The sequence below is a fragment of the Nitrincola salilacus genome, assembly GCF_046271865.1.
GTDB classification, from domain to species: domain Bacteria; phylum Pseudomonadota; class Gammaproteobacteria; order Pseudomonadales; family Balneatricaceae; genus Nitrincola; species Nitrincola salilacus.
This window is the reverse complement of record NZ_CP176580.1, coordinates 286398-343290: the sequence shown is the minus strand read 5'-3', so window position 1 is coordinate 343290 and position 56893 is coordinate 286398. Positions and strand designations below refer to the sequence as shown.

Genomic DNA, 56893 nt, shown 5'->3' with positions numbered 1-56893 from the left:
CCAGCGCATCCGCACCGGCTTCAAGCATGGTTTCGAGCCACTGGCCGCCGTTCTTGGTGAACATGATAACTGGCACACGGCGACCTTCGTGCTCGCGAATCAGGCCTGACACGATCTGACTCATATATTTGAGCGAAAACTCCCGATACATCGGGCCGCTGAGCACACCACCCCAGGTATCAAAAATCTGCACTGCCTGAGCGCCGGATCTGATCTGTTCGTTCAGGTACGCCGTCACTGTCTGCGCCAGCTTATCCAGCAGCTCATGCAGCACCTCAGGGGTGGCATACATCATCTGCTTGATATGGCGAAAATCTTTGCTTGAGCCACCTTCCACCATATAGGTGGCCAGCGTCCAGGGGCTGCCGGAAAAACCGATCAGCGGTACGCGACCACCCAGAGCCGAGCGGATCTCTGTAACCGCCGCCATGACGTAATCTAAATCACTGGCGACATCGGGAATCGGCAGCGCTGCAACATCCGCTTCAGTACGCATCACCTTACGAAAACGCGGACCTTCCCCTTCTTCAAAATAGAGCCCCAGCCCCATCGCATCAGGAATCGTCAGAATATCCGAGAAGAGTATCGCCGCATCCAGATCATAGCGCTCCAGCGGTTGCAGGGTCACTTCACAGGCCAGCTCACGATTCTTGCACAGACTCAGAAAATCACCGGCCCTGGCTCGCGTTGCTTTGTACTCGGGCAGGTAACGCCCAGCCTGACGCATCATCCATACAGGCGTGACATCAACGGGTTCACGCAGCAGGGCGCGTAAAAAACGGTCATTCTTCAACTCAGCCATCGATACTGGATCCTGTTCGGTAATATTAAATCTGCCCTATTGTACCTTTTTGCCCCTGAGAATGCTTCGCGTTGGGCGCACATTGTGTGGGGCGCATTGTCAGGGATTAGTGAGCTGGATCAATTGGTGTGTTAGTATACAGGGGTTGGTCCCGCGGGAATCAACCCCAAGCACCTTGATGACACAGAACCCGAATATAGTGATCTGTACCATGATTAAACAGGCAGAAGTGATCAGTTTACCTGAAAACGCCGAACATCATGATCACGACTATCACCAACTTGTCTTCGGTCTGGATGGTAATACCGAGTTTAACATTGCCGGAAATGCCCAACCACTGACAACCGGCAGGGGTTGCCTGCTGCCCTGTGCCACCGATCACGCCTTCTGGGGCATGGGCAAGAACCACATCGTCGTCGTCAACATGCCCACTTCCAGCAACGATAAACATCAGCAACACCGAATCGAGCAACTCTTTCGCCAATCGCAATACATCAGTTGCAGCAGCGATCTGCAGATACTGATCACGGCGCTGAGTCGGGAGATGCGTTACAGCCCGAATGACCGATTGCTGCAAACCGCCTGCAGTAACACCCTGATCTGTGCACTGCAGCGCCACATGGAGATACTGAACCGCCAGCCACTGCCGCGCTGGCAGGGGGGTATCAACATGGATATGATCGACAGCTATATCGATCTCAATATGGAACGTCGCATCAATGTGGCCGAACTCGCCGGGCTGGTCTATCTCAGCAGTAGCCAGTTTTATGAACGCTTTCGCATGCAGACAGGCGCGACACCACAGCAATATGTCCTGAAACGCCGTCTTGACGGGGTACTTCAGGCGCTTGAGCAGGGCCACCAGTCCCTGGCTCAGATCGCCTCACATTTCGGCTTTTCCAACCAGAGCGCGCTGACCCGTGCCTTCACCGCACACTTCAACATATCCCCTGCCCGCTATCGAAAAGACTGCCTCCGACCAGAGGATCAGTGCAAAACACCATAGCTTTGTGCAAGACGCTACGCATCTCTTGTCTTTAAAGTGACCCCATTGTCGATCATCAGGCCTACACTTAACCCTGATGATCTGAAACATTTGAGGGTAGTGATAATGTTCAAAGCGATCGATGTACTGGATCCAGCCTGGATCTCTCAACCTGAAGAGACACTCTGGCAGGCTATTTCTCCACTCTACAGCATTGATGAAGACATCTGGCTCAGAGAGTTGATGCCACTGGCCGAGCCACGCGCGGGCGAAGTGGAGAAGACCGAGAAACTGGCGACATCTCTGATCGAGCGAGTACGCGCCGACGGCGATGCGATCCATATGATCGATGCACTGCTGCTCGAATACAGCCTGGATACAAAAGAGGGCATTCTGCTGATGTGTCTGGCAGAAGCACTGATGCGCATACCTGATGCCGATACGGCCGACGCGCTGATCCGCGACAAACTCAGCGTTGCTGACTGGAAGAAGCATCTGCGCAACTCTGAATCACTGCTGGTGAATGCCTCCACCTGGGGCTTGCTGCTGACTGGCAAGGTCGTCACAATGGATGAGCGTGAAGACGGCTCTCCAGCCGGCATCATCAACCGCCTCGTCAATCGTATGAGCGAGCCGGTGATCCGCAACGCGATGCAGCAGGCGATGAAAGTGATGGGTCACCAGTTCGTACTGGGTCGCAACATCAATGAAGCGCTGGATCGTGGCAGCAAGTTTCGCCAGAAGGGCTACACCTACTCCTTCGATATGCTGGGCGAGGCTGCGCTGACAGCCGCTGACGCCAGCAAATACTTCAATGACTACGCACGCGCCATTGATTATGTCGGCAACTACAAGGACAAGAAGGCCAAGGGTCCTAAACCGAGCGTATCCATCAAACTGTCAGCCTTGCACCCGCGCTATGAGTTTGCGCAGGAAGAGCGCGTACTGACCGAGCTGTATGAAACCGTCATCCGTCTGGTGCGTCGTGCCCGTGCTCTGGATGTGGCCATCACAATTGATGCCGAAGAGATGGATCGTCTGGAGCTCTCGCTGCGCCTGTTCAAGAAACTTTACCAGCACGAGTCCGTTCGTGGGTGGGGTGGCTTTGGTCTGGTGGTACAGGCTTATTCCAAGCGTGCCCTGCCGGTATTGGCCTGGCTGGCAGCACTGGCAAAACAGCAGGGTGACATGATTCCACTGCGTCTGGTTAAAGGCGCCTACTGGGACAGCGAAATCAAGCTGTGCCAGCAGCGAGGCCTGTCTGGTTATCCCGTTTACACGCGTAAAGAAGCCACTGACACCGCCTATCTGGCCTGTGCCCGCTTTCTGCTCAGCGAACATCTGTGCGGCCTGATCTGGCCTCAGTTTGCAAGCCATAACGCACACACCGTTTCTGCGATCATGAACAAGGCCACCCATCGCCAGTTCGAGTTCCAACGTCTGCACGGTATGGGTGATGCCCTGTACAACAAGGTGCTGGACGAAACTGGCATATCGGTGCGTATCTATGCGCCGGTCGGTAATCACAAAGACCTGCTGCCGTATCTGGTTCGCCGCCTGCTGGAAAACGGCGCCAACAGCTCTTTCGTTCACCGTCTGGTGGATGCACGCTGCCCGATCAGTGAACTGGTACAGCACCCCTGGGAAGTACTGAACTCACGCAAGCCGCTGCACAATCCGAAGATTCCTCTGCCGATCGATATTTTCGGGGACTCACGGAAGAACTCCTTCAGCCCGAATATTGATATCGAATCCGAGTGGACTCCATTCCACGAAGCGATCAACGCGCACATCAATCGTCAGTGGCAGGGTCAGTCTCTGATCAATGGACAGCCGGTGACTGGGGCAGAACCTCACCCGGTTAAATCACCGCAGGATAACCGCATTCTGGTCGGCAGCGTCTCTTTTGCCAACAAGGCACTGGTTGAGCAGGCGATGGACGTGGCTGCGCAGGGCTATACTGAGTGGCAGCAGACACCCGTTAAAACTCGTGCCGATGCACTGCGTCGCCTGGGCGATCTGCTTGAAGAGCACCTGGCTGAATTTGTGGCGCTGTGCCATATGGAAGCGGGTAAAACCATTCAGGACAGTATTGATGAAGTGCGTGAAGCGGTCGACTTCTGCCGCTTCTATGCCAATCAGGCAGAAGAGGATTGTGGTCATCCGATCATGCTGCCAGACCTTCAGGGCACCGGCCGCAACTGGGAACGACGCGGGCGGGGTATTTTTGTCTGCATCAGCCCCTGGAACTTCCCACTGGCTATTTTCCTCGGCCAGGTGACCGCAGCGCTGGCTGCCGGTAACAGCGTCATCGCCAAACCGGCAGAGCAGACCAGCCTGATCGCCTATCGCGCTATCGAGCTGATGCTGGAAGCCGGTGTACCGGGCAGTGCTATCCAACTGCTGCCAGGTGACGGTGCCAACGTCGGTGCACCGCTGACATCCGATACCCGCATCAACGGTGTCGCTTTCACCGGCTCCACAGAAACCGCACATCTGATCAATCGCGCCCTGTCACGTCGTGATGCAGCACCGGTTCCTCTGATTGCCGAAACCGGCGGCCAGAATGCGATGATTGTGGACTCAACCGCACTGCCCGAACAGGTGGTGACGGATGCGGTGCTGTCAGGCTTTGCTTCTGCCGGACAGCGCTGCTCCGCACTGCGTGTTCTGTGCGTACAGACCGATATTGCCGATCGCATCATTGACCTTCTGAAGGGTGCCATGGCTGAGCTGAAAGTGGGTGATCCTCGCCTGCACAGCACTGATGTTGGCCCTGTGATCGATCAGGACGCGCAGCAGGGACTGCTGCAACATATCGAGAAGATGAAAGCCCAGTCCCGCCTGATCGCCCAGACAGCCTTGCCGGCAGAAGCCAGCTACGGAACTTTTGTCGCGCCGACAGCGTTCGAAATCAAATCGATCGATCAGCTTGGTCGTGAGCAGTTTGGTCCGATCATCCATCTGGTGCGTTACAAAGCCAATGAACTGGATCAGTTGATCGATACTATCAACAACTCCGGCTATGGCCTGACACTGGGTATACACAGTCGTAATGAACGCACGGCTGCGCATATTGAAGCACGCACCAAGGTCGGTAACGCCTATATCAATCGCAATCAGATCGGCGCAGTAGTCGGCGTTCAGCCATTTGGTGGACAGGGACTGTCAGGCACCGGCCCCAAAGCTGGTGGCCCTCATTATCTGCAGCGATTTACCCGTCTCATGCCTGCCCAGGAGGCCAACTGATGAACCCTTTTGCTGAACACTCTACTACTGAGCACGCTATCACCTCGGCACTGGCTGCCTGGGAAAGCTGGAACAAACTCGGCTTCAAGACTCGCAGTGAACGCCTGACTGCAGCCCTGCACAAGCTGACGCTGCCACGTGAAGCTCAAAAGCTACTGCAACTGTTGCTGGAGCGCGCCGCCCGTCTGGAAAAGGTTCAGGAGCTGCCGGGTCCTACGGGCGAATGCAATGAGCTGTATCTGAATGGCCGCGGTGTCGCCGTCGTACATGGCACGGATCAAAGCCATCAGGTTGCATTCCTGGGTCAGCTGATCACTGCACTGGTAAGCGGTAACTGCGTACTGGCCAGTCTGCCCAGCCAGACCGACTGGTGCGAGAGCATCTGCAAGCAGCTGCATGCAGCCGGTATTTCCGAGGCAGTGTTGCAGCATCATGCCGCACTGAATACCTACACTCTGTCGCAGCTCGAAGGGATAAGCCTGGTAGCACCTGTCTGCACAGAAGAGGAGTCGATATCACTGAACCGTCAACTGGCCGAACGTAATGGCCTGCTGGTTCAACTGATACCTGAAACCGATCCTGTCGGTTGCACGCAACTGCTGCAGCCGGATCACCTGCTGCGCTTTGTCACTGAGAAAACCCGCTCCATCAACACCACTGCGGTCGGTGGCAACGCCACACTTCTTGAGCTCGGCAACGGCTGAGCCTTGTCCGCCGCTCATCGTACCTGCGATGAGCGGTATCCATCCCAAGCCAACAAAAACAACATGATAGCCCGTGAGGGCTTATGATGAGGAACTGCATGTCCGAAAACATTTTTGCCGTATACGCTACCTTTCTGGCGTACCTGATTGTGATGGTTGTGATAGGTATCTATGCTTATCGACGCACCGCCAGCTCTTCAGATTATTTTCTGGGTGGCCGTTCTCTGGGTCCCTGGCCTGCGGCCCTGTCTGCCGGTGCTTCCGATATGAGTGGATGGTTACTGCTGGGTCTTCCCGGTTATGCTTATGCAGCTGGTATGGAATCACTGTGGCTCGCTGGCGGCCTGTTGCTGGGCACCTGGGCCAACTGGCAGTTTGTTGCCAAGCGCCTGCGTACCTATAGCATTGAAGCCAGTGATGCACTGACTCTGCCCGAGTTTCTGGCCAATCGTTTCCGTGATCGCAGCCGTCTGCTGCAGGTCACTTCGGCCTTTTTCGTGCTGGTATTCTTCCTCTTCTATACCAGCTCTGGGCTGGTTGCCGGAGGTAAGCTATTCGAGACAGTATTCGGTTTCGACTACACTGTCGCGGTGATTATCGGCACTGTCTGTGTTGTGTCCTACACCCTGTTTGGTGGCTTTCTGGCTGTCTCCTGGACGGATCTGGTACAGGGCTTGCTGATGGCTGCTGCGCTGATGATTGTGCCTGTCATCGTCATTCAGGCTGATGGCGGCATGGGTGCCATGTTCACCTCCATCGAGCAGATCAATCCAGAACTTTTGACGTTGTTCAACGGGACTGATGGCGAAGCGCTGAGCCTGATTGCGATCGTATCGCTTGCCGCATGGGGCCTCGGCTACTTCGGACAACCACATATCCTGGCACGTTTTGCCGCCTGTCGCAGTAACGCCGACATCTCTACAGCACGTAATATTGCTGTTGGCTGGAGTGCGCTGGCAATGGCAGGTGCTGTATTTGTTGGCCTGTCTGGCCTGGTTTATGTCAATACCCATCTCGGCGGAGAACTGGGAGATGGTGAAACCATCTTCATGGTACTGGTCAGCGCCCTGTTCCACCCGGTAATCGCAGGCATTCTGCTGGCAGCGATTCTGGCCGCCATCATGAGTACAGCCGATTCACAACTGCTGGTCTCCTCTTCAGCACTGGCTGAAGATATCTACAAACAGATCATCAACAAGAATGCATCACAGAAAGAGATCGTGATGGTTGGTCGTATTGCAGTGGTTGGCCTGTCGCTGGTCGCACTGGCACTGGCGTTCAACCCAGACAGCACGGTATTGGGCCTTGTATCCTACGCCTGGGCCGGATTCGGTGCAGCCTTCGGACCCGCCCTGGTATTCAGCCTCTACTGGAAGCGCATGAATCGTCATGGCGCACTGGCCGGTGTTGTAGTCGGAGCTGCCACTGTAGTGATCTGGAAGCCTATTACTGGCGGTATCTTCGATCTCTATGAGATCGTACCAGGCATCATCCTGGCTTCAATCGCAATTGTGCTTGTCACCCTGATGACAAAAGAGCCCGATGCTGAAGTCATGGCTCAGCATGAGCGAGTTTTAGAAGGGCTGTGATACTTCGACTGCTGAAATTCAAACATTGTTTGAATTTAGGAAAAAGTCCTATATTAACTCTCACTCGTAACAACGAAAATAGCGTCAGAGGTTGGCAAGGACGCCGATAAATCTGATGGAGTTCAGTACCTCATAAAGTCCACCCAGGGATGGGGATGGCGGTCGGCTAGGATGCCGATGACGGGGCCCATTAAGCAAGGATGCATAAGGGCCCTTTTTTTGTTTTAAGCACAGCCTTTTCCTGCCATGTACTGCCTTTTCAGCAATCTGTTAACATCCAGATAAAGTCATCCTCTGCCCTGTCGTTGATAAGCCTGCTATAGTGTGAACTGTTACAGCTTAGTTGGCATGATATGCTTATCACCATGAAAGAGATTCCTGATTTTCAATCGTTACAAACGACCTTTCCGGATATTCGTCTGGCTGTTCTATTTGGCTCCGTTGCACAGAGTCGAGCAACGCTCGACAGCGACATTGACTTCGCCGTGAAGCTCTGCCAACCCCTGACCTTGCTACAGCGTACGGCTATGATTGAAGAGATCACACTGATCACGGGCCGTCCTGTCGATTTGATTGATCTGCACACAGTCGGTCAACCACTGCTGAATCAGATTGTTACGACCGGCATTAAAGTGATGGGTACCGAAGAGGAGATGGCGAAGCTGATGTTGCAGAATGTTATCGCCAATGCTGATTTTGTGCCTCTGCAGGAGCGCATGCTGAAAGAGAGGCTAGATGCATGGATCAGCAACTGATCAGTCAGAAACTTGAATCACTGAGGCGCTGCGTACAAAGACTTGAGTCTCGCTGCCCTGCCAGCGTTGCTGAGCTTGAAGCGGATCTCGATGCCCAGGATATTCTATCACTCAACCTGACTCGTTCCGTTCAGCTCAGCGTTGATCTTGCCCTGCATTGGGCTGCATCGCACCCAGAGACCAGCGCACCCTCAACTATGGGTGAGGCCTTCAGTATGCTGTCAAATGCTGGCGTGATAGATGCTGAACTGGCCGGACGACTACGCAAGGCCGTGGGTTTCAGAAATTTGGCAGTACATGCCTACGAGACAATCAACTGGGCAATCGTCCACTCATTATGCAAAACACGTCTGGACGACTTTCGCCAGTTTGCACGCCAAATATCCAGCCGCTGATTTATATGACCCCGATCTACAGCTTTCCACCCATTGAGCCCGAAAATGCCCGGATATTGATTCTTGGGAGCATGCCCGGTGTCGCCTCGCTGGAGGCGCAGCAATACTATGCGCACCCTCGCAATGCTTTCTGGCCGATTATGGGGGAGTTGTTTGGCGCCCATCCGGAGCTACCCTATCACAACCGAGTGGAAATACTGAAAGCCGAGGGCATTGCTGTGTGGGATGTGCTTGAGTCCTGTGTGCGGGTCGGAAGTCTGGATGCCGATATTGATGAGGGCTCACTGAAAGTGAATGACTTTGAAAGCTTCTTCAGGCGCCATCCAGATATCAGGCATGTGGTCTTCAATGGTGCAAAAGCTGAACAGAGCTTTCGACGGTATGCTCTGCCAGAACTCAGGCTCGACTACCTCAGCTATACCCGCCTGCCTTCAACAAGTCCTGCTCATGCGGCGATGAAACTGGAGAATAAATGTAAAGCCTGGCAGACCATATACCATGTATTATATTTATAAGATCAAGCGCCATCGCTTGCTGCATTTCCCGCTTAAACCTTTTGATTCAAAACGGTTTATTTTTACGCGCCTCCTCTTAGTATACAAGCGGGCACCCATCAGAAAAAAATAAAGATATCAGCACCAATATCAGTTACTATATCAACCTCACTCCGCACCAACTTCTGTTTGAAAGTGCAGTATTTCATAGCTGAATATTAAGATAGTGAAGTTGGTATTTAATGATGGGGGAATCGCCCCCTGAAATGCAAACATAATAGTCTTGAAGGTTATTGGTATGCATCCGAGATTTTCGTCAAACGCTTTGCCTGGCGTCCAGAAAGGCTTCTCTCTCATGGAAGTCATGATTACGATTTCTATTGCAGCCATCATACTGGGTCTTGGCATTCCCTCTTTCCAAAGCATGATCACCAAGAACAGAATAGTCTCTCAAACCAACGAGATCATTGGCCTCATAACGACAGCCCGCTCCGAAGCCATACGTCGCAATTCAACCGTCACGCTTTGCCGAACCACCTCAGCAAATACCACTCAATGTGCAGAAAACACTGCCACATGGGAGCATTGGCTGATGATGCTGCCCAATGGCTCACTTATACAAAGAGGTGATTTCAGTCGTTACAATAATGCTATCGTGACATCGGGACTGACTGCCGACCGCATTCGTTTCCAGGCTGATGGTTTAGCCCGAACAGGTACAGACCTGGTCAGTGGCAATCGTATCAGGGTCAACTCAACCCATTTGGACAACTGCTATCGAGAGATCGTTTTAGGGGCTGGTAACAGGCAGTCCATTGACAAAGATGATGCGACCGGGTGCCTGTAGCATGTATAAAACGCATAAAGTGAATATGCAAGGTCTGGGACTGATTGAGGTTTTGATTACCTTACTGGTCCTGTCGATTGGGCTTTTGGGTTTGGCAGGTCTGCAGCTGAATTCTCTGAAAAACAATCAAAGCGCAATGCAACGTTCAATGGCCATTATGCAGACCTATACGATTATAGAAGCCATGCAGGCAGATACTGATATTAAAGACTCCGCACCCAGAGATTACAGCAGTTATAACCTGACCTTGGAAGCATCAGACCCAACAGGAAGCAACTATAGCAATAGTGTACGCCGGGCATGGCGTGAAGAGATCCGGGCATTACTGGGAACCCAGGCAACCAGCTCTATCGACTGCACGCTGGGCAGGTGTTCTATTACTATTCAGTTTGATGAATCACAAGCCAGCCAGGGTGCACCTGAACACCAGATTACGACACAGGTTCAGTTATGAAACACCATAAGCTTGATAGTGCATATCGTTCACGCACCTTCTCAAAGGGCCTCACCCTGATTGAGTTAATGATTTCGCTGACACTGGGGCTGGTCATTATTGGTGGTGTCACTGGCATTATTGTATCAAGTGGACAGTCCAATCGAGCAAACCAAGGCCTTGGGCAAATACAGGATGGTGTGCGTTTGGCTTTTGAGCTGCTTGCAAGGGATATCAGACAAACAGGGGGACATCCCTGCGGGAATGACATAGAGGTTGTCAACATTCTTAACAGCGCTCAGGACAGCAATACCCCCTGGGCAGTTGACTGGAGCACACCTGTACGAGGCTATCGCCCCAGCGACACTATAGCCGGGGCTTCCAATAGAGTGCCAGATACCGACGCAATCTCCTTATTGATCGGAACATCATCAGGCGTTTACGTATCCAGCTACACGGATACAAACCAAGGTGCGAATTTCAGAGTTGCGTGGCCGAGTACGATGACGGGCCATGGCTTCCAACCAGGCGATATTCTATTCGCATGCAATCAGTTGCAAGGGACAATCTTCCAGATGACAGGCCCCTCCGGTCAAAATCCGGCTGCAGATCTAATTGTTGTCAATACTGGCAACTCCACGACACCAGGCAACTGCACCAAAGGACTCGGGCCCATTATTCCTGGAAACAACCCAAACCAACCCTGTAATACGAACGGAAACCACGGCCCCTACAGCCAGAATACTATTATCGCCAGTATATCCAGTCATGCCTGGTATATCGGTGACAATGACAGGCCAGCCGAAGGAGGCCGCTCTCTCTATCGTATACGAATGAGCAACGACTCAGGAAGCGCAGCCATGGTTGCTGAAGAGATAATCTCAGGAGTCACTGATATGCAGTTTCGCTACCGCGCTGATGGCTCTGATCAGTTTGCTGCCGCTGCTCCCGGCACGCCCTGGAACACGATCAATGCGGTAGAAGTCACCTTAACGCTCAGTAGCCTGACACCCAACATCAGCACGGCTTCGGCAGTTAACAACGGCCGTCTTGAGCGGAGCTTTACTCAGATCGTTTCACTCAGGAACCGATCACTATGACACAGCCAAAAAAACAACAAGGGGTTGCACTCGTCGTTGCGATGATCATGTTGGTTGTCGCTACCCTTATCGGTCTGTCCAGTATCAGATCGACAACGCTGCAAGAGCGTATGACAGCGAACCTGTATGACCGTTCAGTGGCATTTCAGAATGCAGAAACAGCTTTACGTGCAGCAGAAATGTCCATTTCGTCAACTGCGCTGATTCTTGATAGCATCTATGGCGCCAACAGTGACGACTTTGACTGCGATCCATTAAACCCCACCCCAACAACTTGCGGCCCCTTCCCGGAAAACACCTGGAGCTCGTCCAACTCAACTGGCTGGGTGAATATCACTGCATTACCCAATATCCCAAACCAGTTCCTGGTTAATACAGATATAACGCTTGGCACACCCCAGGTATATATCCAGCTCATAGCCCGTGTTGAAGATAAAGAAGCCCAGCAAAACCAGAGCGCCAATGAGCAGCAATATGGAAGCAATTCCGTCAGTGATGAAGTTTGGTATTACCGGATTACTGCACGCAGCGGCGATCCATCAACCATTAACGAACGAGCCTTCGCGGCTTTGCAGACAACAGTGAAACGATCCAGATAATCTTCTAACAGTTGTCCGGCAGGGAGCAGCAGCATGATCAAGTTAACCTGTACAAAACTGGCCCTTCTGACACTTTGTGCATTAATATCATCAGCCTTGACAACGTCAGTGACAGCAGAGGTCGCCATCAGCCAGAAACCCTTGCTGGTTGGTGAAGGCGTTCCAGGCAATCTGATACTGACCCCCTCGGTTGAGTGGCCCACCATCAACAGTGTCGCCAACCTCGGCGGCTACACCGATTCACGCGGCTATGCCGGTTATTTTGATTCCGGTAAATGCTATAAATATCATTACTCGGCAACCGAGTCCGAACGACACTTTTATCCCTACAGCACAACCAGTGACAGACGATGTACCAACAGCGGCGCACATCTCCTCTGGAGCGGTAACTTTCTGAACTGGGCGACCACACAAACCATCGACCCATTCCGCTCGGCGTTGACCGGCGGCTTCCGTGTCAAGGACACCCCTTCTGAAACCTGGCTGGAAAAAGCTCGCCATGATGGACAAGGTGGTGCTGACATTTACCCAAACAGAAGGCATCCTGACGGCGTTGGTAATAATAGCCAAACAGCAATGGGCAGAGCGACGCCTTTCTCCTCCTATGGGCATATGCACATGCGCATTAATGGGCTTGGCAACAAAATGCGCTTCATGCTGAACCATAACGATGTTAACGCGGATAGTGCCACACCTTACGACCCTGATTCAGACATCGCAGAGCACACCCTCTACGAAATCAGCATTCGCGTTAAGGTCTGTGATGCAAGCGTGGGGCTTGAGGACAACTGCATTGAATACAGCCAGGGCTGGAAGCCTGAAGGGTTATTGCAGGCATACTCAGACACACTTCGCTACAGTATTTTTGGCTACCTTAATGACCACAGCTGGGTAAATCGAGATGGCGGTGTTTTACGTGCGAACCAACGTTACATTGGCCCGCAGCGTTTCGACCCGGAAAACGGCTGGGAAAACAATCCTGATAAAGAGTGGGACACCACCACTGGCGTTCTGATCCGCAACCCTGATCCAGATGCCGCGTCTGCCACCAACAGCAGACTGAGTTTAACCACATCCAATACCATTCTTGATAGCGGGGTCATTAACTACCTGAATAAGTTTGGACAACTGACAGACAAAAACCATAAAAACCTGGATCCTGTCAGTGAGCTCTATTATGCGGCAACACGTTATATTCGTAATGTTGGCAATGTCTCTGCATACTCTACTATCTCAACCTCCGACCTGGCAGAAGCGTATAAACTGGCCGATGGCTTTCCCGTGGTAGAGAACTGGGAGGATCCTTATCAATTCTGGTGTCAGGCCACCGCCATTTTAGGCATTGGCGACGTAAACACATGGCAAGATAAGAATCTACCGGGTAACACCCGCACAGAAGACGAACCAACCACCCCCTCAGAAGTATCTGATGATGACTTCATTAATGTTGTGACGGCTACCGATAAAGTGGCACAACTGGAAGGTATTACCATCAACACTCCTTTCACGGGTCGAGAAAACTCCGCATACATCGCGGGGCTTGCATATGACATTCACACACGCGATCAAAGACCCGACCTGCAAGGTGAGCAAACCACATCAACACACTGGGTGGATGTTCGTGAGGGACAATTCTTAGGGTCTCGGAGTCAAAACCAGTATTGGCTTGCCGCCAAGTATGGTGGTTTCCGGGTGCCTGATGGTTACAGCACCTATGAGCACACCACAGCATTGCCAGCGGCATGGTGGAACGCTTCGGGAGACACCCTGTCTACGGGAGACTCACGCCCTGATAATTTCTATGTTGCCAGTGAAGCGGACAGGATGATCTCCAGCCTCCAGGATGCTTTCGCAAATATCCATCAGGAATTACGAGGCTCAGGCACTGCATTAACGGCCAATACTTTCAGGCTGGAACAAGGCTCGCGAATTTTTCAAAGCGAATACGTCAGCGAGCACTGGACAGGTGACCTGATTGCCATCCCGGTCGATCCAGCGACAGGGACAATTGGTCTGCAAGTCTGGAGAGCAAGTGAGCAGCTACCCGATTGGGATAGTAGAATTATTCGTACCCATAACCCTTCCGGTAACAATGCAGCCAGTAAGTTTCCTCTGTTTCAATATAACAGTCTGAATAATGACCAGAAAAGCGCGCTGAATGATGATGAGGAGCTTGTTGACTATATACGCGGTGACCAATCGCAGGAGATGTCCAGCAATGGAGCCTTCCGTAATCGCAGCTCACTGCTGGGTACCATAATCAACTCACAACCAATATATGTTGGCAAACCGGATAGACAGCTGTATATCAACAGATCCTTCACAGGGGCCAGCACGCATGTCACGTATGCCAACGCCCAAGTGAGCAGAGCACCTGTTGTCTACGTGCAGAGCAACGATGGGATGCTGCACGGATTCAATGCCAATACAGGGGTTGAGACCTTTGCCTTTATTCCCGACACCGTCATCAGGAACGGACTGAAAGAGATAGCCGATTCTGCCTATGATCACAGGTATTTACTGGACGGTGAGATCACGGTTGCCGACGTGTATATGGGGGGGAGCTGGAGAACGATCCTGATTGGCACTCTGGGCAGAGGCGGGCGTGGCATCTATGCTCTTGACATTACCGACCCTGCCAACATCACCTTCTTATGGGAAAAAAGCGCAACCGATATACCTGCATTGGGCAATAATCTCGGGAGCCCCATCATTGCACAGGTCAGCGATGGCCAGTGGCGTGTTCTGCTCGGAAACGGCCCTAATGGTGCAAACAACAGAGCGCAGCTTATTCAAATCACGCTGAGCTCCGGCAACTCCAACGGAACAGTCAAGGTTACTGATTCCGCTGTTGCGGGAAGTCTGGGAATGTCTGGCATCCGTGCTTGGGACAGCAACAATGATGGCTTCACTGACACCGTATATGCGGGTGATTTTAATGGCAATCTTTATAGAATAAATAATCTGACCACAAACACACCTGCCATCACCTCCTTCTTTCAGGCACGGGACAGCGACGGGCAGGCCCAGGCGATCACGGCGACACCCACCGCACTGCAGGATGAGCAGGGTGACACCTGGATATTCTTCGGAACCGGGAAATATCTACATCAGGATGACCTGCTCGATATGCAGACACAAACCTGGTACGGCATTAAAGACGAGGGCTTCAATATTGCAGGAAGAGCCTCTCTGGTTTCCAGAACAATTGAGCAGGAAGCTGTTCTGAATGGCAGGGATGTGCGAGTGATCAGTGCCGCCGTGGAAAATGATATGGACTCAAAATCCGGCTGGTACATTGATCTGATATCACCGGTTAATGGCCAGGAAGGAGAACGCATGGTGATTGCAAACTCTTTCAGAAGGGATGTGCTGATCGGTACAACCCGTATACCCGACAGCAGCGACCCATGCGCCCCCACAGGCCGGGGTTATGTCATGGCCATAGACCCCTTCACCGGCGCCCGTCTGAACCTTACATTCTTTGATATAAACGCTGATGGTCTTTTTAATAGCGATGATATGCTGGGCGATGTCCCTGTATCGGGTATCGGATTTGATAGAGCCCCCAACGCGCCGGTATTTATAGATGACGTCATGCAGGTTAATCTTGAGGATGGAACGATAGAATCAATAGCCACCCAAAGCAGTGGCAGTTTCAGTGAGCGTACCTCATGGAGAGAACTGATTAATCCTGCTGACTAACCATTTGTACCTGGAAGTTTTTATGACGAAGAGTAAAGGGTTTACACTGATAGAAGTGATGATTGTAGTCGCTATTGTCGGCATTCTTGCCGCTATAGCCTATCCTGGCTATCAGGAATATATCATGAAAAGCAGAAGAGGCACGGCACAAGCCTGCCTTCTCGAAATGGCGCAATATATGGAGCGCACCTATACTACAAACCTGCGCTATAACTCAGCGAATGCCGCTACCACACAAACAACCTTGCGAAGCATGGGCTGCGCTTCAGCTAATGGATTGAATAATTTTTATACTTTTAACCTTCCAGAGGCCTCTTTTGCAGCAAATGCATTCATAATTGAGGCTGTTCCTCAAGGCATACAAGCCACTCGCGACACAGGATGTGGCACCCATAGAATTAATCAGCTTGGTGGGAAATCCAATACCGGCTCCGATACCTGCTGGTGAACAACCGGGCTTCTGAGTAAGTGCTCATGAACAAAACCAGTCTTCCGTCATCTCTACCTCTGCCCACTTTTTGTCGCAGCAAAATGGTATTGATGGCTATCATACTGGCCCAGGCTGTTGCTGTTCTGCTGGCACTTGCACCTGGAGTCGCTGAGGACCGCTGGCAACGCCTGAGTCTCAGCACCCTGTTTGTCCAATGGGTTGCCCTGCTGACGATTTTCCTGCTGTGTCATATGCAGAAACGACTGAGCAAACTCACCCCGAGAATACTGTCTTTCTCGGCGCTCGGCATTCTGCTGGTTGTGACGTTGCTGGTCAGCCTGGCAGCCTTCTCCACATTGACACACTCTGGCTGGCAACCACGGACCGATCTGAACAGTTTTATCCTGCACAACCTGCTCATAGCACTGGTTGTCGGTGTGATCGGGCTGCAGTTCTTTATCATGCACTATGATCGCAGCCAGAATATCAGCGCCCAGTCACGGGCTGAGCTTGATGCTTTGCAAGCCCGTATCCGTCCACATTTCTTATTTAACACCCTGAATACCGTTGCTGAACTCACCCGCGCCAACCCGCAGGAAGCTGAGGCGGCCCTGCTGAACCTGTCAGATCTGTTTCGTGCCGCACTGAAGGCGGGTGATACATCAAGCCTTAGTGCTGAAATAGTGCTCGCCCGACAATACCTGGATCTTGAAAAATGGCGGCTCGGTAAAAGACTTCGGGTCAGTTGGCAGCTACCCGACCACCTTGCAGATATAGAGACACCTGGCCTGATTCTGCAGCCACTGATAGAAAACGCAGTACATCATGGCATAGAGCCCTGTGCCCAGGGTGGCGAGATCTCTGTAGAATTGCTGCAAAGCCCTGAACGCATTACATTGCTGATTTTTAATCCACTCACACCTAAGCAGCCACACGATAGAGAGCAACCACACAGTAGAGGTAACGGCGTTGCGCTTGATAATATCCGACAACGGCTGGAGCTGTTTTATGGTGATCAGGCCTCACTGATTACATCGGCACACGAGGGTTTGTTCAGGGCCAAGCTCGTATTGCCAACTGCCCGATAGGATATGTTTTATGCGTGTACTGATAGTAGATGACGAGCCGCTGGCAAGATCACGGATGCAACGCCTGCTGGAACAACAAGATGGCTACAGTTGCATCGGTACTGCCTGTAATGGACTACAAGCGCTGGAGATGATTACCACGCTACAACCTGACCTGGTGTTGTTGGATATCGAGATGCCCGGCATGAGTGGTCTGGACGTTGCTGAACAACTCCCACCACTCCCCCCTGCTATCATTTTTGTCACCGCTCATCCGGAGCATGCGCTGAATGCGTATCGGGTCGGCCCGGCCGACTACCTGCTGAAGCCCGTCTCGGCTGAGCGCCTGCAGGAATCACTGGCACGTCTGGGTACACAGACTCGCGCCCATCTGGAAAAAAATGACCAGCAAGCCCCCTGGATCTGTTACCAGATGTCGGGGAACCATCGACGTATCCGGCTTTCACAGAGCTTTTACTTCATGGCAGATGGCAAATATGTGCGCATGGTGTTTGAAGGCGGTGAAGCCCTGCTAGAATGCAGCCTCAGGCAACTGGAAGAGAGTTATCCCGATCAATTGCTACGGATTCACCGCAATGCACTGGTTAATCGCCAGCGCCTGCGCGGTATCATTGCTCAGGGCGATGGTCAGCACCTGGTGGAAATCGATGGTTGCAAGGACAGACTGGCAGTCAGCCGGCGTATGAGCAGCCGAATCAAGGCTCAGTTAACAGAGCCTTGATTCGCAGTACCTTGAACGGCAGCATTTTATACTATACTGACCGTCCATCCCCTTATTCCTACCACACAAGCCCCTTTTACTTTCTTCGCCAGCCTCCATCCAATAATCTTTGAGATGCGGGAAACCCTTGTGCGCAATCCGTGGCCAGACACCAATCGGTGTGTAATAACATTTTTCGAAGACACTCAGGATGGATGAAATCATGAAACGAGCAAAAGGCTTTACTCTGATAGAGGTCATGATTGCAGTAGTTATACTGGCGATAGTGGCGGCCGTTGCCTTCCCCTCCTATCAGCAGTATCTGGTACGCAGTAATCGTGCCGAGGCCCAGTCTTTCCTGATGGATCTGGCCCAGCGCCAGCAGCAGTTCATTATTGATGCCAGAAGCTATGCTTCTACGGTTGCCGCGCTGGGAGCCACCGTGCCGGAAAACGTTGATCGGCACTATACCATCGCCATCGTCAGCGCCGTGGCAACCCCTCCTACCTTTACCATTACGGCAACGCCGAGATCAGGCGGCATGCAGGCGAGCGACGGTAACCTGACCATCAATCAGGCAGGCGTTAAATCATGGTGATACTGGATCAATCACTACCCGAAAACAGGGCAGCACCACGATTCCGGCAACGGACCAGGCCTACAGCCCCGATTGTAGGAGAGTCTGGATTTACGCTATTTGAGATACTGATAGTCATTGCGCTGGTCGCCATTCTATCTACCCTTGCGGTACCCGGTTTTCAGAATCTGATTGCCGAGCAACAGGTGCGCGCCGTTGCCACTGACCTTCACACCACCATGCTGCTGGCAAGATCCGAAGCGATCAAGCGCAATCAGGCTGTAGTGCTGCGCCCGGCATCCGGGGAGACCTGGAGCGATGGCTGGCTGATTCGGGACCCAGCCACCCCGACTGTTGACACCAACCCGCTGGCACGCGAGCGCACCAGTGACAATGTGACCATTACAACAACAGTGACCGAGCTCAGCTTCAGGCCATCCGGGCGGCTGTCTCTCGCTGGGAATGTTAATTTTGATGTGGAATCAACCCTAAAGAATGACAAAAAGCGCTGCCTGACCATAGGTCTGGATGGACGTGCATCTATCACTAAAGGAGCCTGCTCATGAGCCCTGCAGCCTGTTCCGCTCAGCACGCAAAGAGTCACGGCTTCACCCTGCTGGAGGTGTTGATTACGCTATTAGTGCTGGGCTTTGGTTTGCTGGGGCTGGCCGGGCTTCAGGCTCGCATGCTCAACGCAGAATTTGAAGCTTATCAACGTACTCATGCGGTGATGCTGGCCGAAGATATAGCCAGCCGCATTAAAGCCAACCCTTCCGCGGCAAGAGCTGGCGACTATAGCGGCGCAACTGTGTACGGCACCGGCAACGTTATGAGTACCACCTGTGATCCAACTGCCAACTTGGTTACAACCGACCTCTGTGCTTGGAATCGCAATCTGCTCGGTGCAGCCACAACCACCAGCGGCGGAGACAATATCGGTGCCATGTTGGGTGCACGCGGCTGTATCGAAACTATCCCTTCCGCAGCGCCAGTCCCAGAAGTACAGATCCGGGTGACTGTCACCTGGCAGGGTACAACGCCCACTGTTGTTCAAGGCGTAGATTGTGCTGCTGGTATGTATGGCGACGATGACAGCCTGCGCCGTGCCGTTTCATTGACCGTCATGCTGGCTTTTCTGGGAGTTTGATTATGCGAACCCAATATGCACCGGCAAACTACCCGCCTCGAGCCAGAGGTTTCACTATCCTGGAAGTGATGATAGCGCTGACCGCAGGTCTGCTGATATTGCTGGCGCTGACGGAGGTATTTACCAATAACAGCCGCACACGTGGCGAACTGGAAAAAACCAATCGCCAGACAGAAAATGGCCGCTATGCCATGACGCTGTTGTCGAATGAGTTGAGCAATGCGGGTTTTTTTGCTGAGGCGGGCGAGCAGATTGCTTCAGGCACTCTACCCGATGAGTGTGATCCAAGCACCAGTGCCTCTAACGACGACTATATCCAGAACCTGTTCGGGTATCCTATACAAGGTGGCAACAATATCACCACCGCCCCGACCTGCCTGACCGACTTTAAAACGGGCAATGATTTTATTGCTATTCGCCGCTCCAGCTCCTGTGCCGTTGACAGCGGCAGTGGTTGTGATGCCTTTCTACCCAACGCCTATCATCTGCAGGTTTCTGCCTGTCAGACAGATGATCCAGGTGAGATTTTTTCGGCATCAACGGCATTGATCAGCGGTATGACGGCCACAGCAAAGGATTGCAGCACACGGGCTCCCGTATACCGGCTGTTTGACCGCATCTACTTTATCACCGCTGACAATATCCTGAGCCGGGCGGAGCTTGGCGCGAACACTGTCTATAGTGTCACGCCACTGGTCGATGGTATCGAAGCGCTGCATTTTGAGTATGGTATTGATACCGACAACAATGGTGAACCCGATCTGTTCACCAGCACTCCCACAGCAGCTCAATGGCCTAACGCGGTTGCCGTCAGGGTCTGGTTGATCGTCAGAAGTCTGGAGTCATCCCCGGGGCACCTGGACAGCAGATCCTATGTTCTTGGCAATGAGACAGCCATCACCTTCAATGACAGCTTCAAGCGCCAGATGTATAGCACCACCGTTCGCATCAACAATGTGGCCGGCCGGAGGGAGCAACCATGAGACAGAGATCACTACCAACCAGACAGAAAGGCGCCGTACTTGCCATTGCGTTGATCATGCTGCTGTTGATCACACTGATGGCCGTCAGCAGCTTTAATATGTCGCGCAGCAATCTGCAGGTCACCGCCAATCTGGAAAACAGAACGCAGGCGATCGCACTGGCCGATGCGGCACTGGAGGAGGCAATCAGCCGCACACTGTTTTTCACTCAACCGAACGATATCTTTATCAACTCCTGCGTCGTCAATAATACCAAGTGCTATGACATCAATGCCGATGGCACCAATGACTTTACCGTTACCGTCGACCCGCCGCTGTGCATTATGGTCGACCCTATCCTCAATTCCGAACTGGATCTCAGCGTACCTGATGATATCGGTTGCCTGATAGAGACCGGCGCCAACTCCCTTTGCGCTGACTCCACCTGGGATCTGCAGGCTATCGCGGTCGACAACCTGACGGCCGGACGTGCCACAGTGCGTCAGGGTGTCGGTGTACGGGTATCCATGAATAATGCGGCAGCCACCTGCCTATAAACCGGAGATCAGCCATGAACGCTCTATTCCACAAATCCTTGCAACGTTTAACGATGTTGCTGTTTCTGGTTGCTTCCTCATTCGCTCAGGCTGAGGATATTGATATCTTCACTGGCGGTACAGGCGCAACCGGGGGACTGCCCAACATTCTGATAGTGCTGGACAACACCTCGAACTGGGCCAGACAGAGCCAGCAATGGCCCGGAGGACTGGCTCAGGGGCAATCAGAAGTGCGTGCCATCAAAAACGCACTGGCTGGACTGACCGATCAGATCAATGTCGGGCTGATGGAATTTACTACGCAAGGAAACGCCAACCAGGACGGTGCTTTTATCCGCTTTGCACTGCAGGAACTCAATGCCACCAGCCAGCTAGCCCTGAATGCCCATCTGGATACGATTTTTGGTGATATCAATGGCAGTACAGAAAAGCGCAACTCCAATACCTCCTACGGGAACTTGATGTATGACGTTTACAACTACCTGACAGGCAGCGAGCAATCAATGTCAGGTGGCGGCACGCCCGCATCTCACGCGGACCCAAGCGGCTATCAGACCCAGTTCAGCCAGTTCATGTCGCCACTGGTGGATGAGGACCTGTGTACTCAGACCTACCTGATATTCATAGGCAACCCTAATAACAATGGCCCAGCCACAGACAATACAACCAACAGCGCAGTTCTGACTGCGTTGTATAATGAAGTGGGCGCCACGCCAGCTCGTCTGGCTGGACAAGGCAGCGGCACTCCACTGCCGATTCCGCTGTTTACCACAACCTCCGAAACTGTTTACATTTCCGTCACTGAACCCGACGACCCTGACCATGTCGATTACTCTTCTGCGTGTTACAACACTAATAATAACGGTGCCAGCGCCTGTACAGCGGATGAAAACAGCGACGGTGGATTGTGTTTTGGGCTTGAGAATTGCTCATGCTCCACAACCCCTAACCGGAATCAAGGCTGCTCAGGACAGAGGCGGCAGTTGTCTGTCGGATTTACAGAAGAGCTGACAGAGGTGACACCAACCGGTGAAAATGATACCAGCAGTGGTAAAGACTGGAACTTTGATGACTGGGCCAAATTTTTCTACAGCCACGGCGTCCCTATCAACTATACAGATGCTGACGGCGTGCAACAGACGCATCGCATCCCCCTGATCACCTACACCATCGATGTTTTTAATGCCCAGCAGAATGCCGATCACACCGGCCTGATGCTCAGTGGCGCCAATGTTGGCGGGGGGCGCTATTTTGCCGCTCGGAACGAGGAGTCCATTCAGGACGCCATTGAATCGATCATTTCGAATATTCTATCCGTTAACTCCACCTTTGCCGCCGTTGCACTGCCGTTGAGTGCGACCAACCGTGCACAGAATGAAAATCAGGTGTTTATCGGCATGTTCCGCCCTGACCAGGTTGCAGCACCGCGCTGGTTCGGTAACCTGAAACGCTATCAGGTAGGCCTCTTCGATGGTGTTGTCAAACTGGCTGATGCCCAGGTCCCACCCAAGGAGGCTGTCAACGAGTTGACCAACTTTGCTGCCGAATGTGCAGAAAGCTTCTGGAGCACAGATTCAGTCAATTACTGGGAAGACAAAGGCGTTATCCCCACGCCGAAGAGCCAATGTGTCGGTAACCTGACACCCTGGAATGACCTGCCGGATGGACCGTTTGTTGAAAAAGGCGGAGCCGCCCAGCGTGCGCGCAACATTACCCGGATCAGTGCCAGCGACGATGGACGTACTGTTTATACCGTCAATGGCACTGGCGACTTAACGTCCTTCAATAATGATTTCGCAGGTGATGTCGGCGGTACGGACATCGTGAGATATATTCGCGGATTCGATGCCAGTGATAATCACAGAATGGACATACATGGTGATGTCATCCACTCGCGCCCCTTGCCTATCAACTATGGCGGCGATGAAGGCTCAGTGATCTTCTATGGTGCCAATGACGCCTTGTTCCGTGCTATTTCTGCCGAAACCGGAGATGAACTCTGGTCGCTGGTGGCACCTGAGCATTTTGGCAAGTTGCAACGGCTCTATAACAACACTCCTCTGGTAGCCTTTCCCAATCAGGACCCGGCTGATAACCCCGAGCCCAAGGATTATTTCTTTGATGGTTCAGCCGGACAACTGGTCATCTATGATGATCTCAATCTGGTTGAGCTGGCCTATATATTCCCCACCATGCGCCGTGGTGGCCGGATGGTCTACGCGCTGAATGTAACCGATCCTGATGCACCTGATCTGCTCTGGCGAGTTGGCTGTACAACAGTCGATGATCTCAGCTGTACGGCAGGATTCAGCGATCTGGGCCAGACCTGGTCACTGCCTCAGGCTGCCTATGTTGGAGGGTACACAGAAGAGGTTCCGAACCCTGAGGGCGGAGACCCTCTCATTCAGCCCGCACCGATTGTCATGTTTGGCGGTGGGTATGATGCCTGTGAAGATACCGATAACAAAGTCACCGGCTGCATTGCAGACGACGCAAAAGGTCGTGGCATCTATATTCTCGACGCCAAGACCGGCGCTATGATCAAGCACTTTGTGACAGATGGCTCGGTTGCGGCCGATATCAAAGTGGTGGACAGCAACTACGATGGCCTGGTGGATTACGCCTACACCGTCGATCTCAGCGGTAATGTATGGCGTGTAAACTTTGTCAATCCTGCAAACAACAACGCACTTGCTCCAGTAGACTGGACACTTAATAAGATTGCTTACACTGCAGAAGCATCGGATCCACGCAAACTGTTTAATGTTCCGTCAGCCCTTCCCTATAAGGATACCGTCTATCTTGCTTTTGGTAGTGGCAACCGTGAGCGCCCACTGGATTCCAACTACCCTTATGTTGACGATGTTATCGATCGCTTCTATGTGTTTCTGGATTATCCGAAAGCCAGCAGCCAGCTTGCGGTCAATCTGGATGATACACAACTGAATAATTTCTCCGAGTCCACCGACTGCAGTACCGCTGGTGTACTCCCGACTTTTGGCGACGATGGCGAGCCTACCGGCCAGCGAGGCTGGTTTATGAATTTGACCGGACAGGGTGAGCAGGTTGTCACAACTTCGGCCATCGCGGCAGGTTCGGTATTCTTCAGTACCTATAAGCCGGGCGGTGCTGTGGCTGGTCTGTGCAGCCGACCTCTGGGCATCAATACTGCATATCGTGTCAACCTGTTTACGGCTTCTGGGATGATTGGCAGCACCGGCATCTGTGAAGGCGACCGATCAGTGGAGATACCAGGTGGTGGTATGCCTATTTCACCTGTTATAGGCACCGTTACACCAACACCAAACGATCCTGATGCTCCCGCCCCTGAGCCTGTAACCTTCTGCATTGGTTGCGAGGGCCTTGAGCCGGTAGAACTGAGCCCTGTAATCCAACAGACTCGCTCAAGGGTCTTCTGGAGCATCGACGCAGATCGTTAAACACTGAAATAACAAAAAAGCCGACATGCGTTTGCACGCTTGTCGGCTTTTTACTTCACTTTTCATTTCACTTTCTATTCAACAATGCGGGATCAGACTTCAAGATAGTCCAGAATCCCCTCAGCAGCCCGGCGCCCTTCATCGATCGCTGTCACGACCAGGTCGGAGCCGCGCACCATATCACCACCGGCAAACACTTTCGGGTTGCTGGTCTGGAAGGCGAAGCGATCTGCCTGATTCGGCGTACCGCTGGTATGGATACGGCCATCTTCATGCATATCAATACCGAACTCGGTAAACCAGGGTGCAGGACTCGGGCGGAAACCAAAGGCGATCAAAATAGCATCGGCTGGCAGAACCTCTTCCGATCCTTCCACTACTTCCGCACGCTGACGGCCATTCTCATCCGGCTCACCCATGCGGGTAGTGACCACCTTGATGCCTACCACCTTGCCGTTTTCACCAACCACTTCAATCGGCTGACGATTGAAGGCGAATTTAACGCCCTCTTCCCGTGCGTTCACCACTTCGTTGCGTGAGCCCGGCATATTGGCTTCATCACGACGATAGGCACAAGTCACCGACTTGGCACCCTGACGGATCGACGTACGGTTGCAGTCCATCGCCGTGTCGCCACCACCGAGCACAACCACACGCTTGCCGTTCAGATTGATGAACTCCTCAGGGCTCTTTTCAAAACCCAGGCAGTGGTTGACGTTGGAGATCAGGAACGGCAGTGCTTCGTAAACGCCATCCAGATCTTCGCCGGGGAAGCCACCTTTCATATAAGTGTAGGTACCCATGCCAAGGAAGACTGCATCATACTGTTCCAGCAGTTTTTCCATGCTGATGTCTTTGCCGACTTCGGTATTGAGACGAAACTCAACGCCCATGCCTTCAAACACCTTGCGACGACGTACCATGACGTCTTTTTCCAGCTTGAACTCCGGAATACCGAAGGTCAGCAGGCCGCCGATCTCGGGGTAGCGATCAAACACCACAGGGCGCACGCCGTTACGCACCAGAATATCGGCACAGCCAAGACCGGCAGGGCCGGCACCGATCACGGCGACTTTCTTGTCAGTCCAGACCACGTGGCTCATATCCGGACGCCAGCCCATCGCAAACGCGGTGTCGGTGATATATTTCTCGACCGAGCCGATGGTCACGGCACCGAAGCCATCATTCAGGGTACAAGCCCCTTCACACAGACGATCCTGCGGACAGACACGACCACAGACTTCTGGCAGGGTGTTGGTCTGATGGCTCAGCTCCACCGCTTCCATGATGTTGCCTTCGGTCACCAGTTTCAGCCAGTTGGGGATGAAGTTGTGTACCGGGCATTTCCATTCGCAATAGGGGTTACCACACTCCAGACAGCGATGTGACTGGCTGGCAGCATCTTTGGGCCGAAAAGGCTCATAGATCTCGGCGAACTGCTTTTTACGTACAGATGCCGTGATTTTCTTGGGCCCTTTACGGCCCACATCCATAAACTGGAAGTCATTACTCAGACGTTCAGTCATTTTAATACCTCTTCAGGAGACCTGACCCGCTCAGGGGCCAGGTACTGCCGATAATCATACCCTGGCATGCTTATTCCGGGCGCTTGCGAATGCTGTTCAGCAGTTCATTGAGCCCGGTTGCATAGGGCTTGACCAGCCAGAACTTACCAATCAGATCATCGAAGTTGTCGAGGATCTCACGCCCCCAGGCGCTGCCTGTTTCACGGGTAAATTCGATAATGACTGAGCGCAGGTGGTTGCGATACGCCTCCATCTGCTCAGGCGCAACACGGTGGATATCCACCAGTTCGTGGTTGTACTTATCCACAAAGCTGTTGTCCAGATCCAGCACATAGGCAAAGCCACCGGTCATACCTGCACCGAAGTTGTAGCCGGTTTTGCCCAGTACCGTCACCATACCGCCCGTCATGTATTCGCAGCAGTGATCGCCAGCGCCTTCAATCACGGCATGGCAACCTGAGTTACGCACCGCGAAACGCTCACCGGCATGGCCCGCTGCAAACAGCTTGCCGCCGGTCGCGCCATAAAGGCAGGTGTTGCCCATGATAGCGGTTTCATGCGTTTTGAAGGTGACTCCTTTGAACGGGCGCAACACGATCTTGCCGCTGGACATCCCTTTACCGACATAGTCGTTGGCATCACCTTCCAGATAGAGGTGCTGACCACCGGCGTTCCAGACACCGAAGGATTGCCCGGCATGACCACGGAAGTTGAATATCACAGGTTGATCATTCATGCCCAGATTGCCATGGTGGCTGGCGATAAAACCAGAGGTACGAGCACCGACGGAACGATCACAGTTAGTGATCTTAAGCTCCCACTCACCACCACTCTTGGCTTCGATAGCATCGCCAGCCAGCTCCAGCATCCGATCATTCAGGCTGCCCGGGTCATACGGCTGGTTTCTCTCCTGCTGACAGGTCTGCGGATACTCATCCGGCACGCCCGCTTTGCTGAGAATCGGCGTCAGATCCAGATAGCGCTGTTTGTCTGTCTCGCCCTCAAGAATCTCCAGCAGATCGGTACGACCTACCAGTTCATCCATGGTGCGGACACCCAATTGAGCCATCAGCACACGAGTTTCTTCCGCGATAAAGCGGAAGAAATTCTTGACCATCTCGACCGTGCCACGGAAATGCTCTTCACGCAGATCGGCACGTTGCGTCGCGACACCGGTTGCACAGTTGTTGAGATGGCAGATACGCAGGTATTTACAACCCAGCGCGACCATCGGCATGGTGCCGAAGCCGAAGCTTTCCGCACCCAACATTGCCGCCTTGACGACATCCAGGCCGGTTTTCAGGCCGCCATCTGTCTGCAGACGGATCTTGCCGCGCAACTGATTAGCACGCAGTGCCTGATGCGCATCCGCAAGACCCAGCTCCCAGGGCGAACCGGCATAGTGAATGGAGGTCAGCGGGGATGCCGCTGTGCCACCATCATAGCCAGAGATGGTGATGAGGTCGGCATAGGCCTTGGCCACACCACAGGCAATCGTACCAACACCGGGACGCGATACCAGTTTGACTGATACCAAGCCTTCAGGATTGATCTGCTTGAGGTCGAAAATCAGCTGCGCCAGATCCTCAATCGAGTAGATATCATGATGCGGTGGTGGTGATATCAGGGTCACACCAGGCACGGAGTAACGCAGCCGAGCGATCAGTTCATTCACCTTACCACCCGGCAACTGACCACCCTCACCCGGCTTGGCCCCCTGTGCCACCTTGATCTGCATGACATCGGCGCTCATCAGGTATTCCGGTGTAACACCGAAACGCCCTGAGGCGATCTGCTTGATCTTGGAACGTTTAATAGTGCCATGACGCGCCGGATCTTCGCCGCCCTCACCGGAGTTGGAGCGGCCACCCAGTTCATTCATCGCTACTGCCAGCGCCTCATGGGCCTCGGGCGACAAAGCACCGAGTGACATGGCCGCGGTATCAAAGCGCGGGAACAGCTTGTCTGCTGGCTCAACCTGATCCAACGGGATCGGCTTGATATCCTTGCGAATCGCAAACAGGTCACGGATCGTGGCGACACCGCGCTTGTTAACCAGATCGGCATAGCGCTGGTAAGCCTTGGCGTCCCCCATGGAGACTGCCTGATGGATAGAGGTAACCACGTCCGGGTTGTAGGCGTGATACTCACCGCCATGCACATATTTCAACAGACCGCCCTGCTGTATCGGCTTGCGAGCACTCCAGGCCTCTTTGGCCAGCAGGTTCTGTTCGAACTGGAAGTGCTCAAAACGAGCACCTTCAATGCGGCTGGCAACACCAGTGAAGCAGAGACTGACTATCTCACTCGACAGGCCGACCGCTTCAAACAACTGCGCACCACGATAGGACGCGATGGTGGAGATCCCCATTTTCGACAGGATCTTCATCAGCCCCTTGTTGATCCCTTTGCGGTAGTTTTCATGCGCACGCAATGGATCGTTGGTCAGTTCATTGGTACGACACAGATCGTTCAGGACACGATACGCCAGATAAGGGTAAACCGCCGTGGCACCAAAACCGAAGAGTACGGCAAAGTGGTGCGGATCACGCACTGTACCGGTTTCGACCACGATATTGGTGTTGGTTCTGAGCCCCTTGCCCACCAGGTGATGATGTACTGCCCCGGTTGCCATCGCGGCATGAATCGGCAATTTGCCTCGCTGCAGATAGGCATCGGTCAGGATCAGGATTACCTTGTTATCCAATACAGCTTTTTCTGCCTTGTCACACAGGTCACGGATCGCCTGCTCCAGACCGATCGCCGGATCGTATTGCAGATCGAGATCAATGGAATCAAAGTCACCGACCGTGTTGTTACGCACTCTGCGGAACTTGCTGGCAGACAGAACCGGTGAGCTCAGGATCACACGACGTGCATGCTGAGGGCTCTCCTCAAACACGTTACGCTCAACGCCTATGCAGGTTTCGAGCGACATGACGATCGCTTCACGCAGCGGATCGATCGGCGGGTTGGTAACCTGCGCGAACTGCTGACGGAAGTAATCGTAAGGCGAGCGGATACGCTTGGACAAGACTGCCATCGGCTTGTCGTCGCCCATTGAGCCGACCGCTTCCATTCCGCTTTCACCCAGAGGACGGATCACCTGATCACGCTCTTCGAAGGTGACCTGGAACATTTTCATGTGGATCTTGATCTCTTCCGTCGCCATCTCACGGAAAGACTGTGATTCCTCCACAAAGCTCATGGTCTGTTCCAGACGCATCGCATTTTCTTTCAGCCACTTGCGATAAGGCTGGCGGCTTTTGAGTTTGGCATCGATATCCGGTGTATGCAGCACTTCGCCGGTTTCGGTGTCGATGGTCAGTATCTGACCCGGTCCGACACGACCCTGCGCCACGATATCTTCGGGTTTGTAATCAAATACACCGATCTCGGACGCCGTGCAGATATAGCCCTGCTTCAGCATCACCCAGCGAGAGGGACGTAAGCCGTTACGGTCCAGCATGCAGACCGCGTAGCGACCATCGGTCATGACCATACCGGCCGGACCATCCCATGGCTCCATATGCATGGAGTTGTATTCATAGAAGGCACGCAGATTGGAGTCCATTGTCTCCACGTTCTGCCACGCCGGTGGCACAATCATGCGTACTGCACGATAAATATCCATGCCGCCCACCAGAAGAAACTCCAACATGTTATCCATACTGGATGAGTCAGAACCAGTGGTGTTCACGATAGGTTGCAGATCTTCCACATTGGGCAGATGCGGGGTAACGAATTTATTGCTGCGCGCTCTGGCCCAGTTCCGGTTGCCATCGATAGTATTGATCTCGCCATTGTGGGCAAGAAAGCGAAAAGGTTGCGCCAGCGGCCAACGTGGCGCTGTATTGGTTGAGAAACGTTGGTGATAAGTACAGATAGCTGTTTCCAACCTTGCATCACCCAGGTCTTTGTAAAAACTGGGAAGATCCACAGGCATCATCAATCCTTTGTAGGAGATGACTTTATCCGAGAGACTACAGATATAGAAGTCCGGATCTGACTCCAGGCCTTGTTCGGCCTTGCGACGTGCGATAAACAGACTGGTTACGAATTCACGTTCCGTTTTACCCTTCGCATCAATAAAAACCTGCTCAATGGCAGGCAAGGTATCTTTGGCAATCGGCCCAAGGCAGCTGTTATCGGTTGGAACCACGCGCCAGCCTTGCACGGCCAGCCCCTGCGCTTCCAGCTCGCTGTTCAGGCACTGACGAGCTGCGTCTGCAAGTCCAGGCTCCCTGGACAGAAACACCATCCCTACAGCATAGTGAGCTCCCAGCTCAACCTGCAGCTCCTCTTTGGCGACGGCACGCAGAAACGCATCCGGTTTCTGCATCAACAGACCACAACCATCACCGGTTTTGCCATCTGCCGCGATACCACCACGGTGAGTCATGCAAGCCAGTGCTTCAATTGCTTTCTGCAGCAGTTCATGACTGGCATGACCCTGCATGTGTGCCATCAGGCCAAAGCCACAGTTGTCTTTAAACTCACCGTGGCGATACAGACCATTGCTCATAAGCCAATCTCACTAAAAAGTTCTTTTACATCAATGCGTTAATATCGCGTATACGACCTCAATGCGTGTGTAACAGGCGAAAAGGGGAATCGATTTTACACCTCATGTGCTTCCGGGACAAATTTTAGACAGCACAGATCCTGATTCAGATCAGTTTACGATCCAAATCAGGCATTAAATAAGCAGGAAATTTATTATAGGTATTTGTTATATATAAACATTAAGGTTTTTTGCCAATATCGGCCTTGACACCTGAAATACTGCGCGCCCAAGGCTGCAAAGACTGTAATTCGCCTGGCAAGGTCGATACCGCCGACATGGCAGCAGCACGCGTTGGGTATTGACCATACACGATCACATGCCAGGGCTGCTCTCGGAAAATAGTCTTAAAGTAATAGAATCGGTGCTTCTCCTGCTGAGACTCAATAAATCTCACAACACTCTGTTCTGACCTTGCGCCCAGCATCTGCAGGGTGTAACCGGAATCTGGCCATCCCAACAACTCCTCCTCGCGCAACATCGGATGCTGAGAAGAAGAAACAGGCTGTGCCGGACGCACCTCTGGAGCCGGTGCTGAGGCAGATGGCGGTGTCGCTGCTACCTCGGGTTCTGGTTCTGGTTCTGGTTCTGGCGCAGGTGCAGGTGCAGGTGCAGGTGCAGGTGCAGGTGCAGGTGCAGGTGCAGGTAATGCTGCCTGAGATTGACTGGCACGTCCAGGAGGCGCCTGCCCAGCAGATGGTGCGGTTGTGGTAGATGGCACAGGCGGTGCTTCTGAAACGGGTACTGATGATGCCGGAGCTGACTCTACGACCGCCACATCCTCCACAGACTCTGGTTCGGATGCGGCCAGCTCCTCACTATTCTGAACATCGTCGTCCTCTCCTACCTGCACAGGTTCATCCACCTCCTCCAGCGGAATGCCACCCGTAGCCAGATCAATAGTCACAGCATCCCCCTGGAGCCTTGCCTCTTGCTCGGACAGGCGCTGTGCTAGCTCATCGCGTATTTCGGACTCTGGCGCAGTGACTATGGGACTTGGCAGCGACGATACCTCAAGAGGAATTGACAGCCGCTGCGTTTCATTTGGCGCCGAAGACTCTGAGGGCAGAAACTGCCATAAAGCAACGCCTGTAATCGCCAGCAGCACCAGCGCAATTCCCGCCAGATGCATGGGTGGCAGGGGAAAAGCTTTAACTCTGGATGCAACAGCTGAAGCCCCACGCGACACCCCTTCCGAAGCTGCAATCATCGCTTTATCAGCATCTGTACTTTTCGCAGCTTTAACAACCCCGCCCTTTTTCAGCAATCCAATCACACCGGCTCGCAAACTACCGGGATTGCCATCACTCCTGTCGATAAGCTGCTTGAGTAATCTTGGCTTGATATCCACACCATCAGGTAGCAAAGCCGCCACAAAAGCTTCAGCCTCTTCGGGTTCGAAAGGGTGCAGAATCTGAACATGCTGATAGCCATCCAAGCGCTGTGTAACCCCCATATCCAGCAGGCGTTGTTCAAATGGGGGCTGGGCGGTCATCAGAAGATGCGGAGCACCGCGCTCTATCTGAGTAAAGCCTGTCAGTAACTCCAGGGCATTGTCTGTCAGTAGATCAGCGTCATCGACAAAGATCTGCAGAGTAATTTCAAGCTCAGCCAAAGCTTTGGCCTGCTTGTGAACCTCCGTCAGACGCTCACGATTATCCGCAGTCGCCGAGCACTCCAACGCCATGGCAGCCACAAGCTCTATCAACAGCGTCGTGACATCGGTTGGCTTGGTCAGCGTTACCTGAACAATTCGCTGGGAGGTGTCCTCGTCAAGCGGCAGCAGCTGCTGAAGAAGGGTTGTTCTGCCACTGCCGACATCGCCCAGCAACAAAATGACAAAATCTGAAAAACGAGCCATATGGCGCAGCTTATCGGTAAGCTGCATGCGCGAAGGTGGTTCAACATAAGGTAGAGAAGACAGCGCCATAGAGCAACCTGATCAAGTGTTGGTGATCTGGCCCAGGAGTTTACCTGCACTCAGAGTCTGTTGCAGCAGTGCGGCCGGAAACTGGTCGGTTACGGTCGCTTCACCGATCGATTTAAGCAGCACCAGACGCAACTGTCCATCCAGTACTTTCTTATCAACTGACATCAGCTCACAGAAACGCTCCGCTGACATGCTGTCGGGTGGCAACACAGGCAAACCTGCTGCAACCAGAATAGCACGAATCCGATCTACATCCTGTTGCTTGAGCCAGCCCAGACGCATTGACAGATCCGCGGCCATCATGGTTCCCGCGCCCACTGCCTCGCCATGCAGCCAGTTACCATAACCCATCTCGGTTTCTATCGCATGTCCGAAGGTATGCCCAAGATTCAGCCAGGCACGTATGCCGGTTTCACGCTCATCCTCGGCCACCACTTCCGCCTTGATCTCGCAGGAGCGGTGAATCGCCTGGGCCAGCAGCTGCTCATCACCTGCACGCAGACCTTCCATATGCTGTTCCAGCCACTCGAAAAAGCGGGGGTCGTAAATCAAACCATACTTGATCACTTCAGCCAGCCCCGCTGACAACTCACGTGACGGCAAGGAGCTCAGAACAGAGGTATCGGCAATAACAGCTTGCGGCTGATAAAAGGCACCAATCATATTCTTGCCCAGCGGATGGTTGACTCCAGTCTTGCCACCGACAGAAGAATCCACCTGAGACAAAAGTGTTGTCGGCACCTGAATGAACTCAACGCCCCGTTGATAACTGGCGGCAGCAAAGCCAGTCATATCACCGACAACACCACCACCCAACGCTATCAGTGTCGTAGTACGGTTATGCCGATGAGACAGCAGTGCAGTGAAGATACGATCAAGATGCTCAAGATTCTTGAATTGCTCGCCATCCGGCAATGTCACAACATCCACCTGATGCCCTACCAGCCCCTGTTTCAGCTGCTCTAGATATAAGGGAGCAACCGTCTCGTTAGTCACGACCATCACTTGCCTGGCCTTGATATGCGGAGACAACAGAGAGTGCGAAATCAATCCGCTGCCAATATAAATAGGATAGCTACGCTCAGCCAGCGCAACAGTCAGTTTTTGCATCTGAAGCTCACTCCGGGAATATGCAGTGTTTCAAGAGGGTGACAACTGTTTGACCAGTTTGATGATCTCATTGGCTACAGTGCGCGGGTGCCGGCGATCAGTTCTTACGACCAGATCTGAACATGTCTTATAAAGCGGCTCCCGCTCCTCCAGCAGTTTCATCAATACCGCACGAGGGTTTTCCGTTTGCAGCAAGGGACGATTACGATCTTTCGACGTCCGCTCCAGTTGCTGCTCAATTGAGGTTCTCAGGAAAACAACCACACCACGGCTTTGCAGATGTTGTCGATTAATTTCTCTCAGCACTGCGCCACCGCCCGTTGCCAGGATGATGTTGTCATACTGAGTCAATTCGTCAATAACAGCTGTCTCACGATCCCTGAACCCCTGCTCGCCTTCAACGTCGAAAATCCAGGGTATATTCGCGCCCGAGCGCTCTTCTATCACTTTGTCCGTATCGTAAAACTCAGTTTTGAGTTCCTGAGCCAACAAACGACCAATGGTGCTCTTGCCAGCACCCATTGGCCCGATTAAATATATGTTCAACGGGTTTCCTCTACTGTGAAGCCAAGGCATCCCGAATCATTTTAGGCGTGATAAAGATCAGCAATTCACGCTTACTTTCAGCCTTTTTTGTTTGCCTGAACAGGTGCCCCAGCACGGGAAGATCGCCAAGAAGAGGCGTCTTGGAGACCTGGTTGGAGGTCTCATTCCTGAACACGCCACCCAGCACTATGGTATCACCATCACGCACCACGACAGAAGTTTGTACCTCGTTGGTATTGATGGAAACTTCCCCGTTCGGCAGCACCTGCCCCACGGAATCCTGATTGACCTTAATATCCAGTGTCAGACGATCTCCCGGGTTGATCTGTGGCGTTACTTCCAGGCTCAGCACAACATCCTTGAACTCAATCGTCACAGTACCGTCTTCTATCGTCTGATAAGGTATCTGTTGCCCGGCCTTGATCAAGGCGGTCTGGCCATTGGTTGTAATCACTTTGGGCTGCGAGATGATCTCAGCCTTGCCGTCACTCTCCAAGGCTGTAAGCTCTGCCGACAAAAGGAAATTGCTCGCCAGATAGCCTAATGCAATCGAGGATTGCGGCGCTACACCGAGGTCAACCATCAGGTTGCTTGGAATACCACGTGTCTGGGACGTGCTGGTGCTGGATGTACCTGAGCTGGTATTGCCACCAGTATTGGAAGAAGTATTTGACCCAGTTGTACCAGATGAGGAGCCGATATTAATGACTGTATCACCCACTGTAACGGTCGTAGCACTGGAGTTGGTGCCCGACTGTGTACCACCCTGAGTGGAGCTTTGGTTGAAATCCTGATTAAAGCCCTGGTTAAAGCTGGAAGACGATGTTGTCAATGGCGCAGTAAATGGAGTACCCGGAGAATTAGGCGAACCACCAATCTGCCAGCGATCATTCATAAACCCTGCACCCCAGCGGATACCCAGCTCTTTGGAGAAATCCGTTGATGCATTCACGATACGCGCCTCGACAAGAACCTGTGCAACCTCTATATCAAAACGGCGCAAAGTTCGACGGATCTCCTCCATCTGCCTGGCTGTTTCACGTATCATCAATACATTAGTCTGGTCATCGGCAAGAACAAACCCGCGCTCGGAGACCATGCTCGCCTCTTCAAGGCGCGTTTTCATATCGCTTGCACGGCGGAAATCCACCTGAATATACTCGGTGATCAAAGGTGCCAGCTGCTGTACCTGCTGCTGACTCTCAAGCTCCTGCTGCTCACGTGCACTGATCTCTTCTGCTGTACCAACCATCAGGACATTGCCGGATTCGCGTTTATCCAGACTCTTGGTTTTGAGTATGATATCCAGCGCCTGATCCCAGGGTACATTTTTCAACCTGAGAGTAACTGTTCCGCCTTCCTGGTCAACCCGGTCACTGACTACCAGGTTCATTTCAGCGACTTCGGCCAGTATCTGCAATACAGTTCTGACCTCCACATTCTGGAAGTTCAGATCAATACGCTCACCTGAGTAGGGGAATTGAGTCTTAGACAGCTCCTCTTGCTCCTGAGAAGTCAGAGGCTTGAAGTCCAGAAAAAGTTGATTACCGGTCTGATAAGCCATGAAGTCATAAGGCTCGGCAGATGGCTTGACCAGAATCATGGTGTTCTCACCACTGACCATCGCGTCAATGAACATGACAGGTGTCGCAAAATCCATCACATCCAAACGTGATTCCAACGCATCGGACAAGCCCGCACCAACCAGATTAACGATGACGTTATTACCCTCTTCGAAAATATCCAGGCCGGCGCGATCATCACTCATAGTGATCGTTACACGCCCCCGATTACCCTCTACACGCTGAAAATCGATACCACGAATACGAGTTCTGTCATCTGCGGCAGCCGGCATTCTGGCCCCCTCTATCGCGGTTGGCTCAGTCGATCTTGAGACTCCAGAACCGATACCACTGTCTTCAAACACCATGAAAAGGCTGTTGTTTTCAGCAATCATAGAATAATCAGCTTTAACGTTCAGGTTGGCGACTACGCGCAAACGCCCATCAACCTGAGCAAAATTAAGGCTATCGACAAGATTGGTTTTCAGATCCAACTGACGCTGCCCTAACTCATTGGTGACACCGAAAAAATCCATCACCAAGCGTGGCGGGTTATCAATCATGTAGGCATTGGGAACTGGCGGTGGAGAATCAAAATCCAGTTTTATCTCGATCTTCTGCCCCGGCAGCGCCACGAAGTTAGCGTCTTTCAACTGGACTTCCTGCGCAACAGCGACACCAGAAAGCAGCATTGTGAACAGGGTCAGCATCCAGATCCACATTGGCAGAGCCGGACCGGATTGCATAACGGATCTTTTATTGATTTTTGATGTTTTCACGATCTGCATCCCTATTTCGGCTCGGGGAGAACAATATTACGCGGACGCTTCATCCAACCGCCACGACCATTTGATACTATCTCTATAAGGCGAATTTCTTGTTCATCTATTGACTGTACCTGTCCATGGTCAAGACCCATATAGTCGCCTACCGTCACTCGATGAACTTCACCATCAGTATCTTTTACCAACGCCCACAACCCTTCGTCGTTTATCTTGCTGATTGTTCCCACCATCGCAAGGTTATCAACACCATAGCTTTCCAGGTAGTCCTTAATGCGGTCATCTTCGGGCCTGATCCCCGTATCGGCATCCATTATCTGAACCACTTCAGCCACCTGCGGTCGAAAAGGGTCACGTAGTGCTGAACCTTCATAAACAAAGGCTTCATAGGGTTTATACTCAGGCAAAGGAGGGATCTGCCCGGAAGGACGCGCCCTCTGCTCTGCCACAAACTGCTGCAGGTCGGACGTATCCTCTACCCAGATACATCCCTGCAGGGCAAACACGATCAGCAGCAGTGTGAACCACTTTCCGCTGACTGGTACGACTGCACGCCTGTTAGCTTTATTCCTGATCATAGCGGTATGTCTTCGCATTGATGGTCATCGCCAAATTGTTACCTGAGCCTGAACGGATAGAGTAGTCATGCAGCGTCACAATCCTTTCAATGGCCGAAACACCGCTGACAAACTCACCCATCTGATGGAAGGTGCCTGTTACCTGGATATTTATCGGCAACTCCACATAAAATTCAGCCTTGCGCTCAGCCTGGAGTGCAATTACCTCTATCTGAAGGCCAGCTCCACGCCCGATATCGCTCAACTCTTCGAGAAGGCCCGGCACTTCACGTTCTGTTGGAAGCTGCTTCAGCAATTCAGAAAAACGCTCTTCAACATCTTCCATCTGCTTGCGAAGTGGTACAAGGTTAGCCACCTGAAAGGATTTTGAGCGCACCTGTTCTCTGAGTTCGGGCTCTCTGGCTATCTCTCGCTCCAGACCATCCTGTTTATCCGATATGATAAAATAATAACCCGCACCACACATCGCTGCGATCACGATAATATAGGCAATGATCTTGATGCCTATTGGCCAGTTACCCGCAGTATTGAAGTCGAGGCTGTTAGGGTCAAAGCCACGAAAGGCATTTTTCAGACCATCCATCTTCATTATTCAGCCTCCTCAGCCAGTGGGCTTCGCATGGGCACGGAGAGGTTGAATTGACGCTGAGCGCCCGACGCACTGACCCGCGACAGCGTCGGTTCACCAAACCAGATAGAAGAGTCCAGATTTCGCATCAGATTTGATACGTCGCGGTTCTGCTCAGAATATCCATCTATCGTGACTCGCTGACCACTTCTGACCACTGAGTTATAGTAAAGACCATCAGGGATCACTCTGACAAGCTCATCAAAGTTTCTGACAATGACCGGGCGCGTCCCTTGCAACTGTTCTATCGCCTCAAGCCTCTCAAGTAACTGAGCCCTACGGCGGTTCAGCTCACTGATCTCACGGATTTCTCTATCAAGTCTGGCGCTTTCGGCCTGCAGATATTCGTTGCGCGCCTGCTGCCTTTCTATTTGTAGATTGAAATAGTAGGTCACCCCGAATACCAGCAAAACACCGATCAGTGCAGAGATCACAATATTGATGATGAACTGCTTCTGCAACGCTACGTTTCGTTCTTCGCGCCAAGGCCGCAGGTTAATTCGAGCCATATCTCACATCCTATTGATCGAAGCTGCGCAGCGCCAAGCCACAGGCTTTAACCAGCACTGGAGCGTCGCGCCTGAGACGTTCTGCATTAAGTTTGGAGCCCGCTTTTGTGATTGACATCAGATCAAGCAGACGCACGGGTATTTCAAGCTCTTCTTCCATCTGAGAACAAAGGTCCTCAAGACTGGAAACACCGCCACATAAATAAAGAGTGGATAACTCGCCCTGGATACCTGATGAGTAAAAAAACTGCAGTGCACGCGATAGCTGCTGCACCACTGTATTACTGAAAGGCCGAACCATGCTTTCGTAGATTTCTTCACTGAGAGAACCTTCGCGCAAAGCATATTCGACAGCATCCTGCTCCATACCTTCACGCTGGTGGATCAAATTAGTCAGCTCATTCCCGCCGAATGCCTGCTCGCGGTTATATATAACCTCACCATCTCTGAATACGTTCAGAGCGAGCGTAGAAGCCCCGATATCGGCTATAGCAACCATTTTACTATCAGAGTCTTCACCCATAAGGGCCAGCAGTCGCTCCATTGCATAGGTATCAACATCAATAATGCCGCACTTCAGGCCAGCAGATGTTACCGCGTCTTCCCGCAGTTCAGCACCTTCCTTGCGACATGCAACCAAAAGTATGTCATTAAGTTCGGGGGCTGAGGGAACCGGACCCAGTACTTCAAAGTCTAATGCAACTTCATCAAGCGGATAAGGTATGAATTGGTCAGCTTCAACTTTGACCTGATCCTCAAGATCAAGACCGATAAACAGGTTGCTCAATTGAAGCTTTTTGGTAATAACGAAGGAAGATGGAACAGCGACGATAGCCTGTGCATAACGACCACCACAGATTTTCAGAGCCCGTTCAATGGCATCCGAGACTTCGGCAACCACTTCAATATTACCATCAACCACTGCTGTGGATGGTAAGGGAACGACGGCATAAGCATCGAATTGAATATCGCGCCCATGCCTGGACAAGGATACAAGTTTGACCGATGAGGAACCGATATCTATTCCTATCCAGCCAGCGGATTTACCTGAGAATAAGCTGACCACTGCACATATCCTTCCAATGTTGAGTAATCCCACTTTCTGTAAGCACTTTAACGCTTAATTACATGAATTAAAACTGCTGTCTACTAGAGAGTAAAGGCCTATGACCGATATAATGTCATTTATACAACCCGATTACTAATATACAGGTTAGCATGCGATTACTGTTCCTGCTTCTAAAAACGTTTATAGCCCTTACATTTACTGGAGTTTTGGTGGCAGGCGGCGCTTTTGCTTTTGCCTGGTACTACTTTAGTCCTGACTTGCCGGATGTACAGGAGCTGCGCGAGATAAAATTCCAGACACCTCTCAGAGTACTCTCTGCTGATGGCTTACTGATGGCCGAATTTGGCGAGCAACGCAGAACACCCATCAGCTTTGAACAGACTCCTCAAAACTTTATCTACGCCCTGCAGGCAGCTGAGGACAGCCGCTTTTTTGAACACCATGGCATTGATATCAAGGGGCTGTCGCGTGCCGCACTGCAATTGGTGCAAAGTGGCCAGATTCAGTCTGGCGGTTCAACAATCACCATGCAGGTCGCGAAGAACTTTTTCCTCTCTCGAGAGAGAACCTTCGAGCGTAAGTTTGTTGAGATACTCCTCGCACTGCGGATTGAGCAGGAGCTGACTAAAGAAGAGATTCTTGAGCTCTACATCAATAAGATTTATCTGGGCCAGCGCGCATACGGCATCCAGGCAGCAGCTAATGTCTACTATGGAAAAGATATCAGCGAACTGAGCCTGGCACAGCTGGCAATGATTGCAGGCCTCCCGAAAGCACCGTCAGCATCTAACCCTATCACCAACCCTCAACGCTCCACCGAGCGACGCAACTGGATTCTGGGTCGCATGCTGGCACTGGAATACATTGACCAGGAAAGCTACCGGGAAGCTGTTAATGAGCCGGAAGTGGCGCGCTATCACATCAGTGAAATAGAGCTCTCTGCCCCCTATGTTGCCGAGATGGTACGACAGGAACTCTTCAATCAGTATGGTGAAGAAGCTTACACTGATGGCTATACTGTCATGACCACTCTTGATTCAAATATGCAGCAAGCTGCTGACAGTGCGCTCAGAAAGGGGCTTCGAGAGTACAATGAGCGCCACGGATATTATGGCGCTGAATCGACACTGGAAATCAGTACGCTAACCACCAGTGAACGCCTTGCAGAACTGCGCCGCATCCCCGTTTATGCAAATTTGCTTCCTGCTCTGGTCACGGAAGTACAGGACCAAAGTGCAACAATTTTGCTGCGCGACGGTACCGAAGCTTCAGTAGCCTGGAGCGGTATGAGCTGGGCTCGCGCTTTTCGCACCGTTAACTCGATGGGCCCGGTACCTGAACGCGCATCTGATGTTGTTAAAGCCGGTGACATCATTCGCGTATCAGTCGTAGATGACGACAACTACCATCTCGAGCAGATTCCACGCGTACAAGGCGCACTGGTTGCGCTGGATCCACATAATGGAGCAATCAAGGCGCTCTCAGGTGGCTTCAGCTTTGCCCATAATAACTTCAACCGAGCAGTACAGGCTTACAGGCAACCCGGCTCAACACTGAAGCCCTTCATTTATACCTCCGCACTGGAAGAGGGATTCTCGCCTGGCACTATCGTCCATGACTCACCTATTGTTTTCCATGACGTCAGCCTGGATGGTGAATGGCGACCAGAAAACTATACCCGTGATTTTGATGGGCCTATTAGGCTCAGAGAAGCCCTCTATCGCTCGCGGAACCTTGTTACGATCAGGGTACTACGCGATTTAGGAGTTCAACGCACGCGCGATGAACTCCTGAAATTCGGCTTTGAAGCCAGCCGTACTCCCGCAGCTCTCTCGCTGGCACTGGGCACCTCAGATACGACACCACTGCAGATGGCAACGGGGTTTGCTGCATTTGCAAACAGTGGCTATCGAATTGATCCCTACTTTATTGACGAGATTCATGACCAGGAGGGTAACGTCATTTTTGAAGCGAACCCCTTTACCCTATGTCGTGATAATTGCGCTTCAGAGGCAGCCATTCTTGAAGATTTGAACAATGCCTCTGAACTGGCCGAACGGCGCATAATGAGTGAAACAACCGCCTTTCTGATGAATGATATGCTACTTGATGTCATAAGGCGGGGAACTGGCAGACGCGCGCAGACATTGAGCAGAAGCGATCTGGCAGGAAAAACCGGGACGACAAACGAGAACAAAGACTCCTGGTTCACAGGTTATAACCGCGACCTCGTAGCAACGGTATGGGTCGGATATGATCAACCGGAGTCACTTGGTCGCAACGAGTTTGGCAGCACAGCGGCCTTACCAGTCTGGATCGACTTTATCAGCGAAGCACTCAAAGATTCACCCGAAGCCGGTTTTGAGCCGCCATCCGGAATCGTCCGCATCCTGATAGATCCATCCACGGGCGAACTTGCTTACCCTGGGCAGAGCAACGCCATGATGGAATATTATCGCGAGGATACAGCCCCGTCAGCAACTGCAAGCACTCCTGAGCAGCGCAATTCAGGCTCCGTGATTGAGTCCATCTTTGGCTATTGATCTGGCACCCAATAGCTGTTGAGTCACAGTTAATACAGCATATGCTTGACACCAACTGCTTCTGAAGCGCCAGACGACAGGCAAAAAAAACCCCGGATAACCGGGGTTTTTTATCAGTAACTGCAGATCAATCTTCTGAAGTATCAGTAACTGCTTCTGCATTAGCTGGGCGATCTACCAACTCAACATACGCCATAGGCGCATTATCACCCTTGCGGAAGCCACATTTAAGAATGCGGACATAACCACCAGGACGGTTGGCGTAGCGTGGGCCCAGCTCATTGAAGAGCTTGGCCACAGCTTCATCGCTGCGTGTACGGGCAAAGGCCAGACGACGGTTAGCAACCGAGTCATTTTTGGCCAATGTAATCAGCGGCTCAGCCACACGACGAAGTTCTTTAGCTTTTGGCAGAGTCGTCTTGATCAGTTCATGTTCGAACAGAGACACTGACATATTCTTGAACATCGCCTTGCGGTGTGCACTTGTACGATTTAAGTGACGACCAGATTTACGATGACGCATTTTCTAAATCCTTAACAACTTTAGCGAAAGAAGGCCAACTCAGGAAGCTGCTTTATCGTCATTTCTGAGGCTGGCGGGTGGCCAGTTCTCAAGACGCATACCCAGTGACAGACCTTTGGATGCCAAAACATCCTTAATCTCGGTCAGCGACTTCTTGCCCAAGTTAGGAGTCTTTAGCAGCTCTACCTCAGTGCGCTGAATCAGGTCACCGATATAATAGATCTGCTCTGCTTTAAGACAGTTAGCCGAGCGAACTGTCAATTCAAGATCGTCAACCGGACGTAACAGCACCGGATCGATCTCAGGATCTTCTTTTTCTGCACGTGATTGCTCACCCGCATCTTCCAGATCAACGAAGACCAGCAACTGCTGCTGGAGAATGGTCGCCGCACGGCGAATACACTCTTCAGGATCAATTGTACCATTCGACTCAATATCAATGATCAGCTTATCCAGGTCGGTGCGCTGTTCAACACGCGCACTTTCAACCAGATAGGAAACACGCAACACCGGGCTGTAACTGGCATCCAGCTGCAAACGGCCGATAGCACGTGTTTCGTCATCATCACTTTGACGTGAATCAGCAGGTACGTAACCGCGTCCACGAGTGACCTTAAGCCGCATGTTCAGGCTGTTTTTGCCATTCAGGTGAGCAATGATATGCTCCGGATTGGCAATTTCAACATCCTGTGTAAGCTGAATATCAGCAGCTGTTACTACGCCTTGCTCTGATTTTGAAAGAGTCAGGACAGCTTCATCTCCGTGAAAGAGATTGACCGCTACGCCTTTCAGATTCAGGAGGATCTCAATGACATCCTCCTGAACACCCTCAATACTGCTGTATTCGTGCAGGACACCGTCGATTTCAACTTCGGTGATTGCACAACCAGGCATTGAAGAGAGCAAAATACGGCGCAGCGCATTGCCCAGAGTATGGCCAAATCCACGCTCAAGCGGCTCAAGAGTCACTTTAGCGCGAGTTTTGCTAATCTCCTGTACGTCAATATGACGCGGACTAAGAAACTCGTTTACTGAACGCTGCATAGTTCCACCAGTCAAGAGTTCAAGAATTACTTCGAGTAAAGCTCGACAATCAAGTTTTCGTTGATGTCAGCTGACAAGTCGCTACGCTCAGGCAGGGCTTTGAAGACACCTTCCATTTTAGCGGCATCGACTTCGATCCACTCGACAGGTGCACGCTGAGCCGCCAGGCCAAGTGCGTGTTTGATGCGCAGTTGATTCCTGGATTTTTCGCGTACTGCTACCACATCACCAGCTTGTACCTGGTATGAAGGAACATTGACAACCTGACCGTTTACTGTGATCTGGCGGTGAGATACAACCTGACGCGCTTCTGCGCGGGTTGAACCATAACCCATACGATACACAACATTGTCCAGACGTCCTTCCAGAAGCTGCAGCAGGTTCTCACCTGTAGCGCCTTTACGGCGAGCGGCTTCTTTATAGTAACTTCTGAACTGACGCTCGAGCACACCATAGATGCGACGAACTTTCTGTTTTTCACGAAGCTGCAAACCGTAGTCGGAGAGACGTGTACGTCTTGCTCCGTGCACACCGGGTGCAACTTCTGCTTTGCACTTGCTATCAAGCGCGCGAACACCACTCTTCAGGAAGAGATCAGTGCCTTCGCGACGCGACAGCTTGCACTTTGGTCCAAGATAACGAGCCATTTTACCGTCTCCTGATTAAACTCGACGTTTCTTCGGCGGACGACAACCATTATGTGGAATCGGTGTCACGTCCGTAATATTTGTAATTTTGTAGCCGCAGCCGTTCAGAGCACGAACAGCAGACTCACGACCAGGACCTGGGCCCTTTACAAACACGTCGAGATTTTTCAGTCCGTATTCCAGAGCTGCTTGTCCAGCACGTTCAGCTGCTACCTGCGCAGCAAAAGGCGTGCTCTTACGCGAACCACGGAATCCAGAGCCACCGGAGGTCGCCCAGGAAAGAGCATTTCCCTGACGATCGGTAATAGTGATTATCGTGTTGTTAAATGAAGCATGGATGTGAGCGAGCCCATCAGCCACCTGCTTTTTAACCTTTTTACGTGTGCGATTACCTGGCTTAGCCATATTCGGAAATTCCTATCGCTTACTTACGGATCGGCTTACGCGGCCCTTTACGGGTACGTGCGTTTGTTTTACTGCGCTGGCCGCGAACCGGTAGGTTACGACGATGACGCAGACCACGGAAACAGCCCAGGTCCATAAGACGCTTGATGTTCATGCTGACTTCGCGACGAAGATCGCCTTCAACAGTCAACTTGGCAATTTCACCACGAACATTATCGAGCTGCTCTTCCGACAGATCACCGATTTTGACAGTCGGTGCAATACCAGCCGCATCGCATATTTGCTTTGCAGATGTGCGGCCGATCCCGTAAATGTAAGTCAGAGAAATTACCGCATGCTTATTGTCAGGAATATTGACGCCAGCTATACGGGCCATTCAATCTACTCCATATTATGCTCCGCCCATTAGCGAAGACTTATCAATCATAGTTCGTGGAAGGCGCGCAATAATACACCTTGATCAAAATTAAATCAAGTCTGCGGCCTGCCACGGCATAATGTGTGGTTTAACCCTGGCGCTGTTTGTGCCGGGGTTCCACTTTGCAGATCACGCGCACGGAACCGTTGCGTCGTACGATCTTGCAATTACGGCATATCTTTTTAACAGATGCGCGTACTTTCATGATCCACCTACCTTATTGGGACGTTTAACGCAGGAGACCTGCGCCGCCCTTAAGATTCGATTTTTTCATCAGAGACTCATACTGGTGAGACATCAGATGCGATTGAACCTGCGCCATAAAATCCATCGTTACAACAACAACGATCAGCAGGGACGTTCCACCGAAGTAGAAGGGTATATCCCAGGCTACCACCAGAAACTGGGGCATCAGGGAAACTGCTGTTATGTAAAGCGCACCAAACAGAGTCAAGCGACTTAACACAGTATCGATGTAACGGGCGGATTGCTCACCAGGACGAATTCCCGGGATAAATGCGCCTGATTTTTTCAGGTTGTCTGCTACATCTTTTGGATTGAAAACAATCGCAGTGTAGAAATAGCAGAAGAAAATAATAGCTATAGCAAACAGCAGTATGTGCAGTGGCTGACCTGGGCCAAGTGCCAGTGCGACATCCTGCATCCAATCCATGCCTTCACTCTGACCGAACCACTGACCCATTGACGCCGGGAACAGCAGGATACTGGAAGCAAAGATGGGAGGTATGACACCTGCCATGTTCACCTTCAACGGCAGGTGACTGGATTGAGCAGCGAACACACGACGACCCTGTTGTCTCTTCGCGTAATTGATGGTGATACGGCGTTGGCCGCGCTCCATGAATACAACGAAAGCGACGGTGGCCATTGCCATTACCGCTATCAGAAGCAACGCCAGGATATTGAGATCCCCCTGACGCGCCGCTTCAAAGGACTGACCGATCGCACTGGGCAGACCGGCCACAATACCAGAGAAGATCAGAATCGAAATACCGTTACCGATACCACGCTCAGTTACCTGCTCACCCAGCCACATCAGGAAGACTGCACCGGACACCAGAGTAACTACTGCAACGAAGTAGAAGCCTGCATTCGCAACGAACGCGACCCCTTGGTTCGCCAGACCTACGGCCATACCGAACGCCTGGATAGTAGCAAGAATAACCGTACCGTATCGGGTATATTGGTTAATCTTACGACGTCCAGCCTCGCCCTCTTTCTTCAACTGTTCAAGCTGGGGGCTGACAGCCGTCATCAACTGCATGATAATCGATGCAGAGATATATGGCATGACACCCAGAGCGAGAATACTCATACGCTCCAGAGCACCACCAGAGAACATGTTGAACAAACTCAGGATGGTTCCCTGATTCTGATCAAACAGCGCGGCAAGGCGATCAGGGTTGATACCGGGAACCGGGATATGAGCCCCGATACGGTAAACAATGATCGCGATAAGCACGAAACGAAGGCGTGACCAGAGTTCACTCAGTCCGTTCTGTCTTCCCGCTGGTATTTGTCCTTGCTTAGCCATTTATGCCTCGACTTTACCGCCAGCAGCTTCAATTGCAGCCTGAGCGCCTTTGGTCACTTTAAGACCTTTAAGGGTAACAGGCTTATTGATTTCACCAGACAGGATTACACGTACAACCTTGATTTCCTGTTTGATGACATCAGCTGTTTTCAGTGCGTCCAGATCGATTGTATCGATCCCCATGCTGCTCAGCTCGCCAAGACGAACTTCTGCTACATAACGCGAGATACGCGAAGTAAAACCGAACTTCGGAAGACGACGCTGAATTGGCATCTGCCCGCCTTCAAAACCCGGATTTACCGAACCGCCGGAGCGGGATTTCAAACCCTTGTGACCGCGACCACAAGTTTTACCCAGACCGGAGCCGATACCACGACCAACACGCTTTGGAGCATGCTTGGAACCGGCACCCGGGCGCAAAGTATTCAAACGCATTGGGTGACTCCTTTTACTCGCTGACTACATTAACCATGTAGTGAACTTTGTTGATCATTCCGCGTACAGATGGCGTGTCTTCAACTTCGACAACGTGACCAATACGACGCAGACCAAGCCCTTTGACACAGAGCTTATGATTAGGCAAAGTGCCAATCGTACTGCGTACCAGGGTTACCTTGATTGTTTTAGCCATATCTTAGTTCCCCAGGATATCGTCAACAGTCTTACCACGCTTGGCAGCGATGTCGTCTGGTGACTTCATGGCGGACAGGCCTTTGACTGTTGCGCGGACAACGTTTACCGGATTGGTGGAGCCGTAGCACTTGGCCAGTACGTTCTGGACACCGGCCAGTTCCAATACTGCACGCATCGCACCACCGGCGATAACACCAGTACCTTCCGAAGCTGGCTGCATGTAAACCTTGGCTGAGCCGTGACGGGCTTTCAGCGGGTACTGCAGTGTGTGACCATTCAGCTGAACCTTGATCATGTTGCGACGCGCCTGTTCCATTGCTTTTTGAATAGCAACAGGAACTTCACGTGCTTTACCACGACCAAAGCCAACCCGACCATTACCATCACCAACTACTGTCAGCGCAGTGAAGCCGAAGATACGACCACCCTTGACAACTTTGGCGACACGGTTTACCTGAACCAGTTTTTCCTGGAGTTCACCGTCTTTCTGTTCGTGATTTGCCATAATAGAAACCTTTAGAATTCCAGGCCGCCTTCACGGGCCGCATCTGCCAGGGCCTGCACTCGACCATGGTATTTATAACCGGCGCGGTCAAAAGCAACCTTAGTTACACCTGCTTCTTTCGCACGCTCAGCAATCAGCGTACCCACCTTGCGAGCGGCCTCTACGTTACCAGTAGAACCCTGGCGCAGATCCTTCTCGACAGTTGAAGCAGCTACCAGAACGTTTGCACCATCCGCAGAAATGATCTGCGCATAGATGTGACGCGGTGTGCGGTTAACACACAGACGTACAGCACCGAGCTCACGCATTTTGAGGCGAGTACGACGTGCACGACGAATTCGAGCTTGATTTTTAACGTTCATGACCCTGCCTTACTTCTTCTTCGCCTCTTTACGGCGTACATATTCATCAGCGTAACGAACACCTTTACCTTTGTATGGCTCAGGCGGACGGAATGCACGAATTTCTGCAGCCACTTGTCCAACGCGCTGCTTATCAGCACCGCTCACCACGATAGTGGTGTTATTGGGAGTGTCTGCCGTAATACCTTCGGGCAACTCATAATCGATGGGGTGTGAAAAACCAAGTGTCAGGTTCAGAACCTTACCCTTGGAAGCCGCACGGTAACCTACACCCTGCAGTTGAAGCGTTTTGGTAAACCCTTCGTTCACACCTACTATCATGTTATTAACCAGTGAGCGCAGTGTACCGGACAGCGCTATGGATTGCTTTGCACCATCACGTGGTACAAATGTGATCTGGCCTTCAGCCTGCTCTACAACTACAGAAGGATGAACATCCAGATTTAACTGGCCGTTTTTACCTTTAGCTGTAACCTGCTGTCCGCTGATCTTTACTTCTACGCCTGCCGGTACAACTACGGGTTTCTTCGCAACTCGTGACATTGGAATACCTCTTAGAATACCGTGCAGATAACTTCGCCACCGATACCCGCTTCACGGGCAGCCCGGTCAGTCATCAAACCTTTGCTGGTCGAGATAATTGCAATACCCAGACCGTCGCTGACTTTCGGCAGCTTGGAAACGTGTCTGTAGATCCGCAAACCAGGGCGGCTGACGCGCTTGATTTCTTCAATAACAGGCTTACCTTCAAAGTATTTCAACTCAATACTCAGAACAGGTTTTGCGCCTTCTTCTACGCTGTATCCAGCGATATAACCTTCGCTCTGCAGCAGCGTTGCAATAGCAACTTTCTGCTTAGAGGAGGGCATGGCAACGACGCTTTTCTCTGCCATATGCCCATTGCGGATACGTGTAAACATATCTGCCAGGGTATCTTGCATACTCATGCTTTATACTTCCTCAATTGTGCAGCGCGGTGCGGTAGCAGCAAGCTGCCCTGACCACCGTGCTTACCTTTTGACAAGCTTACCAGCTTGCCTTCTTCAGACCCGGCACGTCTCCGCGCATCGCTGCTTCGCGTAACTGGTTACGGCACAGACCAAACTTGCGGTAAACCGCATGTGGACGTCCAGTTATCTGACAACGACGCACCTGACGAACAGGGCTAGAGTCACGCGGCAGTTTCTGCAGCGCAACCTGTGCTTCCCAGCGCTCTTCATCAGAAGAGGCAGAGCTCAAAATAACCGCTTTCAGCTGAGCACGCTTGGCAGCAAACTTGTCTACCAGTGCAGTGCGCTTATGCTCGCGGTTCTTCATAGAAGTCTTGGCCATATTATCTATCCCAGTCTTATTTACGGAACGGCAATTGCAGAGCAGTCAGCAGAGCGCGACCCTCATCATTGCTTTTCGCAGTGGTGGTGATAGTGATATCCAAACCACGCATCTTGTCGACTTTGTCGTACTCGATCTCAGGGAAGATGATCTGCTCTTTGACACCCATGCTGTAGTTACCACGTCCGTCAAAAGACTTCGGGTTCAGACCACGGAAATCGCGAACACGCGGAATAGCAACGTCGACCAGGCGGTCAAGGAATTCCCACATACGCTCACCGCGCAGGGTAACCTTGCAGCCGATCGGCCAGCCTTCACGCACTTTAAAGCCAGCAATTGACTTACGTGCGTTGGTAACAACCGGTTTCTGACCAGCAATCGCAGTCAGATCAACGACAGCGTTATCAAGCTGCTTCTTATCACCAATAGCTTCGCCCACACCCATATTCAGAGTGATCTTGGTGATACGAGGTACCGCCATGATATTAGGGCTGTTCAACTCTTCTTTGAGCTGAAGTTTCAATTCTGTTTCGTACAGGGCTTTCAATCTGGACATTGCACCAACCTCTCTTACTTATCACCAACGACAGTTTCGCCGTTGGACTTGTAGAAGCGTACCTTGGTGCCGTCTTCGAGTTGTTTGAAGCCAACACGATCACCCTTACCGGTAGCAGGGTTGAAGATGGCTACGTTGGAGGTTGCGATAGACGCTTCCTTCTCAACGATTCCACCCTGACGTCCCGCCATTGGGTTTGGTTTCTGGTGCTTCTTGATCATGTTGATGCCAGATACGATCAGGCGATCATTCGCCAGCACGCGCATGACTTTGCCACGCTTGCCTTTATCTTTACCTGCGATAACGATTATTTCATCGTTACGACGAATTTTACGCATTGCTATACCTATGTCCTTTCCTGCTACCCTCTCATGCTTAAAACGCCAAACCCTCACGAGCTTGGCGTTTTACGTAGACATGCTTAATAAAAAGCAGAGTCTTTACAGCACTTCAGGCGCCAGGGAAATGATCTTCATGAACTTCTCAGTACGAAGCTCACGCGTTACTGGGCCGAAAATACGTGTACCGATAGGAGCATCGTTGTTGTTCAACAGAACCGCTGAGTTTGTATCAAAGCGGATCAGTGAACCATCAGGACGACGAACACCTTTACGGGTACGTACTACGACTGCTTTAAGAACCTGGCCTTTCTTTACCTTGCCACGAGGAATCGCTTCCTTGACGGTGACTTTAATAATGTCTCCGACACGTGCGTAGCGGCGGTGAGAACCACCCAGGACCTTAATACACATCACGCGCTTGGCACCGCTGTTGTCAGCGACATCAAGCATCGATTCAGTTTGAATCATGGTCTACTCCAAATACTGTTTTACCTGCCAGCGCTACATTTTAGAACTGACAGGGCAAATGGAGCGAAGGTGCAGTATATTACACCTTCGCTGCGCGCTCTTCAATGCGTATCAGTGCCCAAGTCTTGGTTTTTGACAACGGACGCGTTTCTGCGATCGTTACCAGGTCACCAGAATGGCACTCATTCTTTTCGTCATGAGCGTGCAGCTTGGTTGAACGCTTAACAAATTTCCCATAAATAGGATGCTTTACTTTACGCTCAACCAGCACTGTGATGGTTTTGTCCATCTTGTCACTGATGACCTTGCCGGTCACAGTACGGGTACGTTTTTCAGCGCTCATTTATGCACCTGCCTTCTGTCTGAGTACAGTTTTAACGCGTGCAATGTCGCGACGAACCTGACTCATCAGGTGATTCTGAGCCAGCTGCCCAGTCGCTCTTTGCATCCGCAGATTAAACTGGTCTTTCAGAAGACCCAGCAGCGCCTGCTGAAGCTCTTCTGCGGACTTATCGCGCAGTTCGGTTGCTTTCATCACATCACCGTCCGCTTAACAATAGTTGTAGTCACAGGCAGCTTGGCGGCGGCCAGACCAAAGGCTTCGTTAACGAGCTCTTCATTGACACCGCTGATTTCAAACAGGACTTTGCCTGGCTGAATCTGCGCTACCCAGTACTCGACGTTACCTTTACCCTTACCCATACGGACTTCAAGTGGCTTGGTCGTAATTGGCTTATCCGGAAAAACACGGATCCAGATCTTTCCACCACGCTTTACATGACGAGTCATGGTACGACGAGCAGCTTCGATCTGACGCGCTGTAATACGACCGCGACCAGTCGCTTTCAGCGCATACTCGCCAAAGCTGACCTTGTTGCCACGCTGCGCCAGGCCGCGGTTACGGCCTTTCATTACCTTGCGGTATTTCAGTCGTTTTGGTTGCAGCATTGACGTTTACCTCACTTAGTTCCTTTCTTCTTAGGAGCATTCTTCTCGGCACGTACCTGTTCGATACCACCAAGAACTTCTCCCTTGAAGACCCAGACTTTAACGCCAATCACACCGTAAGTTGTGTGCGCTTCATAAGTAGCGTAATCGATATCCGCACGCAGAGTATGTAGAGGCACACGACCTTCACGATACCATTCCGTACGGGCGATCTCAGCGCCACCAAGACGACCACCAACCTGAATCTTGATACCCTTGGCACCCAGACGCATCGCATTCTGCACAGCACGTTTCATCGCACGGCGGAACATGACACGGCGCTCCAGCTGATTGGCAACACTCTGCGCAACCAGTTTAGCGTCGAGATCAGGCTTACGAACCTCTTCGATGTTGATGTGCACAGGCACACCCATCATTTCAGACACAGCATTACGCAGTGTCTCTACATCTTCACCTTTCTTACCGATAACAATACCGGGGCGAGCAGTGTGGATGGTAATTTTTGCGTTCTGAGCCGGACGCTCAATATCAATTCGACTCACAGACGCATTTTTCAGCCGCTGCTCCAGGTACTTACGCACCTGAAGATCGTTCAGCAGCTTACTGGCATAGCTGGACTTGTCAGCGTACCACACAGACGTGTGCTCTTTGACAATCCCAAGCCGTATACCGGTCGGATGTACTTTCTGACCCATAACGATCTCCTAGCAGTCAGCTCTTAATCGGCCACCTTGACGGTGATATGTGACGAACGCTTAAGGATGCGATCAGCGCGTCCTTTAGCTCGTGGCCGGATGCGTTTCATGGTCATACCTTCATCGACGAAAATTGCAGAAACACGCAACTCATCAACATCAGCGCCTTCATTATGCTCCGCGTTAGCGATAGCGGAATCCAGCACCTTCTTGACCAGAACAGCAGCTTTTTTGTTGCTGAACGCCAGAATATCCAGAGCTTCACCCACAGACTTTCCACGAATCTGATCAGCAACCAGACGGGCCTTCTGAGGGGAGATGCGGGCACCTTTGTGCTTGGCAACTACTTCCATCACCATACTCCCTTACTTCTTCTTGGCCTTCTTGTCAGCTGCATGTCCGCGGAACGTACGTGTAGCAGCAAACTCACCCAGTTTATGACCAACCATATCTTCAGTGATAAACACTGGAACATGCTGGCGGCCGTTATGTACCGCAATCGTCAAACCCACAAAGTGCGGAAACACTGTGGAACGACGTGACCAGGTTTTAATTGGACGACGATCGTTTGCATCGATTGCAGCTTCTACCTTTTTCAGCAGGTGAAGGTCGATAAATGGACCTTTCTTCAGTGAACGTGGCACAGCTGTATCCTCTTACTTAGCGCTTCGACGGCGTACAATAAGCTTATTGGTACGCTTGTTCTTGCGGGTTTTATAACCTTTGGTCGGAACGCCCCAGGGAGTAACCGGATGACGGCCACCTGAAGTACGTCCTTCACCACCACCATGCGGGTGATCGACCGGGTTCATCGCAACACCACGAACGGTCGGGCGCACACCACGCCAACGTTTTGCACCAGCTTTACCCAACTGACGCAGTGAGTGTTCAGAGTTACTGACCTCACCCAGCGTAGCACGGCATTCAGCCAGAACCTTACGCACTTCACCAGAACGCAGACGGAGCGTTACATACGCGCCATCACGCGCCACCAACTGTGCGGATGCACCAGCAGAACGCGCCATCTGCGCACCCTTACCAGGTTTCAGCTCGATACAGTGGATAGTACTACCCAGCGGGACATTACGCAGAGGCATGGTGTTACCCACTTTAATATCTGGATTTTCGCCAGAGATCACCTGTGCGCCAGCCTGCAGACCTTTCGGTGCAATGATGTAACGACGTTCGCCGTCGAGATACTTCACCAGTGCGATATGTGCAGTACGGTTAGGATCATATTCCAGGCGCTCAACGATGCCAGGGATACCATCTTTATTACGACGGAAGTCAATAACGCGATACAGCTGCTTGTGACCACCACCGATATGACGAGTAGTGATGCGACCATTATGGTTACGTCCACCCGTCTTGCTTTTCTTCTCTACCAGAGAGGATAAAGGTCTGCCCTTATGCAGGTCAGCCCCTACCACCTTGATGACGTGACGACGTCCGGCAGAGGTAGGCTTTGCTTTAATAATTGCCATGATTCAACCCCTTATTCGCCAGCCAGGAAATCAATTTCTGAGCCATCAGCGAGGCGAACATACGCTTTACGCACGTCAGAGCGTTTACCCAGACCGCGCACGGTGCGCTTAGTCTTGCCCTTAGTGGTCAGTACGTTCACGCCATCAACTTTAACGTTGAAAAGCTCTTCAACTGCTTTCTTGATTTCAGGCTTGGTAGCATCTTTGGCTACACGAAAAACAACCTGCTGTGAGCCGTCTGCAACGATCGTCGCTTTCTCAGAGATGTGAGGCCCCAACAACACTTTGTAAATGCGTTCCGGATTCATGCCAACACCTCGTCAATTTTCTTAAGAGCAGACGCTGTCACAACAACCTTGTCAAAGCCAACCAGACTGACTGGGTCAATCGCCGCAACATCACGCACATCAACATGTGGGACGTTACGCGCTGCCAGATACAGATTCACTTCCACTTCTTCTGTAATCAGCAGTGCATTAGAAAGCTCAAGCTCTTTCATTCTTGCAACAAACTGTTTGGTTTTTGGCTCAGCCATATTGAGAGACTCAACAACAACCAAACGCTCCTGACGTACCAGCTCAGACAGAATGCAGCGCATTGCAGCACGGTACATCTTTTTGTTCACTTTCTGCGCATAGTCACGTGGCGATGCTGCGAAGGTTACACCACCTGAACGCCACAGAGGCGAGCGGATAGTACCTGCACGGGCACGACCAGTACCTTTCTGACGGAAAGGCTTGGCGCCACCACCAGATACAGCAGAACGATTTTTCTGAGCCTTGCTACCCTGACGACCACCTGCCAGATAGGCAGTGACGACCTGGTGAACCAGAGACTCGTTAAACTCTTTGCCAAAAATCAGCTCGGATACTTCGACCGAACCGTTGGCTCCTGTCAGATTCAAATTCATGATAAACCCCTTCAGCCGCGTGCTTTAACAGCAGGTTTAACGATGACGTCACCACCGGTAGCACCAGGAACGGCACCCTTTACCAGCAGCAGGTTACGTTCAGCGTCTACGCGCACCACTTCAAGTGTCTGCACAGTACAACGCTCTGCACCCATATGACCGGCCATCTTTTTACCCTTGAACACACGTCCCGGAGTCTGACACTGACCAATGGAACCCGGAGCACGGTGAGACAGTGAGTTACCGTGAGTCGCGTCCTGTGTACGGAAGTTCCAGCGCTTTACGCCACCCTGGAAGCCCTTACCTTTGGATTGACCGGTAACATCAATTTTCTGACCTGCTTCGAAGCGCTCAACTGTCAGCGAATCGCCAACGTTGATTTCTTCATCACCTGTGAGGCGGAACTCCCACAAACCACGACCAGCTTCAACTCCTGCCTTGGCGAAGTTACCTGCTGACGCTTTGGAAAGGCGGTTAGCCTTTTTAGCACCAGTGGTAACCTGTACAGCAGCATAACCATCAGTATCGATAGTTTTGACGCAAGTCACGCGGTTCGGATCAACCTCGATGACGGTGACTGGCACGGACACGCCATCTTCTGTGAAGACACGGGTCATACCCGCTTTACGTCCGATAAGTCCTACAGACATATTTATACCTCTTGCCAGTTGTGTACGGGGCTGTCACCCACTACGGCTGCCCTTTGCAGAGCATTCCACAAATAGCGCTTCATTAAAGTAATTAATTCTGCGCAGTACTCTATTAGCCCAGGCTAATCTGCACTTCAACACCCGCTGCAAGATCCAGCTTCATCAAAGCGTCAACCGTTTTTTCGGTTGGCTCGACGATATCCAGAACGCGCTTGTGAGTACGAATCTCATACTGATCGCGCGCGTCTTTGTTGACATGCGGTGAAACCAGGATGGTGAAACGTTCTTTGCGAGTAGGAAGTGGGATCGGACCATGCACCTGCGCACCCGTCCGCTTTGCAGTTTCAACAATCTCCTGCGCGGATGAGTCGATCAGGCGATGATCAAACGCCTTCAGACGAATTCTGATTTTTTGGTTCTGCATTCTGATCACGCAATTCCAGTTAGTTTCATAACGGCAATAGCCGACCTCCCCTTACAAGAAGGGACGCAAATTTTACTCAGCCCCTGCCCCAGCGTCAAGAATAAATGGTTTATTTTTAACCAGATCGCCTTATGAGGAGCATAAACTGACCTTTCAGCCATTTGATATGCCATTGAGGTATAAAAAAACCCTCCGGAGAGGGTTTTCTGAATTTCTCTGGCTAATCCGATGATCAGTCGAGGATTTTCGCTACAACACCAGCACCCACTGTACGACCGCCTTCACGGATCGCAAAGCGCAGACCTTCTTCCATCGCGATCGGTGCAATCAGGGTAACGGACATCTGTACGTTATCACCTGGCATGACCATCTCAACGCCTTCAGGCAGCTCACAAGCACCTGTTACGTCAGTTGTACGGAAGTAGAACTGTGGACGGTAGCCTTTGAAGAATGGCGTGTGACGACCACCCTCTTCTTTGCTCAGAATGTACACTTCGCCTTCGAACTGAGTGTGCGGAGTGATTGAACCTGGCTTGGACAGAACCTGACCACGCTCAACGTCATCACGTTTGGTACCACGCAGCAGCGCACCGATGTTCTCGCCTGCACGACCTTCGTCCAGCAGCTTACGGAACATCTCAACACCTGTAACAGTGGTCTTGGTCGTTGGGCGGATACCCACGATCTCAACTTCGTTACCTGTGTTAACAATACCACGCTCAACACGACCGGTAACAACAGTACCACGGCCGGAGATGGAGAACACGTCTTCAATCGGCATCAGGAATGGCTTGTCGATCGCACGCTCTGGCTGAGGAATGTACTGGTCCAGAGTCTCAACCAGCTTCTTCACAGCAGTGGTACCCATGCCATTGTCGTCCTGACCATTCAACGCCATCAGCGCAGAACCGATCACGATTGGCGTGTCGTCACCCGGGAACTCGTACTGATCCAGAAGTTCGCGAACTTCCATCTCAACCAGCTCCAGCAGCTCTTCGTCGTCAACCATGTCCGCTTTGTTCATGAATACAACGATGTAAGGTACACCTACCTGACGTGACAGCAGGATGTGCTCACGCGTCTGTGGC

Annotated in this window: 62 protein-coding genes (2 of these 62 only partly in view); 22 read left to right on the top strand and 40 right to left on the bottom strand. The window is 51.9% G+C overall.

All coding sequences use genetic code 11. The annotated features are described in order from the left end of the window. Positions 1-802, bottom strand: partial view of a uroporphyrinogen decarboxylase gene (gene hemE / locus ACK3CJ_RS01680; protein WP_409524663.1) — the 5' portion only. The gene continues 272 nt to the left of window position 1, outside the view; only the first 802 of its 1074 coding nucleotides appear in the window; it begins with the start codon at positions 800-802; its stop codon lies beyond the left edge, outside the window. Between the two features lie 211 nt (positions 803-1013). Here hemE and ACK3CJ_RS01675 point away from each other — a divergent pair, with 211 nt between their 5' ends. The 21 genes from ACK3CJ_RS01675 to ACK3CJ_RS01575 all read left to right on the top strand — a co-directional run bounded on the left by ACK3CJ_RS01675 (position 1014) and on the right by ACK3CJ_RS01575 (position 24558). Continuing rightward, entirely contained in the window at positions 1014-1808 is a 795-nt protein-coding gene (locus tag ACK3CJ_RS01675) for an AraC family transcriptional regulator (RefSeq protein ID WP_409524662.1), read from the top strand. A gap of 105 nt (positions 1809-1913) precedes the next feature. Next, a complete protein-coding gene (putA, locus tag ACK3CJ_RS01670; RefSeq protein ID WP_409524661.1) occupies positions 1914-5036 on the top strand; it encodes a bifunctional proline dehydrogenase/L-glutamate gamma-semialdehyde dehydrogenase PutA in 3123 nt (1040 codons plus the stop codon). After that, entirely contained in the window at positions 5036-5740 is a 705-nt protein-coding gene (locus ACK3CJ_RS01665) for a hypothetical protein (RefSeq protein ID WP_409524660.1), read from the top strand. Before putA ends, ACK3CJ_RS01665 begins: the two co-directional genes overlap by 1 nt. 98 nt (positions 5741-5838) lie before the next feature. Then, positions 5839-7329, top strand: a complete 1491-nt coding sequence (putP, locus tag ACK3CJ_RS01660; protein WP_409524659.1) for a sodium/proline symporter PutP — start codon at positions 5839-5841, stop codon at positions 7327-7329. Between the two features lie 365 nt (positions 7330-7694). After that, positions 7695-8084 carry a type VII toxin-antitoxin system MntA family adenylyltransferase antitoxin gene (mntA, locus tag ACK3CJ_RS01655; RefSeq protein ID WP_409524658.1) on the top strand — a complete coding sequence of 130 codons (390 nt, stop codon included), beginning with the start codon at positions 7695-7697 and terminating at the stop codon, positions 8082-8084. Next, on the top strand, positions 8069-8479 hold the full coding sequence (hepT, locus tag ACK3CJ_RS01650; protein WP_409524656.1) for a type VII toxin-antitoxin system HepT family RNase toxin: 411 nt from the start codon (positions 8069-8071) through the stop codon (positions 8477-8479). Before mntA ends, hepT begins: the two co-directional genes overlap by 16 nt. 5 nt (positions 8480-8484) lie before the next feature. After that, the gene (locus tag ACK3CJ_RS01645; RefSeq protein ID WP_409524655.1) at positions 8485-8994 is read left to right on the top strand and encodes a DNA-deoxyinosine glycosylase; all 510 of its coding nucleotides are present in this window, start codon (positions 8485-8487) and stop codon (positions 8992-8994) included. Between the two features lie 334 nt (positions 8995-9328). Next, the gene (locus ACK3CJ_RS01640; protein ID WP_409524654.1) at positions 9329-9820 is read left to right on the top strand and encodes a GspH/FimT family pseudopilin; all 492 of its coding nucleotides are present in this window, start codon (positions 9329-9331) and stop codon (positions 9818-9820) included. 1 nt (position 9821) lies between these two features. Beyond that, positions 9822-10274, top strand: coding sequence for a type IV pilus modification protein PilV (gene pilV, locus ACK3CJ_RS01635; protein WP_409524653.1), 453 nt, complete (start codon positions 9822-9824; stop codon positions 10272-10274). Continuing rightward, positions 10271-11353 (top strand): prepilin-type N-terminal cleavage/methylation domain-containing protein, encoded by a 1083-nt coding sequence (locus ACK3CJ_RS01630; protein WP_409524652.1) that lies wholly within the window; start codon positions 10271-10273, stop codon positions 11351-11353. Before pilV (ACK3CJ_RS01635) ends, ACK3CJ_RS01630 begins: the two co-directional genes overlap by 4 nt. Next, entirely contained in the window at positions 11350-11952 is a 603-nt protein-coding gene (locus tag ACK3CJ_RS01625; protein WP_409524651.1) for a pilus assembly PilX family protein, read from the top strand. Before ACK3CJ_RS01630 ends, ACK3CJ_RS01625 begins: the two co-directional genes overlap by 4 nt. Positions 11953-11985: 33 nt before the next feature. Continuing rightward, positions 11986-15657, top strand: a complete 3672-nt coding sequence (locus tag ACK3CJ_RS01620; protein WP_409524650.1) for a pilus assembly protein — start codon at positions 11986-11988, stop codon at positions 15655-15657. A 22-nt stretch (positions 15658-15679) separates the two neighbouring features. After that, entirely contained in the window at positions 15680-16105 is a 426-nt protein-coding gene (locus ACK3CJ_RS01615) for a type IV pilin protein (RefSeq protein WP_409524648.1), read from the top strand. A gap of 26 nt (positions 16106-16131) precedes the next feature. Next, the gene (locus ACK3CJ_RS01610) at positions 16132-17175 is read left to right on the top strand and encodes a sensor histidine kinase (protein ID WP_409524647.1); all 1044 of its coding nucleotides are present in this window, start codon (positions 16132-16134) and stop codon (positions 17173-17175) included. Between the two features lie 10 nt (positions 17176-17185). Then, positions 17186-17896: a LytR/AlgR family response regulator transcription factor gene (locus ACK3CJ_RS01605; RefSeq protein ID WP_409524646.1), complete on the top strand. Its 711-nt coding sequence runs from the start codon at positions 17186-17188 to the stop codon at positions 17894-17896. A gap of 202 nt (positions 17897-18098) precedes the next feature. Next, positions 18099-18473: a type IV pilin protein gene (locus ACK3CJ_RS01600; RefSeq protein WP_409524645.1), complete on the top strand. Its 375-nt coding sequence runs from the start codon at positions 18099-18101 to the stop codon at positions 18471-18473. Continuing rightward, entirely contained in the window at positions 18467-19018 is a 552-nt protein-coding gene (locus ACK3CJ_RS01595; RefSeq protein WP_409524644.1) for a GspH/FimT family pseudopilin, read from the top strand. The genes ACK3CJ_RS01600 and ACK3CJ_RS01595 overlap by 7 nt, the downstream gene beginning before the upstream one ends. After that, a complete protein-coding gene (pilV, locus tag ACK3CJ_RS01590; protein ID WP_409524643.1) occupies positions 19015-19599 on the top strand; it encodes a type IV pilus modification protein PilV in 585 nt (194 codons plus the stop codon). The genes ACK3CJ_RS01595 and pilV (ACK3CJ_RS01590) overlap by 4 nt, the downstream gene beginning before the upstream one ends. Positions 19600-19601: 2 nt before the next feature. After that, entirely contained in the window at positions 19602-20582 is a 981-nt protein-coding gene (locus tag ACK3CJ_RS01585) for a PilW family protein (protein ID WP_409524642.1), read from the top strand. Further along, entirely contained in the window at positions 20579-21118 is a 540-nt protein-coding gene (locus tag ACK3CJ_RS01580) for a PilX N-terminal domain-containing pilus assembly protein (protein WP_409524641.1), read from the top strand. Before ACK3CJ_RS01585 ends, ACK3CJ_RS01580 begins: the two co-directional genes overlap by 4 nt. A gap of 14 nt (positions 21119-21132) precedes the next feature. Then, a complete protein-coding gene (locus ACK3CJ_RS01575) occupies positions 21133-24558 on the top strand; it encodes a pilus assembly protein (protein ID WP_409524640.1) in 3426 nt (1141 codons plus the stop codon). A gap of 92 nt (positions 24559-24650) precedes the next feature. Here ACK3CJ_RS01575 and ACK3CJ_RS01570 read toward each other — a convergent pair whose 3' ends face one another. From ACK3CJ_RS01570 to pilM, 10 genes are all read right to left on the bottom strand, one after another. Then, positions 24651-26084: an FAD-dependent oxidoreductase gene (locus ACK3CJ_RS01570; RefSeq protein WP_409524639.1), complete on the bottom strand. Its 1434-nt coding sequence runs from the start codon at positions 26082-26084 to the stop codon at positions 24651-24653. Between the two features lie 70 nt (positions 26085-26154). Beyond that, entirely contained in the window at positions 26155-30609 is a 4455-nt protein-coding gene (gene gltB, locus ACK3CJ_RS01565; protein WP_409524638.1) for a glutamate synthase large subunit, read from the bottom strand. Positions 30610-30829: 220 nt separating this feature from the next. Continuing rightward, positions 30830-32578 (bottom strand): AAA family ATPase, encoded by a 1749-nt coding sequence (locus ACK3CJ_RS01560; protein ID WP_409524637.1) that lies wholly within the window; start codon positions 32576-32578, stop codon positions 30830-30832. A 12-nt stretch (positions 32579-32590) separates the two neighbouring features. Next, entirely contained in the window at positions 32591-33688 is a 1098-nt protein-coding gene (gene aroB / locus ACK3CJ_RS01555; RefSeq protein ID WP_409524636.1) for a 3-dehydroquinate synthase, read from the bottom strand. Between the two features lie 30 nt (positions 33689-33718). After that, positions 33719-34210 (bottom strand): shikimate kinase AroK, encoded by a 492-nt coding sequence (aroK, locus tag ACK3CJ_RS01550; protein WP_409526530.1) that lies wholly within the window; start codon positions 34208-34210, stop codon positions 33719-33721. Between the two features lie 34 nt (positions 34211-34244). Further along, positions 34245-36518 carry an AMIN domain-containing protein gene (locus ACK3CJ_RS01545; protein ID WP_409526529.1) on the bottom strand — a complete coding sequence of 758 codons (2274 nt, stop codon included), beginning with the start codon at positions 36516-36518 and terminating at the stop codon, positions 34245-34247. A 68-nt stretch (positions 36519-36586) separates the two neighbouring features. Then, a complete protein-coding gene (locus ACK3CJ_RS01540; RefSeq protein ID WP_409524635.1) occupies positions 36587-37156 on the bottom strand; it encodes a pilus assembly protein PilP in 570 nt (189 codons plus the stop codon). After that, positions 37143-37745: a type 4a pilus biogenesis protein PilO gene (locus tag ACK3CJ_RS01535; protein ID WP_409524634.1), complete on the bottom strand. Its 603-nt coding sequence runs from the start codon at positions 37743-37745 to the stop codon at positions 37143-37145. The genes ACK3CJ_RS01540 and ACK3CJ_RS01535 overlap by 14 nt, the downstream gene beginning before the upstream one ends. Continuing rightward, on the bottom strand, positions 37745-38293 hold the full coding sequence (locus ACK3CJ_RS01530) for a PilN domain-containing protein (protein WP_409524633.1): 549 nt from the start codon (positions 38291-38293) through the stop codon (positions 37745-37747). The genes ACK3CJ_RS01535 and ACK3CJ_RS01530 overlap by 1 nt, the downstream gene beginning before the upstream one ends. A gap of 10 nt (positions 38294-38303) precedes the next feature. Beyond that, positions 38304-39392, bottom strand: a complete 1089-nt coding sequence (gene pilM / locus ACK3CJ_RS01525; protein ID WP_409524632.1) for a type IV pilus assembly protein PilM — start codon at positions 39390-39392, stop codon at positions 38304-38306. Positions 39393-39571: 179 nt separating this feature from the next. Between pilM and ACK3CJ_RS01520 the strand changes: the two genes are divergently transcribed. After that, positions 39572-41905, top strand: a complete 2334-nt coding sequence (locus tag ACK3CJ_RS01520; protein ID WP_409524631.1) for a penicillin-binding protein 1A — start codon at positions 39572-39574, stop codon at positions 41903-41905. 127 nt (positions 41906-42032) lie between these two features. Here the strand turns inward: ACK3CJ_RS01520 and rplQ are convergent, their stop codons facing one another. From rplQ to tuf, 29 genes are all read right to left on the bottom strand, one after another. Continuing rightward, complete coding sequence (gene rplQ, locus ACK3CJ_RS01515) at positions 42033-42428, bottom strand: 50S ribosomal protein L17 (protein ID WP_151705058.1); 396 nt, start codon at positions 42426-42428, stop codon at positions 42033-42035. Positions 42429-42467: 39 nt separating this feature from the next. Further along, on the bottom strand, positions 42468-43472 hold the full coding sequence (locus tag ACK3CJ_RS01510) for a DNA-directed RNA polymerase subunit alpha (protein ID WP_151705057.1): 1005 nt from the start codon (positions 43470-43472) through the stop codon (positions 42468-42470). Positions 43473-43498: 26 nt separating this feature from the next. Next, on the bottom strand, positions 43499-44119 hold the full coding sequence (gene rpsD / locus ACK3CJ_RS01505; protein ID WP_409524630.1) for a 30S ribosomal protein S4: 621 nt from the start codon (positions 44117-44119) through the stop codon (positions 43499-43501). Positions 44120-44134: 15 nt separating this feature from the next. After that, complete coding sequence (gene rpsK / locus ACK3CJ_RS01500; RefSeq protein WP_010324082.1) at positions 44135-44524, bottom strand: 30S ribosomal protein S11; 390 nt, start codon at positions 44522-44524, stop codon at positions 44135-44137. A 19-nt stretch (positions 44525-44543) separates the two neighbouring features. Continuing rightward, positions 44544-44900, bottom strand: a complete 357-nt coding sequence (rpsM, locus tag ACK3CJ_RS01495; RefSeq protein WP_151705055.1) for a 30S ribosomal protein S13 — start codon at positions 44898-44900, stop codon at positions 44544-44546. Positions 44901-45030: 130 nt separating this feature from the next. Next, a complete protein-coding gene (gene rpmJ / locus ACK3CJ_RS01490) occupies positions 45031-45147 on the bottom strand; it encodes a 50S ribosomal protein L36 (protein ID WP_007021200.1) in 117 nt (38 codons plus the stop codon). A 24-nt stretch (positions 45148-45171) separates the two neighbouring features. Continuing rightward, positions 45172-46497, bottom strand: a complete 1326-nt coding sequence (gene secY, locus ACK3CJ_RS01485) for a preprotein translocase subunit SecY (RefSeq protein WP_409524629.1) — start codon at positions 46495-46497, stop codon at positions 45172-45174. Continuing rightward, complete coding sequence (gene rplO / locus ACK3CJ_RS01480; protein WP_409524628.1) at positions 46498-46932, bottom strand: 50S ribosomal protein L15; 435 nt, start codon at positions 46930-46932, stop codon at positions 46498-46500. Between the two features lie 13 nt (positions 46933-46945). Beyond that, positions 46946-47128, bottom strand: a complete 183-nt coding sequence (gene rpmD, locus ACK3CJ_RS01475; RefSeq protein ID WP_409524627.1) for a 50S ribosomal protein L30 — start codon at positions 47126-47128, stop codon at positions 46946-46948. Between the two features lie 3 nt (positions 47129-47131). Next, positions 47132-47635 carry a 30S ribosomal protein S5 gene (rpsE, locus tag ACK3CJ_RS01470; RefSeq protein ID WP_151705051.1) on the bottom strand — a complete coding sequence of 168 codons (504 nt, stop codon included), beginning with the start codon at positions 47633-47635 and terminating at the stop codon, positions 47132-47134. Between the two features lie 11 nt (positions 47636-47646). Then, entirely contained in the window at positions 47647-47997 is a 351-nt protein-coding gene (rplR, locus tag ACK3CJ_RS01465; protein WP_409524626.1) for a 50S ribosomal protein L18, read from the bottom strand. A gap of 9 nt (positions 47998-48006) precedes the next feature. Next, positions 48007-48540, bottom strand: a complete 534-nt coding sequence (gene rplF / locus ACK3CJ_RS01460; RefSeq protein WP_409524625.1) for a 50S ribosomal protein L6 — start codon at positions 48538-48540, stop codon at positions 48007-48009. A gap of 11 nt (positions 48541-48551) precedes the next feature. Further along, positions 48552-48944, bottom strand: a complete 393-nt coding sequence (gene rpsH / locus ACK3CJ_RS01455) for a 30S ribosomal protein S8 (RefSeq protein WP_409524624.1) — start codon at positions 48942-48944, stop codon at positions 48552-48554. Positions 48945-49023: 79 nt separating this feature from the next. Beyond that, positions 49024-49329 carry a 30S ribosomal protein S14 gene (rpsN, locus tag ACK3CJ_RS01450; protein ID WP_409524623.1) on the bottom strand — a complete coding sequence of 102 codons (306 nt, stop codon included), beginning with the start codon at positions 49327-49329 and terminating at the stop codon, positions 49024-49026. A gap of 16 nt (positions 49330-49345) precedes the next feature. Then, positions 49346-49885, bottom strand: coding sequence for a 50S ribosomal protein L5 (gene rplE / locus ACK3CJ_RS01445; protein ID WP_409524622.1), 540 nt, complete (start codon positions 49883-49885; stop codon positions 49346-49348). A 14-nt stretch (positions 49886-49899) separates the two neighbouring features. Beyond that, the gene (gene rplX / locus ACK3CJ_RS01440; RefSeq protein WP_151705045.1) at positions 49900-50223 is read right to left on the bottom strand and encodes a 50S ribosomal protein L24; all 324 of its coding nucleotides are present in this window, start codon (positions 50221-50223) and stop codon (positions 49900-49902) included. A gap of 102 nt (positions 50224-50325) precedes the next feature. Then, positions 50326-50694, bottom strand: coding sequence for a 50S ribosomal protein L14 (gene rplN, locus ACK3CJ_RS01435; protein WP_151705044.1), 369 nt, complete (start codon positions 50692-50694; stop codon positions 50326-50328). 79 nt (positions 50695-50773) lie between these two features. Beyond that, entirely contained in the window at positions 50774-51037 is a 264-nt protein-coding gene (gene rpsQ, locus ACK3CJ_RS01430; protein WP_151705043.1) for a 30S ribosomal protein S17, read from the bottom strand. Beyond that, the gene (rpmC, locus tag ACK3CJ_RS01425; protein ID WP_151705042.1) at positions 51038-51229 is read right to left on the bottom strand and encodes a 50S ribosomal protein L29; all 192 of its coding nucleotides are present in this window, start codon (positions 51227-51229) and stop codon (positions 51038-51040) included. Further along, complete coding sequence (rplP, locus tag ACK3CJ_RS01420; protein WP_151705041.1) at positions 51229-51642, bottom strand: 50S ribosomal protein L16; 414 nt, start codon at positions 51640-51642, stop codon at positions 51229-51231. The genes rpmC and rplP overlap by 1 nt, the downstream gene beginning before the upstream one ends. An 11-nt stretch (positions 51643-51653) precedes the next feature. Then, positions 51654-52337, bottom strand: a complete 684-nt coding sequence (rpsC, locus tag ACK3CJ_RS01415; protein WP_151705040.1) for a 30S ribosomal protein S3 — start codon at positions 52335-52337, stop codon at positions 51654-51656. Positions 52338-52360: 23 nt separating this feature from the next. Beyond that, entirely contained in the window at positions 52361-52690 is a 330-nt protein-coding gene (gene rplV / locus ACK3CJ_RS01410) for a 50S ribosomal protein L22 (RefSeq protein WP_151705039.1), read from the bottom strand. A gap of 12 nt (positions 52691-52702) precedes the next feature. After that, on the bottom strand, positions 52703-52981 hold the full coding sequence (gene rpsS, locus ACK3CJ_RS01405) for a 30S ribosomal protein S19 (protein WP_409524621.1): 279 nt from the start codon (positions 52979-52981) through the stop codon (positions 52703-52705). A gap of 12 nt (positions 52982-52993) precedes the next feature. Further along, on the bottom strand, positions 52994-53821 hold the full coding sequence (gene rplB, locus ACK3CJ_RS01400; protein WP_409524619.1) for a 50S ribosomal protein L2: 828 nt from the start codon (positions 53819-53821) through the stop codon (positions 52994-52996). An 11-nt stretch (positions 53822-53832) separates the two neighbouring features. After that, a complete protein-coding gene (gene rplW / locus ACK3CJ_RS01395; RefSeq protein ID WP_151705036.1) occupies positions 53833-54129 on the bottom strand; it encodes a 50S ribosomal protein L23 in 297 nt (98 codons plus the stop codon). Beyond that, complete coding sequence (gene rplD, locus ACK3CJ_RS01390) at positions 54126-54731, bottom strand: 50S ribosomal protein L4 (protein WP_409524618.1); 606 nt, start codon at positions 54729-54731, stop codon at positions 54126-54128. The genes rplW and rplD overlap by 4 nt, the downstream gene beginning before the upstream one ends. A gap of 11 nt (positions 54732-54742) precedes the next feature. Further along, positions 54743-55381 (bottom strand): 50S ribosomal protein L3, encoded by a 639-nt coding sequence (rplC, locus tag ACK3CJ_RS01385; protein WP_409524617.1) that lies wholly within the window; start codon positions 55379-55381, stop codon positions 54743-54745. Between the two features lie 112 nt (positions 55382-55493). Then, the gene (rpsJ, locus tag ACK3CJ_RS01380) at positions 55494-55805 is read right to left on the bottom strand and encodes a 30S ribosomal protein S10 (protein ID WP_036524393.1); all 312 of its coding nucleotides are present in this window, start codon (positions 55803-55805) and stop codon (positions 55494-55496) included. 232 nt (positions 55806-56037) lie between these two features. Continuing rightward, a protein-coding gene (tuf, locus tag ACK3CJ_RS01375) for an elongation factor Tu (protein WP_409524607.1) crosses the window boundary here: on the bottom strand, positions 56038-56893 show its 3' portion. The gene runs 338 nt beyond the window's last position; only the last 856 of its 1194 coding nucleotides appear in the window; the start codon falls outside the window, past its right edge — the gene reads right to left on this strand; its stop codon occupies positions 56038-56040.

Excerpts from the sequence above, each read along its gene's own strand:
- ACK3CJ_RS01530 (WP_409524633.1), bottom strand. The coding sequence starts at position 38,293 with ATGGCTCGAATTAACCTGCGGCCTTGGCGCGAAGAACGAAACGTAGCG.
- rpsD (WP_409524630.1), bottom strand. The coding sequence starts at position 44,119 with ATGGCTCGTTATCTTGGACCAAAGTGCAAGCTGTCGCGTCGCGAAGGC.
- rpsK (WP_010324082.1), bottom strand. The coding sequence starts at position 44,524 with ATGGCTAAGCCAGGTAATCGCACACGTAAAAAGGTTAAAAAGCAGGTG.
- ACK3CJ_RS01570 (WP_409524639.1), bottom strand. The coding sequence starts at position 26,084 with ATGACTGAACGTCTGAGTAATGACTTCCAGTTTATGGATGTGGGCCGT.
- rpmC (WP_151705042.1), bottom strand. The coding sequence starts at position 51,229 with ATGAAAGCAACCGAACTGCGCGATAAGTCCGCAGAAGAGCTTCAGCAG.
- rpsE (WP_151705051.1), bottom strand. The coding sequence starts at position 47,635 with ATGGCAAATCACGAACAGAAAGACGGTGAACTCCAGGAAAAACTGGTT.
- ACK3CJ_RS01545 (WP_409526529.1), bottom strand. The coding sequence starts at position 36,518 with ATGTGGATCTGGATGCTGACCCTGTTCACAATGCTGCTTTCTGGTGTC.
- ACK3CJ_RS01595 (WP_409524644.1), top strand. The coding sequence starts at position 18,467 with ATGGTGATACTGGATCAATCACTACCCGAAAACAGGGCAGCACCACGA.
- ACK3CJ_RS01605 (WP_409524646.1), top strand. The coding sequence starts at position 17,186 with ATGCGTGTACTGATAGTAGATGACGAGCCGCTGGCAAGATCACGGATG.
- pilV (WP_409524643.1), top strand. The coding sequence starts at position 19,015 with ATGAGCCCTGCAGCCTGTTCCGCTCAGCACGCAAAGAGTCACGGCTTC.
- ACK3CJ_RS01610 (WP_409524647.1), top strand. The coding sequence starts at position 16,132 with ATGAACAAAACCAGTCTTCCGTCATCTCTACCTCTGCCCACTTTTTGT.
- rplR (WP_409524626.1), bottom strand. The coding sequence starts at position 47,997 with ATGAACGTTAAAAATCAAGCTCGAATTCGTCGTGCACGTCGTACTCGC.
- secY (WP_409524629.1), bottom strand. The coding sequence starts at position 46,497 with ATGGCTAAGCAAGGACAAATACCAGCGGGAAGACAGAACGGACTGAGT.
- ACK3CJ_RS01540 (WP_409524635.1), bottom strand. The coding sequence starts at position 37,156 with ATGATCAGGAATAAAGCTAACAGGCGTGCAGTCGTACCAGTCAGCGGA.
- rpmD (WP_409524627.1), bottom strand. The coding sequence starts at position 47,128 with ATGGCTAAAACAATCAAGGTAACCCTGGTACGCAGTACGATTGGCACT.
- pilV (WP_409524653.1), top strand. The coding sequence starts at position 9,822 with ATGTATAAAACGCATAAAGTGAATATGCAAGGTCTGGGACTGATTGAG.
- ACK3CJ_RS01535 (WP_409524634.1), bottom strand. The coding sequence starts at position 37,745 with ATGAAGATGGATGGTCTGAAAAATGCCTTTCGTGGCTTTGACCCTAAC.
- ACK3CJ_RS01575 (WP_409524640.1), top strand. The coding sequence starts at position 21,133 with ATGAACGCTCTATTCCACAAATCCTTGCAACGTTTAACGATGTTGCTG.
- ACK3CJ_RS01600 (WP_409524645.1), top strand. The coding sequence starts at position 18,099 with ATGAAACGAGCAAAAGGCTTTACTCTGATAGAGGTCATGATTGCAGTA.
- ACK3CJ_RS01560 (WP_409524637.1), bottom strand. The coding sequence starts at position 32,578 with ATGGCGCTGTCTTCTCTACCTTATGTTGAACCACCTTCGCGCATGCAG.
- ACK3CJ_RS01580 (WP_409524641.1), top strand. The coding sequence starts at position 20,579 with ATGAGACAGAGATCACTACCAACCAGACAGAAAGGCGCCGTACTTGCC.
- rplV (WP_151705039.1), bottom strand. The coding sequence starts at position 52,690 with ATGGAAGTAGTTGCCAAGCACAAAGGTGCCCGCATCTCCCCTCAGAAG.
- ACK3CJ_RS01510 (WP_151705057.1), bottom strand. The coding sequence starts at position 43,472 with ATGCAGCGTTCAGTAAACGAGTTTCTTAGTCCGCGTCATATTGACGTA.
- rplX (WP_151705045.1), bottom strand. The coding sequence starts at position 50,223 with ATGCGTAAAATTCGTCGTAACGATGAAATAATCGTTATCGCAGGTAAA.
- ACK3CJ_RS01645 (WP_409524655.1), top strand. The coding sequence starts at position 8,485 with ATGACCCCGATCTACAGCTTTCCACCCATTGAGCCCGAAAATGCCCGG.
- rpsN (WP_409524623.1), bottom strand. The coding sequence starts at position 49,329 with ATGGCCAAGACTTCTATGAAGAACCGCGAGCATAAGCGCACTGCACTG.
- rpmJ (WP_007021200.1), bottom strand. The coding sequence starts at position 45,147 with ATGAAAGTACGCGCATCTGTTAAAAAGATATGCCGTAATTGCAAGATC.
- ACK3CJ_RS01615 (WP_409524648.1), top strand. The coding sequence starts at position 15,680 with ATGACGAAGAGTAAAGGGTTTACACTGATAGAAGTGATGATTGTAGTC.
- rplC (WP_409524617.1), bottom strand. The coding sequence starts at position 55,381 with ATGTCTGTAGGACTTATCGGACGTAAAGCGGGTATGACCCGTGTCTTC.
- rplN (WP_151705044.1), bottom strand. The coding sequence starts at position 50,694 with ATGATTCAAACTGAATCGATGCTTGATGTCGCTGACAACAGCGGTGCC.
- ACK3CJ_RS01675 (WP_409524662.1), top strand. The coding sequence starts at position 1,014 with ATGATTAAACAGGCAGAAGTGATCAGTTTACCTGAAAACGCCGAACAT.
- rplF (WP_409524625.1), bottom strand. The coding sequence starts at position 48,540 with ATGTCACGAGTTGCGAAGAAACCCGTAGTTGTACCGGCAGGCGTAGAA.
- rpsM (WP_151705055.1), bottom strand. The coding sequence starts at position 44,900 with ATGGCCCGTATAGCTGGCGTCAATATTCCTGACAATAAGCATGCGGTA.
- ACK3CJ_RS01585 (WP_409524642.1), top strand. The coding sequence starts at position 19,602 with ATGCGAACCCAATATGCACCGGCAAACTACCCGCCTCGAGCCAGAGGT.
- rplB (WP_409524619.1), bottom strand. The coding sequence starts at position 53,821 with ATGGCAATTATTAAAGCAAAGCCTACCTCTGCCGGACGTCGTCACGTC.
- putP (WP_409524659.1), top strand. The coding sequence starts at position 5,839 with ATGTCCGAAAACATTTTTGCCGTATACGCTACCTTTCTGGCGTACCTG.
- ACK3CJ_RS01625 (WP_409524651.1), top strand. The coding sequence starts at position 11,350 with ATGACACAGCCAAAAAAACAACAAGGGGTTGCACTCGTCGTTGCGATG.
- rplQ (WP_151705058.1), bottom strand. The coding sequence starts at position 42,428 with ATGCGTCATCGTAAATCTGGTCGTCACTTAAATCGTACAAGTGCACAC.
- rplE (WP_409524622.1), bottom strand. The coding sequence starts at position 49,885 with ATGTCCAGATTGAAAGCCCTGTACGAAACAGAATTGAAACTTCAGCTC.
- aroB (WP_409524636.1), bottom strand. The coding sequence starts at position 33,688 with ATGCAAAAACTGACTGTTGCGCTGGCTGAGCGTAGCTATCCTATTTAT.
- rplW (WP_151705036.1), bottom strand. The coding sequence starts at position 54,129 with ATGAATCCGGAACGCATTTACAAAGTGTTGTTGGGGCCTCACATCTCT.
- ACK3CJ_RS01630 (WP_409524652.1), top strand. The coding sequence starts at position 10,271 with ATGAAACACCATAAGCTTGATAGTGCATATCGTTCACGCACCTTCTCA.
- rplD (WP_409524618.1), bottom strand. The coding sequence starts at position 54,731 with ATGAATTTGAATCTGACAGGAGCCAACGGTTCGGTCGAAGTATCCGAG.
- hepT (WP_409524656.1), top strand. The coding sequence starts at position 8,069 with ATGGATCAGCAACTGATCAGTCAGAAACTTGAATCACTGAGGCGCTGC.
- gltB (WP_409524638.1), bottom strand. The coding sequence starts at position 30,609 with ATGAGCAATGGTCTGTATCGCCACGGTGAGTTTAAAGACAACTGTGGC.
- putA (WP_409524661.1), top strand. The coding sequence starts at position 1,914 with ATGTTCAAAGCGATCGATGTACTGGATCCAGCCTGGATCTCTCAACCT.
- aroK (WP_409526530.1), bottom strand. The coding sequence starts at position 34,210 with ATGGGTGCTGGCAAGAGCACCATTGGTCGTTTGTTGGCTCAGGAACTC.
- rpsJ (WP_036524393.1), bottom strand. The coding sequence starts at position 55,805 with ATGCAGAACCAAAAAATCAGAATTCGTCTGAAGGCGTTTGATCATCGC.
- rplO (WP_409524628.1), bottom strand. The coding sequence starts at position 46,932 with ATGCGTTTGAATACTTTGCGCCCGGGTGCCGGTTCCAAGCATGCTCCA.
- ACK3CJ_RS01640 (WP_409524654.1), top strand. The coding sequence starts at position 9,329 with ATGGAAGTCATGATTACGATTTCTATTGCAGCCATCATACTGGGTCTT.
- rpsQ (WP_151705043.1), bottom strand. The coding sequence starts at position 51,037 with ATGAGCGCTGAAAAACGTACCCGTACTGTGACCGGCAAGGTCATCAGT.
- ACK3CJ_RS01665 (WP_409524660.1), top strand. The coding sequence starts at position 5,036 with ATGAACCCTTTTGCTGAACACTCTACTACTGAGCACGCTATCACCTCG.
- rpsH (WP_409524624.1), bottom strand. The coding sequence starts at position 48,944 with ATGAGTATGCAAGATACCCTGGCAGATATGTTTACACGTATCCGCAAT.
- rplP (WP_151705041.1), bottom strand. The coding sequence starts at position 51,642 with ATGCTGCAACCAAAACGACTGAAATACCGCAAGGTAATGAAAGGCCGT.
- ACK3CJ_RS01620 (WP_409524650.1), top strand. The coding sequence starts at position 11,986 with ATGATCAAGTTAACCTGTACAAAACTGGCCCTTCTGACACTTTGTGCA.
- rpsC (WP_151705040.1), bottom strand. The coding sequence starts at position 52,337 with ATGGGTCAGAAAGTACATCCGACCGGTATACGGCTTGGGATTGTCAAA.
- mntA (WP_409524658.1), top strand. The coding sequence starts at position 7,695 with ATGAAAGAGATTCCTGATTTTCAATCGTTACAAACGACCTTTCCGGAT.